The 49,480-nt window shown below is 58.6% G+C and carries 41 protein-coding genes (1 of these 41 running past the window's edge); 26 read left to right on the top strand and 15 right to left on the bottom strand.

All coding sequences use genetic code 11. The features are described 5' to 3' along the window. The 3 genes in view from rfbD to rfbC are tightly spaced (each overlapping or abutting the next) and all read right to left on the bottom strand, a layout consistent with a single transcriptional unit that may run on beyond the window. Positions 1 to 747 carry the 5' portion of a dTDP-4-dehydrorhamnose reductase gene (rfbD, locus tag ACR0MI_RS13870; RefSeq protein WP_170817206.1) on the bottom strand. Its footprint begins 108 nt before the window's first position, so the window shows 747 of its 855 coding nt (coding positions 1-747); it begins with the start codon at positions 745 to 747; the stop codon falls past the left edge of the window. Then, positions 744 to 1,793: a dTDP-glucose 4,6-dehydratase gene (gene rfbB, locus ACR0MI_RS13875; protein ID WP_170615856.1), complete on the bottom strand. Its 1,050-nt coding sequence runs from the start codon at positions 1,791 to 1,793 to the stop codon at positions 744 to 746. Before rfbB ends, rfbD begins: the two co-directional genes overlap by 4 nt. Beyond that, positions 1,790 to 2,356: a dTDP-4-dehydrorhamnose 3,5-epimerase gene (rfbC, locus tag ACR0MI_RS13880; protein ID WP_170615854.1), complete on the bottom strand. Its 567-nt coding sequence runs from the start codon at positions 2,354 to 2,356 to the stop codon at positions 1,790 to 1,792. The genes rfbB and rfbC overlap by 4 nt, the downstream gene beginning before the upstream one ends. Before the next feature lie 238 nt (positions 2,357 to 2,594). Between rfbC and ACR0MI_RS13885 the strand changes: the two genes are divergently transcribed. The 3 genes from ACR0MI_RS13885 to ACR0MI_RS13895 all read left to right on the top strand — a co-directional run bounded on the left by ACR0MI_RS13885 (position 2,595) and on the right by ACR0MI_RS13895 (position 7,386). Continuing rightward, positions 2,595 to 4,130 carry an SUMF1/EgtB/PvdO family nonheme iron enzyme gene (locus ACR0MI_RS13885; RefSeq protein WP_170615852.1) on the top strand — a complete coding sequence of 512 codons (1,536 nt, stop codon included), beginning with the start codon at positions 2,595 to 2,597 and terminating at the stop codon, positions 4,128 to 4,130. A 303-nt stretch (positions 4,131 to 4,433) separates the two neighbouring features. Then, positions 4,434 to 5,723, top strand: a complete 1,290-nt coding sequence (locus tag ACR0MI_RS13890) for a peptidoglycan-binding domain-containing protein (protein ID WP_480854653.1) — start codon at positions 4,434 to 4,436, stop codon at positions 5,721 to 5,723. Between the two features lie 214 nt (positions 5,724 to 5,937). Next, the gene (locus tag ACR0MI_RS13895) at positions 5,938 to 7,386 is read left to right on the top strand and encodes a peptidoglycan-binding domain-containing protein (protein ID WP_170615848.1); all 1,449 of its coding nucleotides are present in this window, start codon (positions 5,938 to 5,940) and stop codon (positions 7,384 to 7,386) included. Positions 7,387 to 7,460: 74 nt separating this feature from the next. Here the strand turns inward: ACR0MI_RS13895 and ACR0MI_RS13900 are convergent, their stop codons facing one another. Genes ACR0MI_RS13900 through ACR0MI_RS13930 form a run of 7 tightly spaced genes read right to left on the bottom strand, consistent with a single transcriptional unit; the run spans position 7,461 to position 17,707 of the window. Next, positions 7,461 to 10,835: a CHAT domain-containing protein gene (locus ACR0MI_RS13900; protein ID WP_170615846.1), complete on the bottom strand. Its 3,375-nt coding sequence runs from the start codon at positions 10,833 to 10,835 to the stop codon at positions 7,461 to 7,463. After that, entirely contained in the window at positions 10,832 to 11,470 is a 639-nt protein-coding gene (locus ACR0MI_RS13905) for a hypothetical protein (RefSeq protein ID WP_170615844.1), read from the bottom strand. The genes ACR0MI_RS13900 and ACR0MI_RS13905 overlap by 4 nt, the downstream gene beginning before the upstream one ends. Then, a complete protein-coding gene (locus ACR0MI_RS13910; RefSeq protein ID WP_170615842.1) occupies positions 11,460 to 13,571 on the bottom strand; it encodes a caspase family protein in 2,112 nt (703 codons plus the stop codon). Before ACR0MI_RS13910 ends, ACR0MI_RS13905 begins: the two co-directional genes overlap by 11 nt. Continuing rightward, positions 13,568 to 14,125: a hypothetical protein gene (locus tag ACR0MI_RS13915; RefSeq protein ID WP_170615840.1), complete on the bottom strand. Its 558-nt coding sequence runs from the start codon at positions 14,123 to 14,125 to the stop codon at positions 13,568 to 13,570. The genes ACR0MI_RS13910 and ACR0MI_RS13915 overlap by 4 nt, the downstream gene beginning before the upstream one ends. 3 nt (positions 14,126 to 14,128) lie before the next feature. Continuing rightward, positions 14,129 to 15,538 (bottom strand): sensor histidine kinase, encoded by a 1,410-nt coding sequence (locus tag ACR0MI_RS13920; RefSeq protein WP_170817204.1) that lies wholly within the window; start codon positions 15,536 to 15,538, stop codon positions 14,129 to 14,131. After that, positions 15,535 to 16,602, bottom strand: a complete 1,068-nt coding sequence (locus tag ACR0MI_RS13925) for a response regulator transcription factor (RefSeq protein WP_170615836.1) — start codon at positions 16,600 to 16,602, stop codon at positions 15,535 to 15,537. The genes ACR0MI_RS13920 and ACR0MI_RS13925 overlap by 4 nt, the downstream gene beginning before the upstream one ends. A gap of 55 nt (positions 16,603 to 16,657) precedes the next feature. Next, positions 16,658 to 17,707, bottom strand: coding sequence for a patatin-like phospholipase family protein (locus tag ACR0MI_RS13930; RefSeq protein ID WP_170615834.1), 1,050 nt, complete (start codon positions 17,705 to 17,707; stop codon positions 16,658 to 16,660). A 228-nt stretch (positions 17,708 to 17,935) separates the two neighbouring features. On the opposite strand from ACR0MI_RS13930, the gene ACR0MI_RS13935 reads away from it, so the two are divergent. Genes ACR0MI_RS13935 through ACR0MI_RS13975 form a run of 9 tightly spaced genes read left to right on the top strand, consistent with a single transcriptional unit; the run spans position 17,936 to position 32,615 of the window. Further along, a complete protein-coding gene (locus tag ACR0MI_RS13935; RefSeq protein WP_170619717.1) occupies positions 17,936 to 18,592 on the top strand; it encodes a hypothetical protein in 657 nt (218 codons plus the stop codon). After that, the gene (locus tag ACR0MI_RS13940; RefSeq protein WP_170615831.1) at positions 18,592 to 20,448 is read left to right on the top strand and encodes a S1 family peptidase; all 1,857 of its coding nucleotides are present in this window, start codon (positions 18,592 to 18,594) and stop codon (positions 20,446 to 20,448) included. The genes ACR0MI_RS13935 and ACR0MI_RS13940 overlap by 1 nt, the downstream gene beginning before the upstream one ends. Before the next feature lie 9 nt (positions 20,449 to 20,457). Next, the gene (locus tag ACR0MI_RS13945) at positions 20,458 to 21,744 is read left to right on the top strand and encodes a hypothetical protein (RefSeq protein WP_170615830.1); all 1,287 of its coding nucleotides are present in this window, start codon (positions 20,458 to 20,460) and stop codon (positions 21,742 to 21,744) included. Next, positions 21,744 to 24,896, top strand: coding sequence for a virulence factor SrfB (locus tag ACR0MI_RS13950; RefSeq protein WP_170615828.1), 3,153 nt, complete (start codon positions 21,744 to 21,746; stop codon positions 24,894 to 24,896). The genes ACR0MI_RS13945 and ACR0MI_RS13950 overlap by 1 nt, the downstream gene beginning before the upstream one ends. A gap of 27 nt (positions 24,897 to 24,923) precedes the next feature. Further along, positions 24,924 to 27,647, top strand: a complete 2,724-nt coding sequence (locus ACR0MI_RS13955) for a virulence factor SrfC family protein (RefSeq protein ID WP_170817203.1) — start codon at positions 24,924 to 24,926, stop codon at positions 27,645 to 27,647. Further along, the gene (locus ACR0MI_RS13960) at positions 27,644 to 28,708 is read left to right on the top strand and encodes an SEL1-like repeat protein (RefSeq protein ID WP_170615824.1); all 1,065 of its coding nucleotides are present in this window, start codon (positions 27,644 to 27,646) and stop codon (positions 28,706 to 28,708) included. Before ACR0MI_RS13955 ends, ACR0MI_RS13960 begins: the two co-directional genes overlap by 4 nt. Continuing rightward, entirely contained in the window at positions 28,705 to 30,660 is a 1,956-nt protein-coding gene (locus tag ACR0MI_RS13965; RefSeq protein WP_480491343.1) for a vWA domain-containing protein, read from the top strand. The genes ACR0MI_RS13960 and ACR0MI_RS13965 overlap by 4 nt, the downstream gene beginning before the upstream one ends. A 3-nt stretch (positions 30,661 to 30,663) precedes the next feature. After that, on the top strand, positions 30,664 to 31,416 hold the full coding sequence (locus ACR0MI_RS13970) for an ATP-binding cassette domain-containing protein (protein WP_170615822.1): 753 nt from the start codon (positions 30,664 to 30,666) through the stop codon (positions 31,414 to 31,416). Then, a complete protein-coding gene (locus ACR0MI_RS13975; RefSeq protein ID WP_170615820.1) occupies positions 31,413 to 32,615 on the top strand; it encodes an ABC transporter permease in 1,203 nt (400 codons plus the stop codon). Before ACR0MI_RS13970 ends, ACR0MI_RS13975 begins: the two co-directional genes overlap by 4 nt. On the opposite strand, the gene ACR0MI_RS13980 is transcribed toward ACR0MI_RS13975, so the two are convergent. Further along, on the bottom strand, positions 32,616 to 33,518 hold the full coding sequence (locus tag ACR0MI_RS13980) for a hypothetical protein (RefSeq protein WP_170615818.1): 903 nt from the start codon (positions 33,516 to 33,518) through the stop codon (positions 32,616 to 32,618). Between the two features lie 165 nt (positions 33,519 to 33,683). Between ACR0MI_RS13980 and ACR0MI_RS13985 the strand changes: the two genes are divergently transcribed. Next, on the top strand, positions 33,684 to 34,346 hold the full coding sequence (locus ACR0MI_RS13985; RefSeq protein ID WP_170615816.1) for a hypothetical protein: 663 nt from the start codon (positions 33,684 to 33,686) through the stop codon (positions 34,344 to 34,346). A 196-nt stretch (positions 34,347 to 34,542) separates the two neighbouring features. Here ACR0MI_RS13985 and ACR0MI_RS13990 read toward each other — a convergent pair whose 3' ends face one another. After that, positions 34,543 to 36,264 carry an amidohydrolase gene (locus ACR0MI_RS13990; protein ID WP_170615814.1) on the bottom strand — a complete coding sequence of 574 codons (1,722 nt, stop codon included), beginning with the start codon at positions 36,262 to 36,264 and terminating at the stop codon, positions 34,543 to 34,545. A gap of 278 nt (positions 36,265 to 36,542) precedes the next feature. On the opposite strand from ACR0MI_RS13990, the gene rpsJ reads away from it, so the two are divergent. The 5 genes from rpsJ (at position 36,543) to ACR0MI_RS14015 (ending at position 39,710) form a co-directional block, all read left to right on the top strand. Continuing rightward, a complete protein-coding gene (rpsJ, locus tag ACR0MI_RS13995; RefSeq protein WP_008756422.1) occupies positions 36,543 to 36,857 on the top strand; it encodes a 30S ribosomal protein S10 in 315 nt (104 codons plus the stop codon). A 15-nt stretch (positions 36,858 to 36,872) separates the two neighbouring features. Then, complete coding sequence (gene rplC / locus ACR0MI_RS14000; protein ID WP_170615812.1) at positions 36,873 to 37,598, top strand: 50S ribosomal protein L3; 726 nt, start codon at positions 36,873 to 36,875, stop codon at positions 37,596 to 37,598. After that, positions 37,595 to 38,212, top strand: a complete 618-nt coding sequence (rplD, locus tag ACR0MI_RS14005) for a 50S ribosomal protein L4 (protein WP_170334382.1) — start codon at positions 37,595 to 37,597, stop codon at positions 38,210 to 38,212. Before rplC ends, rplD begins: the two co-directional genes overlap by 4 nt. Next, positions 38,209 to 38,505 (top strand): 50S ribosomal protein L23, encoded by a 297-nt coding sequence (locus ACR0MI_RS14010; RefSeq protein WP_170615810.1) that lies wholly within the window; start codon positions 38,209 to 38,211, stop codon positions 38,503 to 38,505. The genes rplD and ACR0MI_RS14010 overlap by 4 nt, the downstream gene beginning before the upstream one ends. 170 nt (positions 38,506 to 38,675) lie before the next feature. After that, complete coding sequence (locus ACR0MI_RS14015; RefSeq protein ID WP_170615808.1) at positions 38,676 to 39,710, top strand: fatty acid desaturase; 1,035 nt, start codon at positions 38,676 to 38,678, stop codon at positions 39,708 to 39,710. Positions 39,711 to 39,963: 253 nt separating this feature from the next. Here the strand turns inward: ACR0MI_RS14015 and ACR0MI_RS14020 are convergent, their stop codons facing one another. After that, positions 39,964 to 40,881, bottom strand: a complete 918-nt coding sequence (locus ACR0MI_RS14020; RefSeq protein ID WP_480441780.1) for a LysR substrate-binding domain-containing protein — start codon at positions 40,879 to 40,881, stop codon at positions 39,964 to 39,966. 103 nt (positions 40,882 to 40,984) lie between these two features. On the opposite strand from ACR0MI_RS14020, the gene ACR0MI_RS14025 reads away from it, so the two are divergent. From ACR0MI_RS14025 to ACR0MI_RS14060, 8 genes are all read left to right on the top strand, one after another. Further along, positions 40,985 to 41,485: a DUF6647 family protein gene (locus ACR0MI_RS14025; protein WP_170615804.1), complete on the top strand. Its 501-nt coding sequence runs from the start codon at positions 40,985 to 40,987 to the stop codon at positions 41,483 to 41,485. Between the two features lie 277 nt (positions 41,486 to 41,762). Beyond that, complete coding sequence (gene rplB, locus ACR0MI_RS14030) at positions 41,763 to 42,605, top strand: 50S ribosomal protein L2 (protein WP_170356688.1); 843 nt, start codon at positions 41,763 to 41,765, stop codon at positions 42,603 to 42,605. Positions 42,606 to 42,608: 3 nt separating this feature from the next. Next, the gene (gene rpsS / locus ACR0MI_RS14035; protein WP_005980699.1) at positions 42,609 to 42,887 is read left to right on the top strand and encodes a 30S ribosomal protein S19; all 279 of its coding nucleotides are present in this window, start codon (positions 42,609 to 42,611) and stop codon (positions 42,885 to 42,887) included. Between the two features lie 3 nt (positions 42,888 to 42,890). Continuing rightward, complete coding sequence (gene rplV / locus ACR0MI_RS14040) at positions 42,891 to 43,271, top strand: 50S ribosomal protein L22 (RefSeq protein WP_039538267.1); 381 nt, start codon at positions 42,891 to 42,893, stop codon at positions 43,269 to 43,271. After that, a complete protein-coding gene (gene rpsC, locus ACR0MI_RS14045) occupies positions 43,271 to 43,981 on the top strand; it encodes a 30S ribosomal protein S3 (RefSeq protein ID WP_008758042.1) in 711 nt (236 codons plus the stop codon). The genes rplV and rpsC overlap by 1 nt, the downstream gene beginning before the upstream one ends. 12 nt (positions 43,982 to 43,993) lie before the next feature. Continuing rightward, positions 43,994 to 44,407: a 50S ribosomal protein L16 gene (gene rplP, locus ACR0MI_RS14050; protein WP_170615802.1), complete on the top strand. Its 414-nt coding sequence runs from the start codon at positions 43,994 to 43,996 to the stop codon at positions 44,405 to 44,407. A gap of 159 nt (positions 44,408 to 44,566) precedes the next feature. Next, complete coding sequence (locus tag ACR0MI_RS14055; protein WP_170615800.1) at positions 44,567 to 45,115, top strand: amino acid synthesis family protein; 549 nt, start codon at positions 44,567 to 44,569, stop codon at positions 45,113 to 45,115. A gap of 51 nt (positions 45,116 to 45,166) precedes the next feature. Continuing rightward, a complete protein-coding gene (locus ACR0MI_RS14060; RefSeq protein ID WP_170615798.1) occupies positions 45,167 to 45,787 on the top strand; it encodes a 2OG-Fe(II) oxygenase family protein in 621 nt (206 codons plus the stop codon). A 110-nt stretch (positions 45,788 to 45,897) separates the two neighbouring features. On the opposite strand, the gene ACR0MI_RS14065 is transcribed toward ACR0MI_RS14060, so the two are convergent. Next, entirely contained in the window at positions 45,898 to 47,652 is a 1,755-nt protein-coding gene (locus ACR0MI_RS14065) for a caspase family protein (RefSeq protein ID WP_170615795.1), read from the bottom strand. A 331-nt stretch (positions 47,653 to 47,983) separates the two neighbouring features. Next, a complete protein-coding gene (locus ACR0MI_RS14070) occupies positions 47,984 to 49,387 on the bottom strand; it encodes an ABC transporter permease (RefSeq protein WP_480854673.1) in 1,404 nt (467 codons plus the stop codon). Positions 49,388 to 49,480 lie beyond the last annotated feature (93 nt).

The raw sequence follows: 49,480 nt of genomic DNA on the forward strand, positions 1-49,480 counted from the left end.
GGGCCGTTTGGCCGGAGTAGGATAGTCAGAGGTCGGAATACCCGTAACAGTCACGGACCGACCGGCTTGCGAGAAAATCTCGCGCGCAAATCCGGCCCAGCTGACGTCCGGTGAACCGCCAAAATGCAGGGTTGCGCTGTCCATCTCACCAGCCATCAGGCGGTCGGCCAGATGCAGGCAGGCCCGCGCGATGTCCGCAGCCGGGGTCGGGCCGCCAATCTGATCGTCTACAACGTTCAGCGCATCCCGGGTTTCAGACAGGCGCAGCATGGTTTTGACAAAGTTGTTGCCATGGGCCGAGAACACCCACGAGGTGCGCATTATGGCATGGCGGCAGGTGCTCGCCCGGATCGCCGTTTCACCAGCCAGCTTTGTGCGGCCATAGGTGTTGATCGGGTGCGTGGCATCTTCCGGCCGGTGCGAGGCCTCACCCGAGCCGTCAAATACGTAATCGGTCGAAATATGCACCAACGGAATGCCCAGCGCGGAACAGGTCCGGGCAATGGCCCCAACCGTTGTGCCGTTGACGGCCATTGCTGTCTCGGCCTCATCTTCAGCCCGATCCACGGCGGTATAGGCTGCGGCATTGATCACCGCTTGCGGCCGGTGCGTTTCGATGGCGGCCTGGCACTGTTCCGGGTTGGTCAAATCCGCTGCATCGCGGCCAAGAAACACGATCTCGCGCTGGCCCGCATTCAGGGCGATTTCCTGGGCGACCTGCCCGGTTTTTCCAAAGACAAGGATCATTTTCCCGTCCCCAGTCGCTGACCAACACCGTCGCGGTTTTGCAGCGCGCGCCACCAGTCTTCGTTGTCCAGATACCACTGGACGGTTTTTTCCAGCCCTTCCTCGACGGTTACGGACGGGCTCCAACCCAACTCATTGCGAATGCGGGTCGGGTCTATGGCATACCGTGCGTCATGGCCGGGGCGATCGGTTACAAAGGTGATCTGGTCTGCGTAAGACCCGCTGTCTTTTGGACGTTTGCGGTCAAGGATTTCGCAAAGGGTTTTGACCAGTTCCAGATTGGTGCGCTCGTTTTCGCCACCGATGTTGTAGGTGCGGCCAACTTGCCCCTTTTGCACTACCAGCAGAAGCGCATCCGCGTGATCTTCCACGTACAGCCAGTCACGGATGTTCGAACCATCCCCGTAGATCGGCAGCGGCTTGCCCGCCAGAGCATTGAGGATGATCACGGGGATCAGCTTTTCAGGAAAATGGAACGGCCCGTAATTGTTCGAACAATTGGTCAGCACGACCGGCAGGCCGTATGTTTCGGCCCAGGCGCGAACAAGGTGGTCGCTTGCCGCTTTCGAAGCGGAATAGGGCGAGCGGGGGTCGTAGGACGTCTCTTCGGTGAACTGAACCTGCGGGTCAGCAGGCAGCGAGCCATAAACCTCATCCGTCGAGATGTGGTGAAACCGGAACGCCGCGGGCTGACCCATGCGTGTCCAGTAGGCTCTTGCAGCTTCGAGCATCTGATAGGTGCCCGTGATGTTGGTTTCGATGAAATCGCCCGGCCCGTCGATCGAGCGGTCAACGTGGCTTTCCGCCGCCAGGTGCATGACCGCGTCCGGCTCATGTTCTGCAAACACCTTGTCCAGGGCTGCGCGATCACGAATATCGGCCTGCACAAAACTGTAATTGGGGTGGTTGGTCACACTGGCCACGTTTTCAAGACACGCCGCGTATGTCAGCGCATCCAGGTTGACCACGCTGTGCCCGTCACGAATGGCCTGACGAACAACTGCGGATCCAATGAACCCGGCCCCGCCGGTCACGAGAATTTTCATTTCTGACCTTCATATACAAACGGATTGTCCAAAGCCGCCAGTGTCACGGCCGCTTCATCCTTGGCGCTCAGCACAGGATCAATTTCCAGCTCCCAGTCGATACCGATATCGGCATCGTCGAACCGGACCGAGCGGTCGCAGTCCGGGGCGTAGTAGTCCGAGCACTTGTAGACGATCTCGGTGTCCGGCTCACGGGTGACGAAACCATGCAGGAACCCGGCCGGGATCAGCAGTTGCTTGCCGTTCTCGGCACTCAGTTCAACGCCCACCCATTTCCCATAGGTCGGGCTGCCCTTGCGAATATCGACGGCCACATCAAACAACCGTCCGCGCCCACAGCGCACCAGCTTGTCCTGCGCGTGAGGCGGTGTTTGCATATGCAGCCCGCGCAGCGTTCCCACCGTTGCAGATACCGAATGATTGTCCTGAACAAACTCGAAGTTCAGCCCTGCATCCTCCATCCGCTTCCGGTTCCAGCTTTCGGAAAAGAAGCCACGGTTGTCGCCAAAGCGTGCTGGTGTAAGGATTTTCACACCTTCTAATGAAGTATCTTCTATCTGCATCAAAAAACTTCCTGCCGTTTCAATCGCAAATGTTCGGTTTGTCGGTTGCCCACCCTCTAACCCGCCTGATGTGGAATTACCACCACGCGAACGTGATTTCGGCAAGAACCACCGGACGGCCTCAGTTGCAATCTGTTTCATCTGTGCAAAACTGTCTCCTGCCCGATGCAGGGTGGTTACAGAATTTTGGGGAGTTCCGATTTTGCCCGTATCTGCTCGACTGAGCCTGTGTTTTTTCATGGCTTGGCTGTCTTCGGCTTGGGCAAGCGACGCCCCATGGCCCCCCATTCTGATCGATCCTTCCAGCCAGTTGCACGGCCCTGCGGATCTGGTCTTGCCGATGCCTTGTGGCGGTGGCATGGCCTTTCAGAAAGTCAACGTGCCGGTCGATATCGCCCGCCCGTTGTCGGACCGACCCTTTCGTATGGGGCAGTCTGACGCCGATACCGCTTTTTCGGACTACCTCAAGCCCACCTATCTGCGCGGGGCATTCGACGACCCCGAAAACAGTGTCAGCTACTATTATATTGCCCGGTACGAATTGAATGAGGCCCAGTACCGCGCCATCAACATGAATTGCGACGGCGGCTTCAAGCCGGTCGAAGCCCGGGCCAAAGGCGGATTAAGCTGGTTCGAAGCCGTGGATCTCTCGCGCGCCTATTCCGAATGGCTGATGCAGAACGCCCGCGACAGCCTGCCCCGGCAGGGTGACCGCACCGGCTTTCTTCGGCTACCAACTGAACCTGAATGGGAATACGCCGCCCGTGGCGGTGCCAAAGCAGACGCCTCGGTTTTTGCCGCCCGCAGGTTCTTTTCCGAAGGGACGTTGTCCGATTACGCCGCCTATCTGGCGCCTGGCAGCGGCAGCACCAAGCTCAGCATCATCGGAGCGCGACGGAAACCCAACCCGCTGGGCCTTTTGGATATCTATGGCAATGTTGAGGAGTTGATGCTTGAACCGTTCCGCCTGAATGCCATCGGGCGCAGTCACGGCCAGTCTGGCGGACTGGTCACGCGTGGCGGTTCGGTCGATCAGGAAGACGCGCAAATCTACACCGCGCGCCGTAATGAATACCCGATGTACAGCAGCCTGAATGGACAGGCTCTGGCCGGCGAATACTTTGGTGTCAGGCTGGTCATCAGTGCCGCCGTGGTATCCGAAGACCGCTATGACGCGATCCGTGATGGCTGGACGCAAGAGGCTGATCGGTCCTCGGAAGAGCAATCTGACCCACTGGCGACCCTGAACGCGCTGCTGGAAGAGGAAGTGGACCCCCGCCGCAAATCTGCCTTGGGCGATCTTCAGCTGGAATTTCGCATCGCGCGGGAACAGGCTGCGGAATCCCTGTTTCAAGCCGCAAAATCCACACTTCTGAGCGGGGCAGCTTTCGTGGAGACCTTGATCGAAGGCAGCCGCGAAATTCAGCAACTGGAACGGGACAGCCTGCGCCTGCTGGACACGATCAAGGTCACGGTCGGCAATCAACGCACCCAACTGATGCAGACATTGAACCTGAACCTCGACCGGCTGGATGCCTTGCGGGCAAGCCGGGATACGTACTTGCTGTCTTACCGGGCAACGCTTGAGACCTTGGGTTCCGACGTCGAAGCAGAAATCCGTGAACGCGCCTATGAAGGGCTGGCGCAGGATCTGGCCCAGGCGGAACAGGCGCAGCTTTTGGCAATGCTCAACCGGTTCTGGACGGATATGGGGCTTTATCTTGAAGAACCGGACATGGAGAAAGATCAACTGCTGCTGATCGCTATTCAGTAGGGTGAACCTGTGCGGTTTGTGGACCCATTCATTTGGCTGAGCGGCCCCCGCAAATCTGAATGACAAAAAGCTGTTTCGGGCAAAAATCCGGGCACGCTCCGTCCCTTGGTGCCCTAATGCATGTTTGCGCTATGGGTCAGACTTGAGGCCAAAAAACCGAAGAATAAAACCAACTCTTTGAAAAGAAACCGCAAAGCTCGAACTTCCCTCCGATCCTGAGCGATAACATTTTTTGTAACGGGCTATTTTGAACGGCGCTGGCTAGCGTTGGTCCCAGATAGTTTTTTGCTTAGGGGGTCGACAATGGCACGCAGTATTTTCAAACACACGCTGGGCGGCGCATTGGCCGCATCCATGTTGATGACAGCATCGGTTGAACGCGCAAACGCGGGCGCGAAGGAAGTGATCGGTACAGCGATGCTGTTATGTCTCGCCAATCCAAACATCTGCCCAAGAAACAAACCAAGACCTCCCGGCAAAAAGCCGGTCCCAACGCCCGTTCTAAGCGAGGAAGAACGTCAACAAAACCGCGACGTGCAAAACGCCTTGAACACATTCGGCTTTCCGGTCGGAAACGCTGACGGAGTATTGGGCCGCCGGAGCCGCGCAGCCATCCGCGATTATCAATACTTCATGGGCGATCCCGCCAACGGACGCCTGTCTCAGTGGGAACGGGATACATTGATCAACGCATGGCGCAAGTATCAGGCTGGCGCGGGCAACGCATATCCCCGTCTAATGGCCGCCGAAGGCCCACGTGGCCTGCTGAAGCTTGAACGCAACCCCGGCTATGCTGGGCATTATGGCGACGGGCAGCAGCCGCAGCCATACCCATCGCCACAACCCTTAGACGGTGGTATTGTCGATCCGAACAAATCGTCCCCGCCACCCATCATCGGCGAACTGCCCAAACGCATAGGCACACCCGTCAAATCTGTGGCCGCGCGTTGCGAACTGGTGGATGCCACCTCGAAAATCCAGGGCGGACTGATCCACGCGGACAATGTGACCGATCATCATCAGGCGCTGAGTGAAAAACTGTGCGAGGCACGCGGGCTTGTCATTACTTTGGGACAGTCCTCGCAGTCCCATTTCGCAGTTTCCGAAACCGAAATGACGGAAATCTGCAATCACATCAAAGCCACATTCTCGGGCACAATCAGTGCTCTTCCCGGAACGCCGGTGCAGTCCACCCTGGACAGCGCGCGGAATGCGAATGCTACGCTTGGGCTGAATATGCCCCAGATTGCCCGGGACTATGGCGAGATCTGCACAGGAATGGGGTATCGCATGGACGACGCAGAGATGGCGCTGGCCGGTGCCCTTTCACTGACCGCATCCGGCCACGCTGCATATGGCGAACTGGTTGGCCACCACCTGCGGGAAGGTTTCGGCACGGCCGAAGCTCCGAAGGCGTCGGTCGAGTGGTATGCGAACGCGATGACGGCACTGGAAAATGGTGCGCCGGCCGTTTTCATGGCCAGCGCCACACAGGATCGCATCAGCGTAATCCGCAAGGCAATGCAAATCGCGGAAACGCAGGCTGCACTTCACGGTGTTCCCGTAAATGCCCAATGGTCGGCAGGTAATTGACGATTTATCGAGATACTGTTTCGACATTAAGGGTCATTACGCCTGAATTGTCGAAGTTTTAGGGCGCCATCCCCACCCTCGGCGTCCTAAAATTATTTGTTTTCAATGCTCAATTGCATGGGTGCAAACAGGTGACATTTTTTGTAACATGCACTGAATCACATGTTTAAGTAAGAATAGCGATGTAGATTTTGGGTAAGGAGGTGACTTAAAGATGCCACGTCATATTTTAAATAATTCCGTCGGCGGCGCATTGCTGGTCTCCCTGATGATTACCACGGGCGTCAGCCGCGCAAGTGCAGATTTGGCAGATGTGATTATCGGCGGCGGTGCCGCTGTGATCCTTGGGTGCGCTACAGGCGCAATCAACTGCAACAAAAACAAAAAACGCAGCCAAACGACGACAACGCGCCGCTCGACGGTGAATTCTGCCCAGCGGCAGCAAAACCGTGAGGTTCAGAGCGCGCTGAACGGCTTCGGCTGGAATGCGGGAACGGTCGACGGCGTGATGGGAAACCGCAGCCGCGCTGCGATCCGTGATTATCAGGGTTACATGGGATACCCCCAGACCGGCCAGCTTTCGGATTGGGAACGTCAGAACCTGGTCAATGGATGGCGGCAGTATCAGTCAGGTGCCGGTGGCGCTTATCCCCGTACGATGGCTGCTGAAGGCCCGCGCGGATTGCTGAACATCGGTCGTGACCCCAATTATGCCGCACGTTATGGCGACAATGCCGGGCCGAACTACGGTGCAAATACTCCCAATTATGGCACCAACAACAACGGCATTGTTGACCCGTGGGCCAACAATGGCACTCAGGCCGCAGCTGCGCAGCCCCTGAACCAGGTACCACGCCAGCAGGTCCCGCAGGCGGTCATTCCCGACCAGCCCCAGCAGGGTGGCGGTCAGGTTATCGGCAATGGCGGCACGGTGCCAAAGCTCAAGCCCCTGAAGCCGGTTGGTCAGCCCACTGTATCCGCCGCTGCGCGGTGTGAACTGGTTGACCAGACAACGCGCATTCAGGGCGGTGTGGTTCAGGCGTCGAACATGACAGATCCGAACCAGGCACTAAGCGAAAAGTTCTGCGAAGCACGTGGATTTGCCATCACGCAAGGTGGATCGCTCGCGTCGCAATACGCGGTGTCCGAAAACGAGATGACGGAGCTGTGCAGCCAGATTGCAGGCGGGTACTCCGACGTCATGTCCGGCCTGCCCACAACGGATCAGGCACAGGTCATGCCGGCGGTGCAATCGACCGCCACCCAGTTGGGTCTGAGCGACGCCGCAACAATGGGCGTCTATGGCCAGATCTGCCTGGGCATCGGTTATCGTCTGGATGATGCCGAAATGGCTCTGGCTGGCGCATTGACAATGATGGCTGCGGGTCAGGCTCCTTACGGAGAGCTGATTGGGCACCACCTGCGTGAAGGGTTCGGTGTGCCGGCGACCCCTGCGGCAGCGGTTCCGTGGTATGTGAACGCGATGGATTCACTGGAAAGCGGTGCAACGCCTGTTTTCGTCCCCAGCACGACAACCGAACGGGTTCAGGTCATCCGTTCTGCACTGCAGGTACAGAACCAGCGTGCAGGAAACAACGGGCAAAGCTTGCCCAGGGTGGTTCCGGTTGCAAATACGCTGCCGCTACTGACGCCCAAGGACTAAGCTACAACTGCCAAAAAAAGCAAACGGGCCGCCTGATCAGGTGGCCCGTTTGCTTTTGTGGCGCAGGTCACCCGTCAGCCTGCGCCAATCATCAGGAACGGGGCCCAGATCGACGGGTGGGAATTCGGCAGTTGGGTCTGATCGCGGCTCGTGTCGTCAAAAAGAGATTTCATCGACTGCCTCAGCGACTCGGCCTTGCTGGTCTGATTTTGCGAGGCGGTCACGGTGCGGGTAATCAGCGCCTCGGCGGCGCGATCATCTACGCGCCAATGCGAAACAAGCATATTGCGCACGCCAGCTGAGAAAAAGCCCTGAACCAACCCCCCCAGACCTTCGCCGCCGATCGAATCTTCCCCTGCCGTGTCGCAGGCCGACAGAATGACCCAGTCGGCACCAATATCGAGCTGCGCGGCCTCGGAGGCGGTCAACAGGCCATCGCCAGTGAAACTTCCTTGCGCCGGGGCAGTCGCGTCTGGCGTCAGCGCCAATGCGGGTTCGGCCAACCCTTCGAACGCGCCCGACAACAACCCATGCGTCGCAAAATGCAGAATTTGCGCCTGCGCCAGTTTGCCTTGGTTGTTGAGCGCAACGATTTCCGCTTCGCTTGCTGAGGAACCCAACCGAATGTCGCTGCGGGTCTCTCCGAACAACCCTGCCAGCGTTTCAACTTCGCGCCGGGTGCCCGGCAAACGCGGAAGCGCGCGTACTGCGGTTGCTCGTTGCGAGACCGATCCGCGCATAACGATGTCTGTCTGAGGCAAGGCCGCCAGTTCCGCCCCCTGAAACGCAGGGTCGCCAAATCCGACATATGCCAGCCTGGAGGCTGGTTGCTCGGGGACCCGGGGACGTTTTCGCAGGTTTTCAAGGGCCGCGACGGACGGCACAACCCGCAGCGCGCGCTCATGCCCCAACCAGCGTATTTCGCGCAGGTCCTTTGCGGTGCGACGGTCCTGCAAATGTCGGCCCGGGTCATCCACGATCAGGGCCGCGAAAGGTATGCTCAGCGTTTCACCGTAGGGGACCAACGTCCAGGTCGACTTGGAACCAATCAGATCAGCTATTTCCGGCGATCCGAAAAACGTCTTGTGCAGTCGTTCTGCGGCATCGAAAGCAAACGGGGCGGCATACCGCGTCGCTGCGGCGCCCGACGCGCCCTGCACGTTGGCAAGCGGCGCCCGCAATTGGGCCATATGCTCTGGCGACTTCGGGTCAAGCGTACGCTGGAGATCAAGTATGTCCTGCACCAGAACGTTCCACTTCTGAGGCAATTCAACCATCGCCGCGCCGTCCCGGGTCACGGCAAGAACCAGCCCTTTGATCCCTTTCTTATGCGCGCTCTGGGTTGTGGCTGTCAGGATCATGATCACAGCCTCATCCGGCGCGATTACCTCGCGCTGGATATGGCCCATCGTCAGCGGCGCAGGGATTTGCCATTCGAAGTACTCGGAAAACTGTGCCGACATCCGGGACCGCAGACGGTCCAGATCCGAATTCTGAACATCGTTCCCGACCCGCTGGGCCAAAGTCGCTTTCTGCCATTGCGCCGCAAGTTGAACCAGATCGGGGTTTTGCGCCTTGTCCCGGATCGCCGCACGGGCCACAGCGACAGAGGCGGGGCCGTAACCCGCCAGTTGCATGGCCTCAAAGGCCATCTGAACATAGAGGTTCTTCTCCTGCTCACTGCCGGTTTCGGCAGCCTTGAGCGCTGATGAGGCGAACAACTCACCATACACCTGGCCAATCAGGTATACTTTTGCCCCGCCCGCTATCCCTTCCAGCCATTGAAACCCGCGCAGATAGTTCAACAGGTCGACTGTTCCATTCTGGAAGACGGCTGCCGCAGCAGAGAATTGCCCGCCTTTGAGCAGTGCCGACCCATGCGCGTCCACCAATCGGTAGTTGATGTCCAGATCGGGTATGGAACCCGTCCGCTGTTCTCCTTCCCGCTTTTCGATCTGGTTTCTTATGACTGCCAGCGCGGTTTCAATTTGTCCGGCTTCTTGCAGGAAAAAGGCATAGTTGAGTTGTGATGCATAAGCCTCAAGCCGCTTGCCTTGCGCCTCCTCTGCGGCGGCCAGTTGGCGCAGCATTTCCAGATCCGAGGCCGTGGGTTTCTTTCCCGCCTCTGTTCCATCCCAGAACGCAAGCTCCTCCTTGGGCCGGTCCAAGGCGACGTTGGCCTGAATTTCCTTGTCCTTGGCCTGCAACCTGCGGGCCTGGACTTGCAGGGTTTCGCGGTGATCCGGTCCCAGTTCACGCGTCAGGATATCGATGGATCGGGCATATAGCGGCTTGGCCCCTTTGAAGTTCTGGCGGAAATTCACCAGGTGATCGGCCACTGCGAAATAGACTTGGGCCTGCTGCCGTTCAGGGACCGCACCCGGGTCCGAGACGATCAGTTCAAGCGCCGCCATCATTTTGGCCTCATAACTCTCGAACTCGAGATTAGCCAAATCATGTCCGGCCAGCGCCAGCAGCGCAGCAAGACGCTGAGCAGGATCCTCGCTGGACAAGGCATCATCCGCAATTTGCCGGTTCAACTCGCGGGCTGCGAACTTCCGCCCCTCCGCGCGTTCGATATCCTCCAGCGTTCGGCGCGCCCATTGAATAATCTCGTGCCCCTGAGGCAGTTTGCCCTGCGCCGAGGCAAGAACGTCCTCAGTAACGGATCGCGCCTCATCCAGTCTGCCAACACGCTCCAGCGCAATTCCGTATCGCAGCCGCGCGTAAAGGTGGGACTCGCTGTCAACCGCGTTTAATCTTTTGCCCAGTTCAGACGCTTCACGTGTAGGTTCAAGCGCTGCTTCATAGGCTTCCATCGCGTTCAGGGTATTGGCCAAACCGTTCAATGCCACTTGCAGCTTGCGGCCTTCCGTGTCGTGTTCCCGCGCGATCCCGACCATGTTTTCAAACATTTGCCGGGCGCCATCCAGCTGGTTTGTATCCAGAAGAATTGCGCCAACCAGAATACCGGTATCCAAACCTGCAGCGCTGTTTAACAAACCCAGTTGTTCAAGATCCCGCAGCAGCTCTGAGCTGACACTCAGCGCTTTTTCGTGGTGTCCGAGCAGTTGCAGAAGACTTCCGTATTCATAGCGGACATACAGCCCGTCTCGCTGAAGCCACAGACCCTCAATCCGGGCTGCGTCGACCGATTTGGTGTAGGCGCGCAATGCGTCTTCCCTGTCGCCGATGCCGAACAGGATTTCTCCTAGTATCCCATATTGCGCGACCCCGTTCCGTCCTTCGGTGCGCAGGCCCCGGTCGATCATGGGTTCCATCTGCCTGACAAGTTCCCGGACCGTGGCATGATCCTGTGCAACGAAGGCCTGACCGGCTCGGTTTTGCAGCGCTTCCAATTCGGCAGAGTTCTGGTTCTGGGCGACGACCGGCAGGGCCAGAGCCAGCAATAGCGCGAAAACAGCGCCGGGCAGGCGGATGCCGATCAACCCGGCGCCTCGCAATCCTGATGGGGCGACTGTGGAACAAACAACGCGACGCGCCCCTGACTGCCGCCGGCATTCGTGATCCGCAACGTCGCGTTGACGCAACTGTCAATCCAGACATCCACCAGCGCCGCAATCCCTTCAATGCCGGTCTGCGGGCTGATGTCTGCGGCGATGCTGGTTCCGTCCGAGCCCACGAGTTCAACGTCGATATCAGCCCCACCAGACCCGCGCCACAAGCGAGCCTCGATCCACGTTACTTCCGAGCCGACAAGAAAAACGTCCGTTTCATGAGTTTCCCCTGGCGCAAGCAACAGGTCCAGACGGGCGGCGCCACCAAGCTGACCCCGGGATCCGGTTTCGAGAACCGCGTCCAGCAAATCCGCTCCTCCGGGCATGTCACGCAGCGCGTCGGCTAAAGGCAAGACCGAGAACGGATCGTCCTGGTCCAGAGTGCCGCCTTCCTCAAGCAACACAGCCAGACTGCTGGCAAGGGCCTGCGGTTCGTTTGCTTCAACGGCCCATTCTGCCACAACCAGGGCGCTTTTGCGCAGGTCGGCCGCCTCGGCCGATCCACCCTGACCAAGGAACATCAGGCTCAAAACAGTCAGAACCGCAATGTTGACTTTACTGCGCACCGCGTTCGGCCCCCACCTCTGCAACGGTTTTCAGCGGAATAATAACGGCACCGCTTTGCTTGATAACAGTTTCACCGACGGAACGGGTTTTGGCCAGCCCGAATCCGGCTTCGGTCAAAAGCGAGGATAGCGAGTTGGCAGGCGCAGATCGGGTTGCGGGCGGTGCGCGTTCGTCCTGTAAATAACGAAAGTCAACCGGGTCCGACCCAGGTTTGCCGCGTTCGGCCAGGATCAAAACATGCATCTGACCAGTAGCCAGCACTGCCCCATCCGGCCCACGCGTGGCTTCGGTATAGCGCAGGGTATCGGTCTCTCCTGCCCCTATGCGCCAGCCGCCTTTTTCGGCATCCCTGTATCCCGACAGGAAATACACCTTATTGTCCGGCGCGACATAAAGGGGCGTCAGATCAACCGGCCAGGGATTGCGATTGTGAACGGAGACCAACACTGTGTCACAGTGGCCAACCTGCAGGATGCCCTGAGGTGCGAACTTCGGCTCAACCTGAACCGCCAAAGCCTCCTGACATACAAATTCTTCGTCTGCTTCACCGGGGATGCGACGGGCACTGGCGGTGATCCCGTGCGACAAGGGGCTGGTCTGCAATATCGCCGCAACCGAGATCAACGCGCGCGACTTTGCGGCCTGCTGCAACATCTGCTCCAGCAGAGGCAATTGGGTCGCATCAAACGGAACAGACAGCGCATCGCGCGCACCGTCGGGAACGGGGTGCAGCACCAGCCGGTCCTTATCGGCGACGATTTGAATGTCCGGATCGTTCTGATCAAGGCGCAACCGTGGCTGCAGGTCCGAGATCATCTGAGCAATCTGCTCCTCAAATTGCGAGCCAGCAGATAGCAGCGACAGCCCTACTGCCAGCGAAAGATCTGTCGGGCGCGAAGAAACCTTTGCGGCCAGGCGGGGCGCGCGGTGCTGAAGCCAGCGCATTCGGAACTGTTCGGGGTCCAGACCCTCGGCTTTGATCTTCTCATCCAGTGTGGCGCGGGTGGTTTCCGGAAGCGGGGCAGTGGCTTGGGTCAGCGTCACTTCGGTTGGCGACACATCGAACAGCAAGGCGCCATCGCTGTCCTCGACTGAAAACACCGTATCTGTCGTAACGCCATCGATGACACCAGCCTCGACAACAACGAGGTCCAAAATGGAGACGGCAAACCGGTCCGACACTCCGATACCCTCAGAAAGCATGGGCTTTGTACCCAAAGCCCCTTCAAACCGGGGGTCTGCACGCCCCCAGCCAATATCCCAGAGCGTCGCGGAAACCTGTCTGGCCAGTTCTGAATATGTGGGGGCTTCGGCACTTCGCAACGCACTGGCCAGCGCCCATGTCAGCAGACCATGAACCGTTGGCGAACCCGGCGGTTTCAACTCGTAGGCCAATGATCCAGCCTCGGCAGCATAGAAGCCGGTAAAGTGACCGGGTGCGAGAGTACTGGCTTTCGACAGGTCCACGAGTGGTTCGGCAACCGGGCTGACTGTCTTGACGGGCCTCAGATCGACAAAGCGCGCAACGGCTGTCTCACCCCGCCGAAAGCTGCCGGAATGACAGGTATCCGCAATCAGCCACACATTCGCCCCGGCGGCGATCATCCGGTCTATTCTGGCCCCGATCTCATCGTCCCGGACAACATTGACCGGCGCGTCATCGGCATCAAATGCAAAATCCGAGGGCAAGAAAACCTCATCCAGCCCGTCCACCTCGGATGTGTCCGAACCGGACGCAATCTGCGCACCGTGGCCCGCCATGTAGATCGCTATCTTGTCGCCCGCCTGCGCCTCTGCTGCCAACCGATCCAGCGCGGCCAGAATATTGGCGCGCGTTGGAGTTTCGATAGAAACACCCTCAGTTTCAGTCAGTTCCGGAGAATCCGACAGCACTGAAATCTTTTCTATTGGAACACCTTTGCCAGCAAAAACCTGCGTCATCAGCGCCACGTCCGGGCCCGGTCCGGTCAGGGCTCCACCCAGGCGGGCCAGATCAGCAGTGTAATTCATCACGCCAATCAACAGCGCTTTGCGGTCGGGATTAGCGACGGCCGCACCGGCCGACAAAATACATCCCGCTAACAGAAAAACGCGGATCATGGGTCTACAGGCCGGGTTTCAATGACGACCCAGTCAGGGCCACCCGGCACATGATTGATGTGTATCTCACCTTGCAGGCCTGCAGGCACACAGTTCCAGTTCTGCGCCTCACGTCGGCAGGACGCCCCCGACAGACCAAACACCTGCCGCGCTGAGACGCCTGTTGCGGAAGCAAAGGACGCAACACCCTGCCCCTGTGGGGGGGCGAACCGACTGCCGCCTGGGACAATCCAAACCGTGTTTCGCAAAGACTCAGGCGAGGTATTGCTAATCAAACGATCAAACCGCTCACCCAGTTCTTTGTCCCCTCGCATCAAAAACCGCGCCTCGGCCTGATAGCGGTTTTGCAGTTGCGTCGCGGTTTCGCCTTTGGGGGCGTGTGCGGAAACAATCTCGAGCGCGGTTAGCAACAGGGGCGCGTTTTCAGTTGATACGGCCCAGTCGGCAAGAACCAGACCGGCAGAGACCCGGGCCGCCGCACTGTCTGGTTGTGCCTGCATTCCCGTTGGCAGGACGATCACAAGAAAGGCTGAAAACACTTTTGCCTTCATCATGGCCTACCCTCCCCCGCCCGATGCCGCGCCGGATACCGATGCAACGACCCGCCCGCCTTCTGCATCTTCCACAAGGCTGGCCGAAAAACCATGTTTCTGCACAATCGCCTTCACCAACCCCAGACCCAACCCATACCCGGTAATACCGGAATGCTCGGCACCTTGCGCGAAACGCTCGAACGCGTGCTCGGTAAAGCCTTGCGACAAGGCCCCGGCATTGGAAATTTTCAGGTCGAACCGTTTCGCATCCCCGGTCAGCTCGACCCGGATTTCGCTGTTTGCGGCAGCGTATTTTACGGCGTTGGACAAGAGGTTCGACAGCATGAGTTCCAGAAGATGCGAGTTGCCGGTGACACGTAGCGACTTGTCTATGTGCTGAACCAGACTTCGCCCGTTTGCCTGCAGGTCTTCTTCGAAATCGTAAACAAGGTCTTCCAGCAGATCCCCCAACCGGACGTCAGGTTCCAGCCGGATATCCGCATCGGCCTGAAGCCGGAACAATTGCATGATGGATTGCAGGCGGGCGTCAGCGGCATCTATTCCCATGTCGATACGCTGTGCGTGCATCTGCCTATCCTGCGCGTTTTGTGCATTCAGCAGCTTCCGCATGCCGCTGCGAATATTCTGAAGCGGTGTCCGCAACTCATGCGCCAGATGGGCGGACAGGGCACGCAAATCTGCGAACAGCCCGTCAATCTTGGGCAGCGCTTCGTTCAACTGGCGCCCCAGCTCGCGCAATTCCGGCGCGGGCGTTTCATCTTCAAACCGAATGCCGGTCTCGCCCGAAGAATACCGCTCAAGCAACCGGTTCACCCGTTGCAGACTGCGTCGGTACCGTTGCCAATGGGCGATCTGCAACAGGATCATCAAACCGCACACGACAAGTGAGACACCGGCAATGGCAAGCGCCAGCCAACGTGCGCGTTGGGTTTCGAAACTGGGCGATTCAATTCCAAAGACAAGCGCCACATCCCCAACGGGCAGCGCCCAGTCCTGTGAGGCCGCTGCAACATCAACCGATCTGGTTTCAAAGTCGGCCCCATCCAGCGACGCATGTCCCTGCCCGTGCTCAAGGGCGCTGGCTGCGCCCGGTGTTGTTTCCAGCAGAACGCGCCTGCGATCTCCGCTGATCTGCCAGATCGCCAGTTCCAGCCGGTCGGTGCCCGGCAGAACTATGTTGCGTGACCGATCGAACGCGGTGGCCAGCCCACTGACGCCACTGTCTTCGAGAATACGCAGCATCTGCGCTTCGACGCTTTTTAGGGTCTGCCGGTCCGCCCTGTCTGCCGCCGAGAATACGGATAGACAGAATATTGCCGCCAATGTCAGGAAAACACCAAGCGCCGCGTAAAACAGCCCTTGTCCCGTTACCATGCGGGACAGTTTCGGGTTTTCTCCGATCAGGTGGATCACTGATCCGGGCTTTCGTCAGCGGGAATGCGCAGCAATGCCTCGGACCGGAAAACGTAGGCATCCCCATCGGTTTCCAGGAATTCCGGGTACGTTTCGCCGCGCGAATCCAGGGCGGACTTGAAATCGCGCACCAGCCGGTGCCGGGCCGCCGTCACCGGGTTCGAGCCGACATCCATGAACGTCTTTTGCCAAACGTCCAGATAGATCATCCGCTTGGGGATCGGCAGGCCGTCGCGCTCGGCCAGGTAGATCAGCATTTCACATTCTTTCGGCCGCAGTTCGACACGCGCGCCGCGCCACCGGACGATCCTGTCCTTGCGGCTGATCTCAAGCGGGCCAAACACCATCGTTTCTTCCGAGACCAAGGGACGCAAAAGCACCTGAACGCGTGCGCGCAACTCGCCCTCGTGAACCGGCTTGCAGATGTAGTCATCTGCCCGCGCGGTCTCGAGCCCGCGGATACGTTCTTCGATGGAATCCAGTGCGGTGAACAACAGGGCCGGAATTCGGATGCCGAGGTCACGCAAACGCGAGATGAAGGTCAGCCCGTCCCCATCCGGCAGGCCGCGGTCCACGACCAGCGCGTCAACCGGTCCAGCTTCGAACCTGTTCTGCGCATCCTTCAGGGTGCGTACACGCATGGCGTCCATACCGGCCTCGCGCAGGACATCCACCGCCCAGTCTCCGATTTCCTCTTCATCTTCCACAATCAGTACGCGCGGAGGCTGCGCCTGATGCCGAAGCGCCTGCACCCGTGTCAGGAACTCATCATCCGCCCCGGTGGCCGACATGACGTCGTCCGCGCCAAGCGCAATCAGCTCGTCCCGGCGATTGCGAAAACTGACCCCGTGGGACAGAGAAAAAAGAACCAGAACCCGTGCCGCGTTCTGTGCAACCTGTGTCAGACGCTCATTCGCCTGGTCATCCGTCAGGGTTTCAACGTCCAGAACAGTGACTGTCGCACCCTCGTCGCCGATGATCAGCTTTTGCGCATCCAGAATGGCAATGCGTGAAGCTTTCTTTTCCGGAACACCGTCCAAATATGAAACATCTACAGTATTCATGATGTACTATCCGTTTTCTCCGATTGGGGACGATATGATTTGAACTGTCAATTCCCTAGGCTGCCTGCAGGTTTCCAACCAACGGCAGAGGCTCAACAATCGTTGCTTCGGCCAACAGTTGCGCTGCTTCAAATAGCCTTTCCTTCCCCGAAAAATCCGCGATTTTACGCATGTTACGCAGTTCACCGGGCTCAAGTTTAAAACCAAGCGCATCGAAGGTGTCGCGGGTCAGGCTCATGTCGTAATGGGTGTGCTGCAATCCCGAACCTAACATGTCTGCCATATCGCGCATCAGCTCCCGAGACAGCGCCTCGCCATCCTTGATCAGGCCGAAGAGGCCACGGAAGGCCCTGAAGACTGACACTTTGTCTGTCAGGGAATTGCCCGAATAAACAGGGCGCGAACTGCCCGTACCCAATGAGGTCAATGCAATGCGCTGCACACCACGAGCCCGGGTCAGACGGGTCAGCAGGTAAGACGGATCATTGAACAGGCTAAAGCCGCCATCCACCAGACGGGTCTCGCCCACGCCGCGCAATGTCATGGACACCGGCGAGAACAGACCCGGGGCTGCAGTGCTTGCGCGCAAGAGGTCGGACAGAGGCAGTTTTTCGCATCGGATTTCGGCGGACAATACACGGTCCACACCGTAGTCAATCGTTGTAAACGCGATCGAATTCCCGCGCTGCAGGTCTTTGGCCAGCAATGTCAGGTCGCATTCCAGATCGTTGCGGTCCAGCAGCCGCCCCTGCGTGCGCTGTTCGAAGAAGCTGTGCAGCAGATCGCCGTCGAAGATGTCCTGCAAGAGCGGTACAGCCCGCTTGCGCCGTTTGAAACCGCGCGGCACATCCTGCAAATAAAAATCCGCGATATCCCGAGCGGAAAGGCCCAGAGCGATGCCGGCGGCAATCACTGCCCCCGTCGAGGATCCGGACACGGAATCGAAGCTGTCGGACAGGCGATAATGGGGGCCATATTTCTCTTTCCCCAGGGCCTCGATACGCAGCAACATGGCGGCCGGGATAACGCCCAGCAAACCGCCTCCGGAAACGGACAACAGTGAACTTTCGGTAACTGGTCCTGCTGTGTTTTCAAAGTCAAACATCTCGAATTCTCCGGACGATTTTACCATTGCCTAAAATGGTAGGCTCTGCGGTTAGAAGTTTGAAATGACAGCTTTTGTAAGCGTGGCTGTGTGACAAGTTCTGTAACTGGTCAAATTCTGAGATTTGCGTTGACCATGAGTTATGAGTCACGTTTACTTATCTTCAATTTGTAGGGGGCTATTTTTCTTTTGTTTCGGGCTGTGTTGGCATTTTTGACGACTGGTGTGTTGATCGCGATTGTTGCCTGGTCTGCCGCCGCGCTTGTTCCTGCATGCGGCGCAAATGATCGGGTCGCAGGAACCTGGCTGGATTGGTGCCCGGTTAACAAGGCCGAGCAGGCTGAACAGAGGCTGGCGGCACTCGAACGACAAAATCAGGAACTGGTCGATCGCATTTTGCGGCACGAACGCGAGCTTGCATTGTTGCAGTGCGAACCCAAGGCCCCGCAACAGGCCGCGCTGCCCGATTTGGCCCCGATACCCGACAAGATCGACCCTCAGGACTGGGACAATCAGCGTATCGGATTGCTGGAAGGGTGCTGGGAACTGGATTCCCGGTTTGTGACCACCAACAGACGGACCGGCGTGAAGACTGATTACAACCAGTGGACCATGTGTTTCGACGCCAGTGGCAATGGGCGCGAAGAAATGCGCGCCGATAACGGCAACAGCTGCGCCGGACCGGTGACCGGCGCGTTCGCAGCTGATGGATCGCTGATTATCGACGAACCCGGCAACCTGCAATGCAGCGACGGCGGATACATCTACCGCCTGAACAGCAGCTGTAAACTGAATGAATCCGGCACGGCCAGCTGTGTCGTGACGCAACCAGAAGTCGGCAGTTCGACAACCGTCGAATTCCGCCGACCCGCAAGGGGCAACTGATGGCTGAACACTTTCTGACTAAGACGCAAATCGAACTGGGCCAGTGCCTTGAGGCTGGAGACGAGCTTGCGATTGAGGCCTATCCGGCTCTGCTGGACGCGCTCACCGCGCATGGGGGTGAGGAAACGGCGCACCTATTTGCCGAACCGCTGCTCAGCCGGGGAAACGATCAGGTGGCTCCGTCGGTGTCGTGGTATACCGACATCAAGGGAAATGCGACGCCGTTCAATCGTCTGGATGACGCCGCGCAGAACGCGCTGGGGCAGGAGCTGACCCGCAGGCTGGCGCCACTTCAGGCCGCCTTGGGCAACGAGCAGACCGGAAGCCTGATTGGCAGCGCCCTTCATATCCCTGACATGAACGATGTCTGGTCCGTGGACGGAACACCGGTCATCATCAACTGGGGCATGTTGCCCGCCGGAGCCAGCCGCGAGACCGAGACCCGCGCGAAACACTATGCGCAAACTCTGGGGCGTTTTCTTCCCCTGCCTTCTGCACCGCCTTTGTCGTCAGGCGAAGCGCAGGAAATGGCCGCGCAGAAACAGGCTGTTGCCCCAGCAACTCCTGCGCCAGACGCGGCGGCAGCGGCAGCCACGGCGGCTCCTGTCGCAGCAGCAGCCGCAACGGCCGATCCAACACCGCCGCCTCCGCCTTCTCAGGCATCGGCAACACCGCAGCGGGTGCCGCTTTGGGCCTGGCTGCCGTTACTGTTGCTGCTTCTGCTGGCCAGCGGCGTCCTGATCTGGCTGCTGATCCCCGGAAATCGCATTTTCCCGGACCTTGCCAAAGACCGCGCGGTCACTGACGAGGCTGCACTTGCGGCGGTTCTTAGCACCAACAAGTCGCTGGAACAGCGTCTGGCAGACCTGCAGTTTGCGCTGGATGGCGCGGTTTGCGAAGCGGATGGCACCTTGCTGATGCCCAACGGTCGCACGATCGAAGGGTTGCTGCCGCCCGATCCGAATGACCGCGCCGACATACCCGGCGCAGTGCGCCCCGCTGACAGAACCTCTATTCTTCCCCCCAATCCGGAGCGCGTGAAAATTCAGGATTCCGATAACCCCAAGGACACCAAATCGCTGCTTGCCTATATCGAGGAGCGGACAGCCATGGTCCTCGCCCCGTCCCCGGAAGGGTTGGGCAGCGGGACAGGTTTCTTTGTGGGCCCGGACCTTCTGGTCACCAATCACCACGTTATCGCATCTCCGGGTGCGACGATTTATGTAACCAACAATGCGCTGGGTTCACTGAGAGAAGCGCAGGTTCTCAAGACATTTGGCCCGTTCCAGTCCACGGGTGGCGATTTTGCGCTGCTGCGTGTTCAAGGCGCACAACAGCCTTCGTTCAACGTGCTGGATTCCGCGGAATCGCTGCGCCTGCAATCCGTTATAGCCGCAGGCTACCCGGGTGATCTGCTGCAAAGTGACGCGAATTTCCAACAACTCCGGTCCGGTGACAGAACCGCCGTTCCGGAATTGGCAGTCACAGACGGCACTGTATCGGCCGAACAGACACTGCCACCGCAAACCAAAGTGGTTGTGCATTCAGCGCCGATTTCCAAGGGTAATTCGGGCGGTCCGCTGGTTGATATGTGCGGCCGGTTGGTTGGCGTGAATACCTTTGTCAAAGTCGGCCCGATGCGCAGCCTGAATTTCGCGCTGTCTACCGGCGACCTGATGCGTTTTCTTGCCGACACAGGCGCGCTTCCCGCCGTTGTGACACAAACCTGCGCCCCGCAGGTTCAGCGCCCGCTGCCGCCGGAAACCGCACAGGCGTCGGGGGCGGCACCTGAAAGCCCCGCCCCGGAAACCAACGCGCTTCCGAAACTGCCGGCGCTGACGCCCAAATCCGAGTGAGCCGCAACGATGTTTGAAGCTTTCCTCGCAAATACGTCGACGCAAGGGCTTTCCCCACTGGGAACGGCACCGCAGCGGTCATTCGAACTGATTTCGGGCACAGTTCGGGACAAATTGGGCGAACGTCACGCCGCCCTGTTTGCCGAACCGGTGGCGACCCAGTACGGGGATCGGTTCGACTGGTATGCCGTGACGGGCGGCAAACCCAACAGGCTGGACACATTCGAAGAGGAGGAGCGCGCCGCCATCGACGCGGACCTTCAGGGCCTGTTGTCGGACATCCGCGAATTGGGCCAATCCCTGCTGGACAGCAACGACCCAGACCAGCAGCGGCTTGGCGAAGCCCTGTCCAACGCAACACGTTATCCCGATGACGATTGCGTCTACGTGCTGACGGATGGCGAAACACGTCAGCCCGTGCTGTTGAACTGGGCTTGGGTCTCGGACAATCAGGCTGCAGTTGCAGGCGACCTGAGTGGCAAGGAGGGGGCTGCAAGAGCACAGAAGAAAGCCACGGAAAAGGCGGCAGCGGTTGCTGCGGCCACTGCTGCAGCGGCACCGGCATCCGCCGGAGAAGCGCAGGCCACGGCGGCTGATCGTGGTCCGTTAAACCTGTGGTGGCTGATGTGGTTTGGCTGGCTGCTGCTGATGCTGATGATCGCAGCCATCCTGTATCTGATGGTCGAAGCCTGCGCCCTGCGCATTCCGGGTTTGCCCAGTTACTGCCCGCCGCCGGGTGTGGAGGCATCCGAAGAAGAACGCAGAACACTTTGGCTGCGCGACCGGATCGCCAGCCTCGAGAAAGACATCGGCATTGCCGACCGCGCCTGTCAGCCTGACAAGGCAACAGCGCCGATCCCCGACCCGAAAGACCGGGCGCAACTGGTTCCGGATATCGACAGCGAAAGACTGGCTGAACGCGGTGCACGCGAAGGAAAACTGACGATTTCGTTGCTGTGGGACTCGGTTGCGGACTTACATATGGATGTGCGGTGCCCGGGCAATCAGATCATCAATTACGACAACCGCGCGGCTTGCGGTGGCAACCTGGATATCGGCGGTAATCACGACATTCGTACGGCCGTGCCCAACGCAATCGAAAGCATGTATTTCGACGCCCCGGCCAATGGACCGTACAATATCGCAGTCTCGTTGTTTGACCCCCACGGCCAAAGCACCACGCAATCCTTCCGATTGCGTATCAAGGACGGGGTCGAGACCAAAATATTCAATGGTTCCGTCACAAGCGGCCAACCCGCATGGACCAAACAATACGAAGTTGGAAAGGGAAACTGATGCTCAGGGATCGGAAACCACAAATTCGCAAACTCGCGAATTTGCGCGAAGAAATCACTCTGATTCCGTTTTCGGGAATTCAAATGCTGGATTTCGGCTTTGACATTTCCAAGCTCGAAATGCGCCCTCTGCGATATATTGAAAGGGTCACGGGCGAGCAGGATGGTGAGAACATTCTGACCCTGTTCCCGCTGTCCGGCGATGACACGCGCGACGCCGAAATCCTGGACGCGCGGCGAGACGATGACGACGAATATTCGGTTCGGCCAACTGCGGCGCTGGACCCGTTTCTGGACAAATGGGTGCCGGTGCCTTTCCTGCGCCAGAAAAGCCAGCGCGGCCATGCCGGTGAATTGCAGTTCGACCCCGGCCCGTCCAGCTGGGCGCGTATGCGAACCGTCGAACTGGCCGAACCGGACGCCGAAACCGGGCATACCCACAGGATCCAGATCGCGCTGGACACCACGTTGGTGGATCATCAGCAGGACATGAATTACATCGCGCCTGAGAAATCGGATGCCGAAAAGGCCCGCGATTTCAAACTGGTGACCGAACCCAACGACATGAGATGGTTCCTGCGCCGTCCCGAAACGGACGAAGACGGCAACATGCTGGATCATCAGCGCTGGGTGTCGGAGTGGCTTAAGGAGCTATTCATCAACTTCAAGCGCGCTGAACGGCCCGGACGCCGCTTCGCGGAAGAGGACCTGCCGCACCGGTTCGAACATTGGGCACGATACCTGGCTTATCTGCAGGTCGTACAGAATACCGCGAACCCGCCGACCGTCCGTTTTGCCAATACCGTCAGCGAGCGGGATGCTGTTACACCGGTGAATGTCGATCTGGTTCTGGACGTCGGCAACAGCCGGACCTGCGGCATTCTGATCGAGCAGTTTCCGGGTGAAACACGTGTCGATCTGGCGCGGTCCTTCCCGCTGGAAATCCGCGATCTCAGCAAACCGGAATTCTACTACAGCGGTCTGTTCCCCAGCCGGGTCGAGTTTTCCGATGTCCGGTTCGGCGATGATCGCTATGCCAGTCGTTCGGGGCGGCGCAACGCGTTCCTGTGGCCCAGCTTTGTGCGCATCGGCCCCGAAGCGGTGCGGCTGGTTCAGGGCGAGGAAGGGACGGAAACCCTGTCCGGTCTCTCGTCACCGAAACGATACCTATGGGACAGCGCCGCCGTGCAGCAGGACTGGCGGTTCCACAATCACATGGACCCAAACAACCTGCCCAAGGCGGTGCGATCTGCCATGCGCCACCTCAATGAGGCGGGCGATGTGATGAAGCAGGTCCGGTACGAGGAAGAACAACGCCTGCGCCGCCGGGGCGAAACACCCAGCACTCCGGCCATCCGGCCACGCTTCTCGCGCAGTTCGCTGTTCGGGTTCATGATGGGCGAGATCATTGCGCACGCGCTGATCCAGATCAACGATCCCGCCGGGCGATCCCGCCGGGCGCAATCGGATCTGCCACGCCGTCTGAACCGCATCATCCTGAGCCTGCCAACCGCCACGCCGATCAAGGAACAGGCTATCATCCGGTCGCGCACGCAAGGCGCGCTTGGCCTGATCTGGCAGCAATTGGGTTTGGACAGTGCTCAGAAGCCCTATTCGACCAAGCCCGAGGTGATGGTGGACTGGGACGAAGCGTCGTGTACCCAGCTTGTTTACCTTTACAGCGAGCTGACACAGAAATTCGACGGGCGCATCGATACGTTCATCAACCTCAAGGGCAAGCCCCGCATGTCTCCATCGGGGGCCGAGGAACCGTCGTTGAGGCTGGCCAGCATTGATGTGGGTGGTGGCACAACCGACCTGATGATCACCACTTACCGGAACGAAGCCAACCGGGTTCTGCACCCCGAGCAGACATTCCGCGAAGGGTTCCGCATCGCGGGTGATGACCTGGTTCACCGAGTGGTCAGCGCCATCATTATTCCACGCATTCAAGAATCCATCGAAGCCGCAGGCGGCGTCTACGTGGCCGAGAAGCTGCGCGAGCTGTTCGGCGGCGACATCGGCGGACAGGATCAGCAGGCCGTTCAGCGACGCCGGCAATTCTCGCTGCGCGTGCTTGTGCCCCTGGCCGAGGCAACTCTGGCCCACTGCGAAACCTCGGAAGAGTTCGACCGGTTCGACCTGCCCGTGGCGCGCATTCTGGGTATGCCCGAGCCGGTTGATCCCGAAGATCGGCCTGACGGTGAAGAAGAGGTAGCGGAAGCACCAACAACCGAGCCGACACCCGATGCGAATGGCGGCCGCGAGGTCGGCTCTGACATCCTGTCATATGTCGAAGACGCGGCGGCGGCCCTTGGTGCACGCGACTGGAAGCTGGCCGATCTGGTCCTGACCAGCTCGCGCGAAGATGTGGACGCGATCAGCCGCGAGGTGTTCCAGCGCGTTCTGGGCAACATGTGCGAGGTGATCGACCATCTGGGCGTTGACGTCGTGCTGCTGACCGGACGGCCCTCGCGCCTGCCGGCCATCCGCTCGATCGTCGAGGAAATGCTGGTTGTGTCACCGCACCGGCTGATCTCGATGCACCAGTACAAGACCGGGCGCTGGTACCCGTTCCGGGATCCGGTTTCGCAAAAGATCGGCGATCCGAAATCGACCGTTGCGGTCGGCGGTATGCTGATTGCGCTGTCGGAAAACCGTATCCCGAATTTCAAGGTCACGACCGGCGCGTTCCAGATGCGCTCGACCGCGCGGTTTGTCGGTGAGATGGACATCAACGGCCAGATCCCGGACGAACGCATCCTGTTCTCGGATGTCGATCTGGACACGGATGGGTCCAGCAATGACACCGCGACCGTGAACCTCTATTCGCCAGTCTACATCGGATCACGGCAGTTGCCGTTGGACCGCTGGACAACCACGCCGCTGTTCCGGCTGGATTTTGCGGATACCGGCAACCAGTCGCGCCCGCTGCCGATCCGGGTCGAACTGCGCAAGACGGACTTTGACGACAGCGATGGGGAAACCAGCGAAGACAAGCTGCGCCGGGAATCCATGCGCGAGGCCTTCGAGATCGATCAGGTCGAAGACGGCGAAGGCGGCGCGATGAAATCAAGTGATGTCATACTGCGCCTGCACACCCTTGGGTTCGAAGATGAATACTGGATCGACACTGGCGTGTTCCAGGTCTGAACCGGTTTGAAGATGTGAGACGATGATATGAGCCAACAAGACGCCCTTACCAACCGCTGCACCGATGTCGCCCGCCTGTCCCGCGCCGCGCTGGAATGGATCAATGATCCCGAGAACGCGCAGACCGTCGAGGGCCGCGTCGCCCATCTGCCCAAGGTTCTGCGCAAAGCTGCAAGGCGGGCCGAACGACTGGGGCGCGCTTCGCAAACCAAGATGAGCGTCAGTGTTTTCGGTCCCTCGCAGGCCGGCAAGTCCTTTCTGGTCTCGGTTCTGGCCCGCCCGAACGAGGGGCGTCTGGTGGCCGATTTCAACGGCCCGGGCGGCAAGCTTGACTATATCAGCCAGGTGAATCCGGCAGGCGACGGCGAGTCCACCGGGCTGGTGACGCGGTTCACCATGACCAAGGCCCCGACGCCGGACGGGTATCCGATCCAGCTCAACCTGCTGACGGAAGCCGACATCGCGCGCACGCTGATCAACAGCTTCTACGAGGATGGCGACCTGTCCGAAGAGCCGCCGACACCGGAATCGCTGGGGGCTCATTTTTCGACTCATTCGGGCAAGGCGCAGCCAGCACCCACCGGCGGGATCGACTATGAAGAAGTCTACGAGATTGCCGATTACGTCCAGAAATGGGTCAGCAAATCGTCATACGCCTTCAATCTGGGCGGGTTCTGGGACGAAGCGGCCGAACTGGCACCGCGCCTGACACCCGAAGACCGGGGTCAGTTCCTGTCAATTCTGTGGGGCGGGTACGAGCCGCTGACCAACCTGTACATCAAACTGTCTAAAGCGCTGACGACGATCAACCATGCCGAGGTGATCTACGCCTCGCTGGATTCGCTGCAGCCGCGCGAGACCTCAATCATCGACGTCAACACCCTGTCGGGTTTGTTTGGACCGGAGGGCGAGGATATGCTGAATATCCAGACCGCCGCCGGGCAAAACGGTCAGCTGAACCGGGCGGTGACAACCGCGCTGGCGGCGGAACTGGTCTTTCCGATGGAAGAACAGCCATCACCCCTGTTTGCCGAAACCGATCTGCTGGACTTTCCCGGGGCCCGCAACCGGTTTGAGGCACCGCTGTCAGTCACCCTTCGCAATCCCGAAGAAGCCGTGACCAACATGCTGTTGCGCGGCAAGGTGGCCTATCTGTTCGACCGCTACGTTTCGAACCAGGAAATCACCTCGATGCTGCTGTGTGTGCCTGACAGCAACATGGAAACGCTCAGCTTGCCGGGACTGGTCGAGCAGTGGATCGAGCTGACCCACGGCGCGACCCCGGATGAACGGGCAAAGAACGACTGTATTCTGTTCTTCGTGATGACCAAGTTCGACAAACACCTGATCGACAGCGCCTCGGGCGCCGAGGATTACGAGCGGTTCGAGCGGCGCATGGATGCGTCCTTGCTGAAAGGGTTCGGCAAGGTGCCAACGTCTTGGGTTCACAAATGGGCCGGGACCGAACCGTTCACCAACTGCTACTGGTTGCGAAACCCCTATTATCCGATCGAAGCGCTGATCAAATACGAGGATGAGCGCGAGGTCGAGATCATCCCCGACAAGGTCAACCGCCTGGCCGAACTCAAGGCGGGCTGCCTTCAGGCGGAACCGGTGCAAAAGCACTTCAAGGATCCCGAACGGGCATGGGAAGCGGCCCTGGGCCTGAACGATGGTGGCGTCAGCTATCTGATCGAAGAACTGACGAAAGTCTGCAAACCCGAAAGCAAACTGCGCCAGATCAGCAATCAGATCGAAGCGGTCGCCGCCAATCTGCATCAGGAACTGGCCCAGTTCTACATCTCCGATGACGTCGAAAAACGGATCGAGGAAAAGAGACTGGCCGCCGCCGGTATCATCGACAGTCTTGAACTGACCTTGTCCAACCACCGGTTCGGTGCCTTCCTGAATGCGTTGTCGGTGGATCAGGATGCGGTGCAGGACCGGATTTCGCGGGTGCCTTCGTCAATCCGCATCACGAACGCGGTTGCAAACGAAGCGCACAAACCTGCCGCAGTAACGCCGGCGGCCGCGACCAGCGCAGCAAGCCCGGCGCGCCCCGGCGCACCGTTACGTCCCGGCGCACCGGCCAGACCATCGGCCCCGACCTCGCAGGCCAATGCAGCACCGCCTGAAACGCCCGAGGCCGAGGATGACAAGCCAAAGACAAAGTCAATCCGCACCATGACACCCGAAACCTTTCAGGCAGATACCGCGATTTCCGTCTGGGTCGAGGGCCTTAACCGGTTCCGTGAGGATGAAGAACGGCTGGCCATCTTCCAACTGACGCCGGAAAAAGCCGGCGATCTGGTGAATGAAATGGTGCACGGTTTCTCGCGCACCAATGTCCAGAGCGGCATTATGGAACTGCTGCGAAGCATTTCTTACAGCCTGACCGTCGACAAGCAGGCGCCGTCTGCCGCCATTGTCTGCTCGGAACGAATTAATAATTTTGTCACTACGCTTGGCGCCCGCGACATGTTTAATGGACAGGGTCTGGACATTGATCTTGGCGAAGGAGCAAGCAGGAAAGCGTTCGAAAAACACAAGGGCGCAGATACTGCCGAAAGCCTGCCGGAAGTGCCGCGCGCAGCCGCGACAGATACCTGGACGGATTGGGTATTCGCATTGGACGCGCTGTTTGTAGAAAACGCCAAGGACGGTGATGCCGGCACGGTAAATATTGAACAGAACATCAAACTGGGCGGCGTCCTCAACGAGCTGACAGTCAACGCGGAGCAACCCTCGTGATCGAGATCAAACCAGATCCCAAACATCCTCGCGGTGGCTTTGCCGAAATCACCATATCCGGTGCGACCGCCGATGATGATCCGGTCAGCGTTGCGGTGTTCAACAGCTATCAGCAGAAATGGCTGGGCGCGGATGGCTGGCAGCCGAACCGAGCGAGTATCCCGGCGCGCACCGCCGAACAGGGCGGCGACTCGCTGCGACTGGTCGTCGGACCCGAGGTTGTAAACCACATCGAAGAAGATACACCCGTTCGGATCGAAGTGGGCGGCGGCAGTTGGGACACCTATTGGCCTGACGATATCAATGCAGGCCCGGACGAGGCCGTCATTGGTGGCATCGGCGGCACCGGCACGGCACCCGAAGTCAAGGCACCAACCGTAATGGTGGCGCAACCGCAGACAGACGATGCCGAAAGTGGTGTCGACGTGGGCGATGATGGGGACGCAAAGTCACCTGAAAGCAATCTGGAAGGCAAGGGCAGCGTCGCCCCGTCAGGTACGTCAGAGGAAGAATCCGAAGGAAAATCCAGCAAGTCCGGATTGATTATCGGCGGGGTCGTGGTGGCAGCGGTCCTTGCCGCGCTTGCCTATCTGTTCCTGATGCCGGGCACCACGCCGGAAGATGACCCGGTCGAAGTGACTGAGCCGGAACCCGCGCCCGAACCTGAACCGGACCCGGTACAGAATGCCTGCGCCATGTCTCAGTTTGCCGAACTTTCGTCGCAAGGTTTCGACGCGGTGGCAGGCAAAATGCGCGAATGCGGTGGCAGTTTGTCGGCCGATGACGCACTGGGTCTTGTCGAAAAAGCGGCCCTTGCCGGAGATGCCCAGGCGCTTGCCATGTTCGGCTCAATTTACGACAGCGGCGTCACGGATGACGTTATCGAAGGTCAGATCGGCCTGACATTCCCTGATAAGCCGTCCCTGGCGGCGGAGTATTACGACAGGGCCGTCAAGGCCGGCTCCCAGGAAGCAGCGGATCGCCTGGCAGCGGTCTGTACACGTTTGCGGATCAAGTCCGATTCCCTGTCGAAAAGCGCGTTTGAAGATTATTGCCAGTGACCCAGAGGACCCTGAAAACCATGCACCCTGCCCTGATACTCCGGTTCGTTGCCGTCTTTGCATTGCTCTGGGCGTTTGGGGCGGCTGGTGCGGAGGCACAGCAACGCAAACCCCTGCTGCTTGAAGGGACCCAAACAATCTATGAACGGGTCCTGACCCGCCCCGGTACCACACTTCACCCGTCGGCAAACGGCCCTGCGCAATCGACCTATCCGGCCTTTCAGCCGCTTTATGTCTTTGCACGGCAAGACGGTTGGCTTGAAGTTGGCCCAAGCCCGAATATCGCGCCCGAAGGCTGGGTGCAGGAGCCCGGTACCGTACCCTGGAAGCAGAACATTGTCGGTGCCTTTACCAACTCCGCCGGTCGCAGCCGTCAACTGCTGTTCGATACGCAGCAAAACTTGGATTGGCTGATGAACCACGAAGCGCTGCGCGATGTGCAGGAGCGTCTGGTCGCCGAAGCCTCGGCCGGTGTTGTTGACGGTCAGAATGGTGTCGTCTCGGTCGAACCACAGGAATTCGTCAATATCCGCGACGAACTGTATCTGATGCCGATCCTCGATTTCACCGAAGCGTTGCATCCGCTGACCTATGACGAGGTCCTGCTGATGCAGGTGGCCTCGGTCCCGAAACAAGAGGATACGGCTGGCGCACAGGAACTGCAGGGCGATCCGGCGGCCTTTGATGTGGGCATCGTCTTTGTTCTGGACACGACACAGTCGATGGAACCTTACATCGCGGCCACACAGCGCGTTCTGCAGAACACAGTGCGTCAGATTGAGGGCACAGAAATCGGCAAGCTGGTCAATTTCGGAGTGATCGGATTTCGCGACAACACCGAAGCTGTACCAGAGCTGGAATACCGCACCAAAACTCTGATGGATGTGGAACGGCGTCAGGATCAGAGCCCGGTTCTGTCTGCGATTGGCGAGGCAACCTATGTGGCCCGCGCCAATTCACCCGGTTTCAACGAAGACAGCCTTGCTGGCGTCGAGGATGCGATTGATACGATTGATTGGGAATTGTCCAAAGGTGACGGCGACAAGATCGATGCGCGCTATGTCATTCTGGTGACCGACGCTGGGCCGAAGGACCCGCGGGATCCGAACGCGCGGTCCGAGATCGGAACCGTCGAACTGCAGAAAGACGCCGAAGGCCGCAATATCGTCGTCATGACGCTGCACCTCAAAACCCCCAACGGGCAGGGCAATCACGCTTATGCCGCCGCCAAATACCGTGAGCTTTCGCGCTTTGCCGGACGGGAGTACTATTTCCCCATCGAAGGCGGCTCGGAACAGGCATTCGAAGGCGTCGTCACCCGGCTGGTGACCGCACTGACCGACCATGTCCGTATCGTCCGGGGCGAAAAAACAGTGCTCAACCCGGAAGAGGCTGGCGAAGGCCTGGTCGAACTGGGCCGCGCCATGCAACTGGCCTGGCTGGGCGAACAGAAAGGCACGCAAGCCCCTGACGTGATCAAGGGCTGGCTGTCCAATCGCGCTGTCGAAGCACCCGACCGGCTTGCCATCGAACCGCGCCTGCTGGTGACCAAGAACGAGATGGCCAGCATGGCCGAGTTTCTGGACAATCTGGTTCGCTTTGGCGAAACCGCGCAAAGCTCGGAACAGTCGCTTGATTTCTTCTCGCAGGTTCGGGGCCTGATCGCGGATATGGCGCAGAACCCGGACCTGCTGGTCAACGCAAACGCCGACACGCTGGGCGGCGCGATGGAGTTTCTGGACCGTCTGCCCTATCAAAGCCAGGTTCTGGGCATGAGCGAGCAACGCTGGGCCGAAAGCGCCATGTTCCGCCGCAGCGTGATCGATGGCATGCGCCAGAAACTGACCCAATATCGGAAGTGGCTGTTTGACAGCACCGTCTGGACTGCACTTTACGAGGGCGCGCCTGACGGCGAGCATGTCTTTGCCATGCCCTTTGACGTGTTGCCCTGACCCGTGTCGGCTCAGCTGCTTCTTGAAGGTGTCTCGGTCAGCCTGAGCGATCAGGAACGTCGGTTTACGCTGGATGTTCCGGGTCTAAGCCTGACCTCGGGAGAAGCGATAGGCCTGACCGGCCCCAGCGGCACGGGCAAGACCCTGTTGCTTGAGACACTCGGGTTGCTGCGGCGTCCATCAACGGCGAAGAAATTTCTGATCGGAGTTGGTGAGGATGGGCTGGATTTTGGCGGCATCTGGAACAATCCCAGCATGTCGCCCGCGGAAATTCGCGGGACGATGTTTGGGTTCGTTCCACAAAGCGGCGGCCTTTTGCCGTTTCTGACCGTGGCTGACAATGTTGCGCTGTCGCAAAAGATTGTCGGTATGGATGATCCGGGATGGTGCAGCGAGTTGCTGCAAAGATTGGGCATCTCGGAAATTTCCGCGCTCTATCCCGGCGCGTTGTCTATCGGTCAGCGTCAGCGTGTTGCCATCTGCCGTGCGCTGGCGCATCGCCCTGCCTTTGTGATCGCGGACGAACCCACCGCAGCGCTGGACCCCGGAGCGGCCTCGACCGCGATGGGGTTGCTGATCGATATGGCCATTTCGGGCGGGGCCGGTGTAATCATCTCGTCCCATGATCTGGACCTTCTGGACCAGTTTTCGCTCCGCCGGATCGCCCTTGGATTGGTGGATCCGGCGAACCAGTCCAACGTCATCAGCCAACTACACGGCCAGACCGGAGTGGCGACAGCGGGGGACGCGGCATGAGATTGATGATCGAGCTGGCCCTGCGCGACCTGTTGCGCCAACGCGTACATTTGATCTGCAATGTCGCAATTCTTGCCGGGGTCCTGGTGCCGCTCATGGTGATCTTCGGCGTCAAGAACGGGGTTTATGACGCACTGATCGGGCGGCTGTTGAACGACCCGGCGACCTTGCGGATCGAAACCACCGGAAACAGCGCGTTTGTTGAAAGCGACGTAGCCGAGGTGGCGGGCTGGGAACAGACGGCCTTTGCCACGGCCAAAACCCGATCGATCTTTGATTTCGTCAATGTCCGAAAGGAAGGGGCCGTCGCCAAGCGGGACGCTGTTCTGGTTCCGTCGGGCACAGGTGACCCGACCTTGCCAAAGGGCCTTGAGCTGGGCGCAGACCAGGTGGTCCTCAGCGCCAGTCTGGCGCGCCAGCTCGAGTTCACTGTGGGCGACACTGTGCAGATTTTCACGCAGGCTACAGAACGAAAACGGCAATTGATGCTGCCGCTGGAACTTGTCGTGATCCTTCCGGATTCCGCGCTGTCCGGCCGGTCCGTTCTGGCCAATATCGAGGTGCTGGATCTGGTCGAAGCCTTTTATGACGAATACGCCCTGCCCGAGCATGGAATAACCGAAGGGCGCGACATCGCTGCACGCAAGCCCGAATTCGAAGGAATGCGCGTCTTTGCCCGCGACATCACCGAACTGGCGGCCCTGCAATCAAGGCTGGAACAGCGGTTTGGCGTGCAGACCGAAGCCCGCACGGCCGAGGTCAGCGGCGTCCTCAGCCTGGGACGCAATCTGAATCTGGCACTGCTGCTGACAGCCGGGGTTGCCAGTCTGGGTCTGGCCGCCGCGCTGGTCTTCGGGTTCTGGGGTGAGGTCGCGCGCAAGCGTCAGACCCTCGCCTCGTTGGCCTTGTTGGGGATCGGTCCCCGCAAGCTGTGGATGTTCCCCGTCGTTCAGGCATTTGTCAGCGGATTGATCGGCTTGCTGGTCAGTTTCGCACTGTTCTGGATCGCGGGCAATCTGGCCGAGCGTTTGTTTGACAGCGGTCTGACCGCAGAAAACGGTCTTGTCGTTCTGGGGTTGCTTCAAAGCCTGGTCATCATCGTTCTGACACTGGTGTTTGTGATGGCCGCCGCCTTTTTTGCGGCTCACAGTGCTGCGCGTGTGGACCCCGCTGAAGTGCTGCGCGAAGGGGCGACCTGATCAACTGCCGCTTTTGTGTGTAGGCAGGTTGTCGAAAATCTCTTCGTCGCTGTCGATCGGGATACGGTTGTCGCCGGGGTAATAGCTGGCCGAGATATAAGGCCGCTTGCGCCCGCCACCGGGTTTGTCAGCTGTTTCGACAAGCGAATACAGCACGATCTGCTGCCCGCTAAAGTCCTGAAACGTGCCGACCGGGGCCTCACCCTGATTGGGCACGGATTCCCAATGCCGCAGCAAATCCAGCGCCTTCACGGACTCGCGCCCACCGATCAGCGTTGTGCCGATGAAGTCGCCGTCCGTTGACGGGTTGGTGGTCCCCTTGAAGCGCGCGCCTGGCACCAGTGCGCCCAGCGCCGCGTTGGCGTTGACCTGCCAGATATTATGGTCCGTCCCGATCAGAACGCCGCCGCCCCGCTCGGCCAGCGCCGACAGCTGATTGATCAGAATGGCCCCGCTTGATCCGTTCCGGCCCGGAAACTTCGTGGTCGGGTTATGATTGATGTTCCGGATCGCGAAAGACCCGTCCAGCATCAGCGTTCGGCGCCCTGCCCCGTAAAACTGCTGCAGGGCCTGCACATCTTCAGCATTCATCCGTTTGCGTTGATTAGCTGTGTCCAGGATCAGAATATCGTATTGCCCGCCCCGCAAAGCCGCCGCCAGGCCACCACCCTGCAGGTTCCGTTCGTATGTGACATTGAAAACCTTGCCTTCGCGATACTGATCGAGGAACTGGGCCATTTGCTGACGGTGCCGCGATACAACCTCGGGGCTGTAATCGGGCATCGCGTTGAACCACAATACGCTGCGGGTTTTGTTGTGCCCCTGATGCTGGGCGTGGGCCGGTGTGCCGGCAAAAAGAAACAAGACAAACCAAATTCGAAATAGACGGCTCAGAACAGTCACGACCCAACTCCACCAATACAGGTTTCAGTTTATCCGACTTCCCCGCCCCGCAAAATAACGAAAACTGTCATTCTGCTCAGGCAAGGGGCGGATTGACCAACGGACTAATATCCGCAACTCTGCCAGAGGAGTTTTTGAGATAATTATTAGGTATCGCTAAGGAATATGCCGGTCAGATCAACCCTGCCAGTCATGATTGCCAGTGTCGGCATCGTCGGCCTCGCCGGTGTTTCTGCGGCACTGATCCTGCAGGCATGTGCGTTGCAGATCCCGATACTGCGGGACCTGACAGGCTGTAAGCCGCAAACGCAACTGGTCGCGCAGGAGCAACTGGGTGTGTCGAAAGCAGCCGGTCTGGAGTTGGAACGCCGTATCTTTCAGTTGGAGAGAGAACTGGCCGCGCTGCAATGCGTCAAGGCCCCACCCGATGCCACCGGACCGCTGCACGATGAGGGGTGGAACGAGGCGGATCTGGAAATGCTCTATGGATGCTGGTCGCTTGACACCACCTATCGCACCCGTGACGTCGATTCCGGTGAAATCCGCACCTACCGGGACTGGCAGATGTGTTTCGACACCAATGGCAACGGCAAGCAGGTCATGCGGTCGAACGATGGGATCACATGCGAAGGTCCGGTTCAGGCGCAATTCGCGCAAGGTCAGCTGAACCTGATCGAGCCTGGAAATCTTGCCTGCCAGGACAACGGCTACATCCATCAGCGCCAGATCAGTTGCGCCCTGGCAGAAAACGGCAAGGCGAGTTGCGAGACCTTACAGCCCGAAACCGGAGGCGAGGCCACGGTCGGGTTCGAACGTGCGCCGGCTTGAAGTTTGAGGATAGTTTTCGTGCGTCGCCAAGCGCGATGATGGTCACGCTGTCGGCACCCGCGTTTGGCAAAATTTCTCCGAAGACCAAAGACAGTCCGGGCTTGAACTCGGCACATCGTCAAGCTGAAGCATCCGCCCCAAATGGGGCGGCCCGCGACGTGTCGTCGAAATTAAGGCAGTTCAGGAAGTCTCCGGTTCAATCCGATTTCTGGTGCGTCAGTGCGCCACCCATGATCGTGTAGACAACTTCGACATCCGAGATGGCTGATGGTTCGACTTCGAACAGGTTTTCCCCAAGCACTACAATATCGGCCTTCTTTCCGACTTCGATGCTTCCGATCTCGCCGTCCAATGCCATACCTTTTGCCGCGTTGATCGTATGTGCTTCCAATGCAAGTTGCAGCGGGATTTTGGCCTCTTCTCCGCCCAGCGGCGGAACATCCGAGCGCCCGCGCAACTGGCGAGTGACCCCTGCCTCAATGGCGGCAAGCGGGCGATACTCGGAAACGTACCCGGACACAGGCCAGTCCGAACCGAATGAGAATATACCACCCTCGTCCGCGACCCTGTTCACCGGGAACATCGCCTGCACGCGTTCTTCACCCAGTCTGGAGGTTGAAATGGACTGCATGAGCGGGTCAAAGGTCATCCACGCGCCGGTCGTGTCATATATGACGCCCAGCTCTCCGAACCGGGCGTAATCCTCGGGATGAACCAGGGTGCCATGCGTTATCTTGTGTGCACGTTCACGGTCAGGGTTCACTTCGATTGCGGCTTCAATGGCGTCCAGAAGAGTTCGTACCGCCAGATCTCCAAAGCAGTGACACGTGACGTTGAAGCCTGCGGCGTCGGCGCGGATCACCGCGTCTTTGACCAATCTGATCGGAATAATCGGTTCGACCTCGAGTTCGGGCTTGTCGGCATATGGATCCACATAGAGCGCATTCCATTTGTCGTCCCCACCATCAATATTGATCTTCAGATAGCGAGCCTTGACCAATTCGGAGTCGAACTTTTCGCTGAGCTCTTGAGTGCCGGGAAGGGGGTCAATCGCCCCGTCGTTCCAGTAGAATGAGCCGATGAAGCGTATTGGCAGATCTCCGTTTTTCTCGAAATCGGCCATCATCTGAAAGCCTTCTTCCTGGCTCATCCCCTGAATGCCGTGGTCATGAACTGCGGTGATCCCGGCAGCAGCGAAGCGCTGTAGCCAGTTCGAAACACCGTCCGCCAAGAACTCGGGGTTGATGTCTATCAGCGATGTCAGAACCTGCATCTGGGCTGGCACCTCGACGATCCACCCGGTTGGGTTGCCGTCGGTGTCACGTTCAAAAAACGAAAAACCCGGCGCTGTGTCAGGCGTGTCCTTGTCGACACCGGCCATTTCCAACGCCTTGGAATTCACCCAAGCCGCGTGGCCGTCGATTGCCCACAAAAACACAGGTCGGTCAGGTTCAATTTCATCGAGCATGGCGGCCGTCGGATTTCCGTCTGTCCATGGGTTGAAACGGACCCCGTAGCCCAGAATTATGTCGTTGTCGTTGGTTTCGGCTTCCTGGCGGATACGGGAAAACAGCTCGTCCTTGTCATCTGTCTGCAGATCCACGCCAAGCATGATCAACCCGCCTGCGGCCGCATGTATATGCCCATCAACGAAACCCGGAAGGGCCATTCTACCCTTGAGGTCGATGACTTCGGTACCGATGCCGATGACGTCCTTCAATCCAGCCGCATCGCCCACATAGACAATTTCATCGCCTTCTATTCCCACGGCGGTTGCAATGCTTCTGCTTGCATCCATCGTATGGACCTCTCCGTTGATCAGAGCGTAATCGGCAGTTGGGTTACTTCGATTGGACTGTGCGAATGCGGGGGATGTACTGGCAAAAATGGCGATAGCCGAAACAAGTAGTCTGGTCATTGCAACCTCTCCAAACGAATAATTCGAATATGATCATAGTGTACCAATCCCAAAAAACGACCTTTACGGCTGATTGCTGGTCGTGCGACGAAGTAGGCAAGGCCAAATCCAAGCCGATATCAATTCACCCTTGCCAAACTCCTCACACCCCTGTAGATCGCGCGAGTTCTCGACAAGAACATCAAGGCGGGGTGATTCCCGCCTTTTGGGTTCGATGAGGGTTGGCGATGCGCGTCTGTCCTCCTCTCAACCTCAACGCCTGATAAAAGGCTGTTAATATGCAAAGCCAAAACATCCGTATTCGGCTGAAGGCATTTGACTATCGCGTTCTGGATGCCAGCACGCAAGAGATCGTCAACACTGCCAAGCGGACCGGCGCGAACGTGCGCGGCCCGATCCCGCTGCCGAACAAGATCGAGAAGTTCACGGTTCTCCGTGGCCCTCACGTTGACAAGAAATCCCGCGACCAGTTCGAGATCCGCACGCACAAGCGTCTCTTGGACATCGTTGATCCGACCCCCCAGACCGTGGACGCGCTGATGAAGCTCGACCTGGCTGCTGGTGTGGACGTCGAGATCAAGCTGCAGTCGTAATCGGAGGGTATGAGAATGCGCTCTGGTATTATCGCAAAAAAAGTTGGCATGACCCGCCTGTTCATGGAAGACGGCAAGCAGATCCCTGTGACCGTTCTTCACCTGGACAACCTGCAGGTCGTTGCACAGCGTACCGCTGACAAAGACGGCTACACCGCCGTTCAGCTGGGCGCAGGTGCTGCCAAGGCAAAACGCACCTCGAAAGCCATGCGCGGTCACTATGCCGCTGCCAAGGTCGAGCCCAAGCGTAAGCTGGCCGAGTTCCGCGTCTCTGAAGGTGGCCTGATCGAAGTAGGTGCCGAGATTTCGGCAGAACACTTCCTGGCAGGTCAGAAGGTTGACGTTTCGGGTACCTCGATCGGTAAAGGCTTTGCCGGTGCGATGAAGCGCCACAACTTCGGTGGTCTGCGCGCCTCGCACGGTGTTTCGATCAGCCACCGTTCGCACGGTTCGACCGGTCAGTGTCAGGACCCGGGCAAGGTGTTCAAAGGCAAGAAGATGGCCGGTCACATGGGTGCTGCCCGTGTAACCACCCAGAACCTGGAAGTCGTCAAAACCGACGCCGACCGTGGTCTGGTCTTCATCAAAGGCGCCGTTCCCGGACCGAAATCGGGCTGGGTCACCGTCAAGGACGCCGTCAAGAAGAAAGCACCGGAAGGCCTGCCTTTCCCGGCTGCTGTGAAATCGGCTGCAACCGAAGCACCTGCGGAAGAAGCTCCCGCGGAAGGTGGTGAAGCATGAAACTTGATGTAATCAAACTGGACGGCGGCAAAGCCGGTAACATCGAGCTGGATGCAGACCTGTTCGGCCTGGAGCCGCGCGCGGACATCCTGCACCGTGTGGTCCGTTGGCAGCGCAACAACGCGCAGGCCGGCACCCACAAGGTGAAGACCCGCTCGGAAACCAGCTACTCGACCAAGAAGATCTATCGCCAGAAGGGCACCGGTGGCGCACGCCATGGTGACCGCAACGCGCCGATCTTCCGCAAGGGTGGTATCTACAAGGGCCCGACCCCTCGTTCGCACGGCCACGACCTGCCGAAAAAGTTCCGCAAGCTTGGCCTGCGCCACGCTCTGTCGGCCAAAGCCAAGGCAGGTGAACTGGTTGTGATCGAGAACGCCGAAGCCGAAGGCAAGACCGCCGCTCTGGCCAAACAGGTTGCAAACCTGGGCTGGAAACGCGCTCTGGTCATCGACGGCGCGACCGTGAACGAAGGTTTCCTGAAGGCGTCGCGCAACATCGAAGGTCTGGATATCCTGCCGTCGATGGGTGCAAACGTTTATGACATCCTCAAGCGTGACACCCTGGTGCTCACCAAAGCGGCTGTCGAAGCACTGGAGGCTCGTCTGAAATGAGCGCGAAGGCAGAACACTACGACGTGATCCGCAAGCCGGTCATCACCGAAAAGTCGACCATGGCGTCCGAAAACGGCGCGGTTGTCTTTGAAGTGGCGATCGACAGCAACAAGCCGCAGATCAAAGAGGCCGTCGAGGCGCTGTTTGGTGTGAAGGTCAAGGCGGTGAACACCACCGTGACCAAAGGCAAGGTCAAGCGGTTCCGCGGCCAGCTGGGCCGTCGGAAAGACGTCAAGAAAGCATACGTGACCCTGGAAGAGGGCAACACCATCGATATCTCTACCGGTCTCTGATCGGAACTGTCTTTGGACAAACCAATAAGACCCCCGCGAAAGCGGGGGTTTTTCTTTAGGTGGCGACACCAAAAATTGAGCGCCAAACCCAGCGTCTCGACAAGAAATGGATTGCTATGCCTGTAGGGTCGTCTATCTGGGATGCAACAAACAAAAGATATGGCAGGCGCATGACCCAATCCTCTTTCTCGACCCGGGACAACCCGGATATGACCGTTGCGCGGGATTGGGTGTCGACACTGGCAAAATATCGGGAACCGAGCCAGCCGCGCAGTTGGTTCGAGCTTGGAGCCACCATAATCCCTTTCATCGCGCTTTGGGCGTTGGCGTGGGCGTCTTTGTCGGTCAGCTATTGGCTGGCTTTTGCAATCTCGGTTATAAATGCGGCGTTCCTGCTACGCCTGTTTGCCATACAGCATGATTGCGGGCACGGGGCGTTTTTCACGAACCGGACGGTCAGTGACTGGGTCGGGCGGGGGATCGGCGTGCTGACCCTGACACCCTATGACGTCTGGCGTCGTACGCATTCCACGCATCACAACTCTTCCGGTAATCTGGACAAGCGCGGGATGGGCGACGTCCATACGCTGACGGTGGACGAATACCGCGCACTGAAGCCGATGAGCCAGTTTTGGTACCGCGTGTATCGTCATCCGATCACCCTGTTTGGCTTTGGTCCCGGCTATCTGTTCCTGTTGCAGAACCGCCTGCCGCTAGGCCTGACAGGAATTCCGAAATTCTGGGTCAGCGCGATGGTGACAAACCTTGCCATTCTGACCGTGCTGGGGGCGATCTACTATTTTGGTGGCCTGATGCCTATGGTGCTGATCTTTCTGCCGTCAACGCTGGTTGCCGCCGCGGCTGGCGTCTGGCTTTTTTACGTCCAGCACCAGTTTGAAGAGACGCAATGGGATCCCGACAAGGACTGGCAATTGCACGAGGCCGCCCTGCACGGCAGTTCGCATTACATCCTGCCATCCATATTGCAGTGGTTCACGGCCAATATTGGCATCCACCACGTCCACCACCTGTACAGCCGCATCCCGTTCTACCGTCTGACCGAAGTGCTGCGCGACCATGATGAACTGGCAAATAGCAACCGGATGACCATCCGTGAGAGCCTCGCCAACGCGCGTCTGCATTTGTGGGATGAAAAGAGCCGTCGCCTGTTGTCCTTTGCGGAGGCGCGGGCGCTGTATGGGTGAGCGGTAGTTACCGCGGAAAGTTGGGCAAGCGGAAAGACTTAAGATAGCCTGCGTGACCCTGGAAATAGGTAACACCATCGTCGTGTCCTCCGGTCTCTGATCGAACCGGTTTTTGGAGAGTGATGAAAGCCCCCGCCAAAGCGGGGGTATTGTTTTCTGGTTTACGGGAAGTTGGCAGAGCTGCAGTCATTTTTGTGAATTTGCACAATGGGACAAAACGCTGAATAAATGAAAAAGTCTTGAGCTCGGTTTCTTACTCAGCAGCTTCGATCGGTTGTGATCTTGCGACGTTTTCCCTGGCCTCAGAGAGCAGCCATTCGCGGAAACTGTTGACGAGTGGGTCGTCGCGCTTTTCCTGTTGCGTTGCGATTGCATAGATGGTGAATGGAATCGTTGTGGCCTCGAACAATCGTACGAGGCGACCATCGTTGACCGAACTGCCTATGACGGCTTCATAGGCAAGCGATACACCCAGACCAGCCTCTGCCGCAGTGGAAGCATATTCGCAGTTTGGATAAATCGGGTCACCATGCGGAAGCTCGGCAACAACGCCTGCGGCACGGAACCATTCAGCCCACTGGTCGTCAACTTCGTCACGAAACAGCGTCAAGCGCAACAGGTCCCTTGGATGAGAGATGTTTTCGCGTTCCAACAGCGATGGTGAAGCGACCGGGTAGCGCGCCGAGTTCAGGAATGGCACGACATCGACACCTACCTCGGGGTCATCGCGCCACTTGATTACGACATCGGCATCGTTGGTTGCAAAATCTGTGGAGGGCGCGCCCTCGGCAATGCGCAGCCTGACCGCTTTCGCGTGCTCAAATCGCCCCATCCGTGGCACAAGCCATCGGGCGGCAAATCCCGGAGTGGACAAGACCCGCAATGTTTGACCATGTGCGTCAGCCTTCGCCGCGCTGGTGCCGTCTTCGAGGTTGTCCAGCAATTGCGTCAGCCGGCCTGCGTAGTCTCGACCGGTGCCGGTCAAACTGATCCTGTTACCTTCCCGGCGAAAAAGAGCAGTTGCGAGATAATCCTCCAATGCGCGGATTTGGTGCGAAATTGCTGAAGGGCTTAAGCAAAGTTCGTCCGCAGCATCTTTGAAGCTCAGATGCCGGGCTGCGGCCTCAAATGCTTTCACGGCCGAAAACGGGGGTAATTGCCGTTTCTTCACGCGTGAATTTCCCTCATCAAGCAATGAAAAACGATCTTTTGCGGTCGATAATACCTGTCGGCTAGGCTCGGGGCAATTCCTCATCTGTCGGAAGGAGGGAACAATGCTGTTCCTCAGACGTGTCACGCTCGCCGTGGCCGCACAGTTTCTTTTTGCCTTTTCCTACGCGGTTGCGGCAGAGACCCCGACGGTTCCAGACGATTTGACGGAAGAGCTTCACCGCTGGATAGATACTGCCACGGACCTCCCAAGGACGCCTTCACCAGCAAGCATCTTTTTTGCTGATACCAAGGATTTGGCTGAACCGAGTGAGATGGCTTCGATGATTGGCGGCACGCCCCGCGGGATCTATGATCCTGAAACGAGGAGGATAACGCTGGTCCTTCCTTGGAGCGCAGAAGACCCGCAGGACATTTCTGTCCTGCTGCACGAACTTATTCATCATCGTCAGGAGGGTGAGCATTATTACTGTGAGGCCGCCAAGGAACAGGTCGCCTATGGTTTGCAGCAGGCCTGGCTGGCCGAGCGCGACCTTTCGCTGGACGTCAATTGGATCGCGGTTGTCCTAGCTTCAAGTTGTACGGCACGCGACATTCATCCATAACGAGAGATTGTTGGTCTCGCGAAACAACCGCGTCGTTTTTACTGTGCCCCCTGACTGCTGAGTTGGTTCCGAATTCGAGTGCCAGAAAATCAGCAGGGCCCTATAGACACCTACCCCCAACACTGCTACATGCACCCAATCTTACGGCCTCGGATTCGTTCCGGGGCCTCTGATATTTGTAACCGGGGACCTTCGGGGCCCTACACCCTTGGCACCTACGGGGGCCTATCACATAGCAGGGAAACCCCCTGCACTTGCTAAACGGAAGACAGAAAGCATGGCACTTAAGTCGTACAAGCCGACGACGCCGGGCCAGCGCGGGCTGGTGCTGATCGACCGTTCGGAGCTTTGGAAAGGACGTCCGGTCAAGTCTCTTACAGAGGGTTTGACCAAATCGGGCGGCCGGAACAACACCGGACGGATCACTTCACGCCGCCGCGGCGGTGGCGCAAAGCGTCTCTACCGGATCGTTGACTTCAAACGGAACAAATTTGATGTCGCGGCAACCGTCGAGCGGATCGAATATGACCCGAACCGGACCGCATTCATCGCACTGGTAAAATACGAAGACGGCGAGCAGGCATATATCCTGGCTCCGCAGCGTCTGGCTGTTGGTGACAAAGTCATCGCGTCGGCAAAAGCTGACATCAAGCCGGGCAACGCAATGCCGTTCTCGGGCATGCCCATTGGTACCATCGTCCACAACATCGAGATGAAGCCTGGCAAAGGCGGTCAGATCGCACGTGCGGCCGGTACTTACGCTCAGTTCGTTGGTCGCGATGGCGGCTACGCTCAGATCCGTCTGAGCTCGGGCGAGCTGCGCATGGTCCGTCAGGAATGCATGGCCACCGTTGGTGCCGTGTCCAACCCCGACAACTCGAACCAGAACCTCGGTAAAGCCGGTCGTATGCGCCACAAAGGCGTTCGTCCGTCGGTTCGTGGTGTTGCAATGAACCCGATCGATCACCCGCACGGTGGTGGTGAAGGTCGTACCTCGGGTGGCCGTACGCCGGTTACACCGTGGGGTAAGGACACCAAGGGTAAGCGTACCCGCAACAAGAACAAAGCGTCCCAGAAGCTGATCATCCGCTCGCGGCACGCCAAGAAGAAGGGACGTTAATCTATGTCTCGCTCTGTTTGGAAGGGTCCTTTCGTCGATGCTTACGTGCTGAAAAAAGCCGAAGCAGCGCGCGAGTCGGGCCGCAACGAAGTCATCAAGATCTGGTCGCGTCGTTCCACCATTCTGCCCCAGTTCGTGGGTCTGACCTTTGGTGTGTACAACGGCCAGAAGCATATCCCCGTCAACGTCTCGGAAGACATGATCGGTCAGAAGTTCGGTGAATACTCGCCGACCCGTACCTATTATGGCCACGCCGCAGACAAAAAAGCGAAGCGGAAGTAAGTCATGGGCAAGGAAAAGAACCCCCGCCGCGTGGCTGAAAACGAAGCAATGGCGAAAACGCGCATGCTTCGCACCAGCCCGCAGAAACTGAACCTGGTTGCGCAAATGATCCGCGGCAAGAAAGTTGAGAAGGCTCTGACCGACCTGACTTTCTCGAACAAGCGCGTCGCGCAGGACGTCAAGAAGTGCCTGCAGTCCGCAATCGCGAATGCCGAAAACAACCACAACCTGGATGTTGACGAGCTGATCGTCGCCGAAGCATGGGTTGGCAAGAACCTGGTCATGAAGCGCGGTCGCCCGCGTGCCCGTGGCCGTTTCGGCAAGATCATGAAGCCGTTCTCGGAGATCACCATCAAGGTGCGTCAAGTTGAGGAGCAAGCCTAATGGGTCATAAAGTCAATCCGATCGGCATGCGCCTGCAGGTCAACCGCACCTGGGACAGCCGCTGGTACGCCGACACCAAGGACTACGGTGATCTTCTGCTGGAAGACCTCAAAATCCGTGAGTTCATCAACAAAGAGTGCAAGCAGGCCGGTGTTGCCCGTGTGATCATCGAACGTCCGCACAAGAAGTGCCGCGTCACGATCCACACTGCACGCCCCGGTGTCATCATCGGCAAGAAAGGTGCAGACATCGAAGTTCTGCGCAAAAAGCTTGCTCGCATGACCGACAGCGAACTGCACCTGAACATCGTCGAAGTGCGCAAGCCCGAGCTTGACGCGCAGTTGGTTGCCGAGTCCATCGCTCAGCAGCTGGAGCGCCGCGTCTCGTTCCGTCGCGCGATGAAGCGGTCGGTTCAGAACGCCATGCGCATGGGCGCCCTGGGTATCCGGGTGAACGTCGCTGGTCGTCTGGGCGGCGCCGAAATCGCACGGACCGAGTGGTACCGCGAAGGCCGCGTGCCTCTGCACACCCTGCGTGCCGACATCGATTACGCACATGCCGAAGCGATGACTCCTTACGGGATCATCGGGATCAAGGTCTGGATCTTCAAAGGTGAGATCATGGAGCACGATCCGCAGGCACGTGACCGTAAAGCACAGGAACTCCAGGACGGCCCTGCACCTCGTGGTGCTGGTGGCGGTCGTCGCTAAGGAGGGAAAGATATGCTTCAACCAAAGCGTACAAAATTCCGCAAGATGCACAAAGGCCGGATCAAGGGCGAAGCCAAGGGCGGCTCTGATCTGAACTTTGGCACCTACGGCCTGAAAGCCATCGAGCCTGAGCGTGTGACTGCACGTCAGATCGAAGCTGCGCGTCGTGCCATGACCCGTCACATGAAGCGTCAGGGCCGTGTCTGGATCCGCATCTTCCCCGACACTCCGGTCACTGCAAAGCCGATCGAAGTTCGTATGGGTAAAGGTAAAGGTTCCGTGGACCGTTGGGTTTGCAAGGTCAAGCCCGGTCGCGTGATGTTCGAGATCGACGGCGTCAATGACGACATCGCCCGCGAGGCCCTGCGCCTGGCCGCGATGAAGCTGCCGATCAAGACCCGCGTCGTGGTTCGCGAAGACTGGTAAGCGATTGGGGGCAATCCCGTTCGTGACTGAAAAGACCCCCGCCGGGACACCGGCGGGGGTTTTCTGTTTCAACGATGCACTGCATTCGCGGTCGCGTGATTGGATTCGACGAAATACGAAGGCACCCCTAGGCTGTCAGTCAGTTAGCCGGAGGTTCCCATGGTTCAGTTGCGCAAGAAAGTGCTTATCAAAGAAGTGATCACCACTGATCAACTGGGCCAGCCATGCCCACCCATCGTTCGCGTGGCAGCTATGGCCGTCTTTCAAAACCCACTGGCAGGCAAGTTTACAGAAGACTTATCGGACTTGTTCGAGATCGGCGGAGCGCTTGGTGCCGATCTGGCTGCCGAAGCAATTGGGCAGCTGGACGGAGATCCGGTTTCATACGGCAAGGCGACCATCATCGGCATAAACGGAGATCTTGAACAAGGCGGGGCTGTGATTCACCCCAAGCTAGGTGCCCCAATGCGCACGGCGGCTGGCGGGGGCGAGGCTGTGATCCCATCAAATGCAAAACTGGGTGCACCAGGTTGCGCGATCGATCTGCCGCTGGGACACAAGGACAACCCGTGGTCATTCGATCATTTCGACACGATGACACTGAATGTACCCGATGCGCCGAAACCGGACGAGATTGTATTGTGCCTTGCCTATGCGGATGGTGGCCGCCCTATCCCGCGCTGTGGCAAAGGGCCCCTTAAGACGTAACCCAGGAAACATTAACTGGCCTTGCTGCAAGGGCTGGGTTATGCCCGGCCCATGCCACAGATTGATTCACTCTTCGTCACCCGCCTCTACCGCGCTGCCCTTTCTGAATTCGATCCGAAGATCGACCCGGAAGAGCTGGAAAATTCCTGCTTGGTCATCGCCGAGGATGATGAAGCCGGACAGGACTGGTGTGAGGAAAACGGCTATCCCGGTTATACCAGCTACGCCTCCCTGACCGATCTGCCATGGCGGTTCCCAATATTTGCCGATCTGGTCAAGGTTTTGGATCAGCACGTGGCCGCGTTTGCCAAGGATCTTGAGTTTGACCTGGGCGAAGGAGAACTGAAGCTTGAGGATCTGTGGATCAACATCCTGCCCGAAGGCGGGATGCATTCCAGCCACCTGCACCCTCACAGCGTGATCTCAGGAACAACGTACGTCGCGATGCCAGAAGGCGCCAGCGCGCTGAAACTAGAAGACCCTCGGTCCGGCCGCATGATGGCCGCCCCCACACGCCTCAAGGGTGGTCGGCGCGACTTGCAGCCGTTCATCTATGTAAAGCCGAAGGTGGGGGACGTGTTGCTGTGGGAAAGCTGGCTGCGCCATGAGGTTCCGATGAACATGGCCGAGGACGAACGGATCAGCGTCAGCTTCAATTACCGTTGGGATTAACAAACCAGGTCATTGCGGGGTCACCAAAGCCTTCCCGTCCGCGTATCAACTGCGGTTGCATACGTCTTCCGACAGTGCAGGCCAATAAAGTCGACCAGCCATGATGAGCATTATCTTTTCGTAATCCTGACGTCCACAAACCAGTTTTTGTCAAATCGGCCCTGTGTACTGCTCAGCGACCTTCCCGCCGAAAAATCTGGCGGCAGATTCTGACTTATCGAGAATCCGACAACAATCGAACTCTTGAACAAGTAATTCGTGCGGCCGGACACGCGCAATTGACCGCTATCAGAAAGCGATGCGCTATAACTCTTGGGCCGCGACGCTCCGCCCTTGGCGAATTCCTGAGCACTGATCAACTGAAACCCGTTGGCGGACTTGCGGTAGTGTAATCGCAAGACCAGCTTTGTGCCTGAACCCGCGTCTTTGCCATTGGGGTTCGCCCGTCGGCTGATATCGATAACATAATCCCCATATAGCGGGCTGGACGCCTCGGCACGGGGATTTGGCAACGCCACTGAAACGCGGCTGTCAGGCTGCACATTGCTATCAAGTGGCGGTTCGGGTTTCGCGATGTTTTTTAGAACAGCATAGCTTTTCTCGGTCAGGTATCCCGTTCCCTCTGAACCGCTTTGCCCCTGAAATCGACGCAAGGCCGTGCGAGACCGCGCACCGAATATCCCGTCAACTGGCCCGGCGGAATAGCCCAGAGCATTCAGACCGCGCTGAATACTTCGATAGTCGCTTCGGCTTAAGTTCAACGCAGTTTCGGTTTCCAGCGCCATGTCTTGTAGCGCATTCTCCCGAACCCCCTGGTCGGCTGTATTCTTCGACATCAAGGACAGGTCGCCTGCATTCCTTTGATCATCCGAGGCCTTCGTTTTTGGCTGAGCCTGATTGCCAATCGCGCCAGCGACCTCGCCAGCGTACTGTCCGGCCCTCGTGTTCGGGTAGAGTTGCGCGATCATTTCCAATGCGCCGTTTTTCACACTGTCATCTTCCAGCTTCAGTGCTTCGCGCAGGACGCGTTGAGCCGCGTCTTCGCGCTCGTCAGCAGGGAGGGGCTCTGTGGTCGCAGAGCTTTGCTCTAATTCGGCTTTAGGAGCCTTGACTGCTGCGGGGACAAGGAAGATGTCGCGCCCGGGCAGTGAGCCATAGGTGAACGGCTCCTGATAGCCCTCGGTCAGGTCAAAAACTGTGTCCCGCACTTTGCGGAAGAGCTTTCCCAATTCCAGACCGGGCACTTCGATATGCTCCAGCAAAGCCTGCGCGTAAGGGCTGTTGCGGCCCACGCCATCCAATGCCAGCGTCCCACTGCGCGCGGAATACCCGACAAGCACGCCGCCCGGGTCGATACGCCCCAATCCCCGGCCAATCGACCGGGTCGCCGTGGTTCGGACCATTTGCGACACGAACGGGTTGTTCCGGCAGGCGTCCACAAGAACCAGTTTCAAGCCTTTGGCCGTTGAAACTGAATTCAGCATTGTCTCCAACCGGATGGCCTCGAACTCTACATCCTTGTCACTTCTGAGTTCCGCGTTTGTGGGTATCAGATAGTTTGTATTGTCGATTTCGATTCCGTGGCCCGCAAAGTAGACCAGCACCATATCTGCGTCGTCTGTTTCCTCGGAAAAATCCCGAAGGGTAAGCCGCATGTCTCGGTAATCGAGGTTGTATTTTTGGGTGACAACAAACCCGATCCGCCCAAGCGCGGCGGCTACGTCCCTGGCGTCATTGGCCGAGTTGGGAATGTCCGAAACATGGTCATACTGTGCGTTGCCGATTACAAGCGCCACGCGCTTTGCCTCGGCTGATGTCGCAATACTCAGGCAAAGTACCAGGCCCCAGAAAAAGCAAAGAACCATCCGCAAGCCCCGACGGAATTGATGAGTTTGGCATCTAAACATAAGTAACAGCAGATTTTTTAACCTGAGTATACTCTATCACACCCTGGTCTGCCCCGCGACGTCAAGCTGGCGCACGCGGTACTTAGAGGGATTTCACGGCTTTTGGTTTTGACGAATAACAGAAAACATCAACGACAAATCAATATTTTGCCGCTCATCGGTGACCGGTCCGTTTTCACTTGACCAAGCATCTTGCCGTGAATGCCTGAACCGATCACTGTTCCTACATGCCGAACCACCAGATCCGAAAACTGGAAGCAGCCAAACCGGTGCTACCGGAAAGCCGTGGTCATTTCTTGCCTGCCACAATGCGGTCCAGAATGAGAGCACAGAAGAGGATTGCCAGACCCGCCAGTATGCCTTGCCCAGCGGCAGCATATTGCAGAGCCTCCAGCACATCTTCGCCCAGGCCTTTCGCACCGATCAGTGATGCAACAACGACCATGGCAAGTGACATAAGTATGGTCTGGTTGACGCCAGCCATGATGGTCTTGTGCGCCAGCGGCAGATCTACTTTCCACAGCAGATAGCGCGGCGTTGCGCCAAATGCGAGGGCAGCCTCGCGCACGGTTTCCGGCACTTGCTGCAGACCCAGGACGGTAAAGCGGATCACCGGTGGGCTTCCAAAGATCATTGTCGCAACGACTCCGGCAGGTTTGCCAGACCCGATGAAGGCGACAACTGGGATCAGATACACGAAGGACGGCATCGATTGCATGAAGTCCAGGATTGGCCGCACGATGGCAAACGCGCGGGGGCGGCGTGCACAGTAAATGCCAAGCGGAATACCCAGCGTGATCGAGATCAACGCAGCGGCTCCCAGCAGGGCAATAGTTGTCATCGCCTTCTCCCAGAAATCCAGCAGGCCGAGATAAGCCAATGCCGCACCGGTGAAAATTGCCACGCGCGGGCCAGCGGAAAGGTAAGCCAGCATGATTATGACCAGTCCCACGACCGGCCAAGGGGTGTCGACCAGAACCACTTCGATCCAGTCCAGAAGGGTGCGCATTCCGTAGGTCAGCCCATCGAAGAAACCGCGTCCGGCTGTTTTGGTCCACTCGAATACGGCCTGTACGCCGTCACCCACGTTGAGCCGCCAATCCCGGTTTGTCGGAAAGGTCTTTAGAACAGACAGCGCATCAGGTTGCGCAAACTTGATGGCAGAGAGAACAACGACAACCAGGGTCAGCACGGACGCGACGATCATCCGGGGCACAGACCATCCATGAGCCACGCTGGAATCTGATCGCCAGCGCGCGAACTGACCTTCCAGCGTCCAGTTGGCCAACGACGCCGCGAGGAGTTTGACCGCTAGCAGCAGGAAAAGCCCGACCGCCAGATAGGTGATACCGGTGGAGTCTGCGCTCTGTGCGGCTTCCTGCGCTCCGGCCAGGGCGCCTTCCAGCGACTCTGCCGCGCGTTTTAGGGAATCCAGCGACGCAGCGCCGGATTGTTCCGCCGCCTCGATCTGCTGTCGACGCAGCGCCAGAGTCTGTTCAATCTGATCGGCCCGTTCGCGAAACTCCCGCCCCAGATCACCGAATAGACCCAAGCCGACCTGAATGTAAGCCAGTGTTTCAAGCACCAGAAAGCCCAGGAACCAGGACCAGAGGCCTCGCGCGCCGAACCAGATCGGGCCGAGAACGGCGGCAGCCTTGTTCAGGGTGAACCGATAACCCGGCGCCTGCATCATATTGTCTTAGCCCCGTAAAACTGTGCCACTATTTTGGTGTCACGGAAGGGATGATGGATGGCTCGGAAGCGGTATTCGGATGAAGATGCGTTG

The sequence above is a fragment of the Ruegeria sp. D4 genome (assembly GCF_056534475.1).

Excerpts from the sequence above, each read along its gene's own strand:
- ACR0MI_RS14010 (WP_170615810.1), top strand. The coding sequence starts at position 38,209 with ATGAGCGCGAAGGCAGAACACTACGACGTGATCCGCAAGCCGGTCATC.
- ACR0MI_RS14060 (WP_170615798.1), top strand. The coding sequence starts at position 45,167 with ATGCCACAGATTGATTCACTCTTCGTCACCCGCCTCTACCGCGCTGCC.
- ACR0MI_RS13990 (WP_170615814.1), bottom strand. The coding sequence starts at position 36,264 with ATGACCAGACTACTTGTTTCGGCTATCGCCATTTTTGCCAGTACATCC.
- ACR0MI_RS13885 (WP_170615852.1), top strand. The coding sequence starts at position 2,595 with ATGGCTTGGCTGTCTTCGGCTTGGGCAAGCGACGCCCCATGGCCCCCC.
- ACR0MI_RS13955 (WP_170817203.1), top strand. The coding sequence starts at position 24,924 with ATGAGCCAACAAGACGCCCTTACCAACCGCTGCACCGATGTCGCCCGC.
- rpsC (WP_008758042.1), top strand. The coding sequence starts at position 43,271 with ATGGGTCATAAAGTCAATCCGATCGGCATGCGCCTGCAGGTCAACCGC.
- rplD (WP_170334382.1), top strand. The coding sequence starts at position 37,595 with ATGAAACTTGATGTAATCAAACTGGACGGCGGCAAAGCCGGTAACATC.
- ACR0MI_RS14015 (WP_170615808.1), top strand. The coding sequence starts at position 38,676 with ATGACCCAATCCTCTTTCTCGACCCGGGACAACCCGGATATGACCGTT.
- rpsS (WP_005980699.1), top strand. The coding sequence starts at position 42,609 with ATGTCTCGCTCTGTTTGGAAGGGTCCTTTCGTCGATGCTTACGTGCTG.
- ACR0MI_RS14025 (WP_170615804.1), top strand. The coding sequence starts at position 40,985 with ATGCTGTTCCTCAGACGTGTCACGCTCGCCGTGGCCGCACAGTTTCTT.
- ACR0MI_RS13890 (WP_480854653.1), top strand. The coding sequence starts at position 4,434 with ATGGCACGCAGTATTTTCAAACACACGCTGGGCGGCGCATTGGCCGCA.
- ACR0MI_RS13930 (WP_170615834.1), bottom strand. The coding sequence starts at position 17,707 with ATGTTTGACTTTGAAAACACAGCAGGACCAGTTACCGAAAGTTCACTG.
- ACR0MI_RS13975 (WP_170615820.1), top strand. The coding sequence starts at position 31,413 with ATGAGATTGATGATCGAGCTGGCCCTGCGCGACCTGTTGCGCCAACGC.
- rplC (WP_170615812.1), top strand. The coding sequence starts at position 36,873 with ATGCGCTCTGGTATTATCGCAAAAAAAGTTGGCATGACCCGCCTGTTC.
- rpsJ (WP_008756422.1), top strand. The coding sequence starts at position 36,543 with ATGCAAAGCCAAAACATCCGTATTCGGCTGAAGGCATTTGACTATCGC.
- ACR0MI_RS13925 (WP_170615836.1), bottom strand. The coding sequence starts at position 16,602 with ATGAATACTGTAGATGTTTCATATTTGGACGGTGTTCCGGAAAAGAAA.
- ACR0MI_RS13895 (WP_170615848.1), top strand. The coding sequence starts at position 5,938 with ATGCCACGTCATATTTTAAATAATTCCGTCGGCGGCGCATTGCTGGTC.
- rplP (WP_170615802.1), top strand. The coding sequence starts at position 43,994 with ATGCTTCAACCAAAGCGTACAAAATTCCGCAAGATGCACAAAGGCCGG.
- rplV (WP_039538267.1), top strand. The coding sequence starts at position 42,891 with ATGGGCAAGGAAAAGAACCCCCGCCGCGTGGCTGAAAACGAAGCAATG.
- rfbC (WP_170615854.1), bottom strand. The coding sequence starts at position 2,356 with ATGCAGATAGAAGATACTTCATTAGAAGGTGTGAAAATCCTTACACCA.
- ACR0MI_RS13945 (WP_170615830.1), top strand. The coding sequence starts at position 20,458 with ATGTTTGAAGCTTTCCTCGCAAATACGTCGACGCAAGGGCTTTCCCCA.
- ACR0MI_RS14070 (WP_480854673.1), bottom strand. The coding sequence starts at position 49,387 with ATGATGCAGGCGCCGGGTTATCGGTTCACCCTGAACAAGGCTGCCGCC.
- ACR0MI_RS13910 (WP_170615842.1), bottom strand. The coding sequence starts at position 13,571 with ATGATCCGCGTTTTTCTGTTAGCGGGATGTATTTTGTCGGCCGGTGCG.
- ACR0MI_RS14055 (WP_170615800.1), top strand. The coding sequence starts at position 44,567 with ATGGTTCAGTTGCGCAAGAAAGTGCTTATCAAAGAAGTGATCACCACT.
- ACR0MI_RS13915 (WP_170615840.1), bottom strand. The coding sequence starts at position 14,125 with ATGATGAAGGCAAAAGTGTTTTCAGCCTTTCTTGTGATCGTCCTGCCA.
- ACR0MI_RS13985 (WP_170615816.1), top strand. The coding sequence starts at position 33,684 with ATGCCGGTCAGATCAACCCTGCCAGTCATGATTGCCAGTGTCGGCATC.
- ACR0MI_RS13940 (WP_170615831.1), top strand. The coding sequence starts at position 18,592 with ATGGCTGAACACTTTCTGACTAAGACGCAAATCGAACTGGGCCAGTGC.
- ACR0MI_RS13950 (WP_170615828.1), top strand. The coding sequence starts at position 21,744 with ATGCTCAGGGATCGGAAACCACAAATTCGCAAACTCGCGAATTTGCGC.
- rplB (WP_170356688.1), top strand. The coding sequence starts at position 41,763 with ATGGCACTTAAGTCGTACAAGCCGACGACGCCGGGCCAGCGCGGGCTG.
- rfbB (WP_170615856.1), bottom strand. The coding sequence starts at position 1,793 with ATGAAAATTCTCGTGACCGGCGGGGCCGGGTTCATTGGATCCGCAGTT.
- ACR0MI_RS14065 (WP_170615795.1), bottom strand. The coding sequence starts at position 47,652 with ATGGTTCTTTGCTTTTTCTGGGGCCTGGTACTTTGCCTGAGTATTGCG.